The following is a 56,231-nucleotide window of genomic DNA, read 5'->3' as shown; positions in this document are numbered from 1 at the left end:
GGGACCGCGTCGCTGTGGGAAAATTAACTAGCTGGAACATTCCGTTCGATAACCGCCCAATACCGCCCGCGACGAATTGCCCCGGCCCTGACATGCGCCGCAACATCTTTCCCGTACCCGGACACGATGTTTCCAAGCACCGGCTCAACCATAAAAACAAGAGATCTCCAACAGATGAGCACTTCGCACTCCGCACGCCAGCTGCTGCCCGGCCTGTTGGCCATGACCTGCGCCCTGCCCGCCTTCGCCGCCGAAAGCGGTTTTCTGGAAGACGCCAAGGCCAGCCTCAACCTGCGCAACTTTTACATCAACCGCAATTTCGTCGACCCTGCAAACCCGCAAGGCAAGGCCGAGGAGTGGACGCAGAGCTTTATCCTCGATGCGCGCTCCGGCTTCACCCAAGGCACGATCGGCTTCGGCGTCGACGTCCTCGGTCTGTATTCGGTCAAACTCGACGGCGGCAAGGGCACCGGCAACACTGCCCTGCTGCCGATCCACGACGATGGCCGCCCAGCAGATGACTTCGGCCGCCTCGGGGTTGCCTTCAAGGCGCGTCTGTCGCAAACCGAGCTGAAAGTCGGCGAGTGGATGCCGGTACTGCCGATCCTGCGTTCGGACGATGGCCGCTCACTGCCGCAAACCTTCCGCGGTGGCCAGATCACCTCCAAGGAAATTGACGGCCTGACCCTGTACGGCGGCCAGTTCCGCGGCAACAGCCCGCGTAACGACGCCAGCATGGAAGACATGTCGCTGAACGGCCGCGGGGCGTTTGTCTCCGACCGCTTCAACTTCGCTGGCGGTGAGTACACCTTCAACGACAAGCGCACGATGATCGGCCTGTGGGATGCCCAGCTCAAGGACATCTACCGCCAGCAATACCTGAACCTGAGCCACAGCCAGCCCATCGGCGAATGGACCCTCGGTGCCAACCTGGGTTACTTCATCGGCAAAGAAGATGGCGCCGAACGTGCCGGCGAACTGGACAACCGCACCGCCTCGGCCATGCTTTCGGCGCGTTACAAAGGCAACACCTTCTACGTCGGCCTGCAGAAGGTCAGCGGTGATGATGGCTGGATGCGGGTCAACGGCACCAGCGGCGGCACCCTCGCCAACGACAGCTACAACTCAAGCTTCGACCAGGCCAAGGAGCGCTCCTGGCAGGTGCGTCATGACTTCAACTTCACCAGCGTCGGCGTGCCTGGCCTGACCTTGATGAACCGCTATATCAAGGGTGACAACGTGCACACCGCAACCGTCGATGACGGCAAGGAATGGGCCCGTGAGAGCGAACTGGCCTATGTAGTCCAATCGGGTACCTTCAAGGACCTGACCATGAAGTGGCGCAACTCGACCATGCGCCGCGACTACAGCACCAATACCTTTGACGAGAACCGGGTGATCGTCAGTTATCCATTGAACCTGCTGTAAGCCTCTCGCGGTCTCTGCGTGATCACCAGCATCGCGCAGCGGCCGCAGCGCTTATCCATAGAACAAAAAGATCTGTATGTCATCAAAAACCATCATTGACGGAATATGTAACAAAAGCTAAAAAGATCCATCCCGCCCGCCGCAGAGCTCGACATGGATCTTCGCCAACTGCGCTACTTAATTGCCCTCAACGAATACCGCAGTTTCGTCCGTGCCGCCGAAGCCATGGGCATTACCCAACCCGCATTCAGCCGGGCCATTCAAGGCCTTGAGCAAACCCTCGGTTGCCCATTGGTTGACCGCGCCAGCAAGGCGCTGCAGCCAACCCCGGAAGGCCTGGTGGTTCTGCAACATGCCCGCCGGCTGGTCCAGGGCGCTGCTCAACTGAGCATCGATGTCTCACAGATGACCAAGCTCGACGCGGGTGAACTGCAGTTTGGCTGTGGTTCGGCACTGGCTGTGCAACTGGTGCCCGATGCCTTGCAGCAGTTCATAAAGTTGCATCCCGGTATTCGCACCGCGCTGCAGGTCGACAACGGCGAGCGCCTGGGGCAGGCCTTGCGCCGTGAGCAGATCGAGTTTTTTATCGATGATGTACGCCCATTCGAAGCGGATCCGTACTTTCATACCGAGCCCCTCAAGCCACGCCCGGGGCTGTTCTTCTGCCGCGCCGGCCACCCCTTGCTAAGCAAGGACAGCTTGTCTACCAATGACCTGTTCGCCTACCCGCTGGCCAGCGCCCTGCTCGCCCCCGGGGTGCGCAAACGCCTGGCCAACCTCAGCGGGCGTAATGACTTCAACGCGCATTTGCAAACCGAGCATCTATCGGTGCTACGCCGCGTAGTGCTGGGCAGCGACACGATTGGCGCGGCCAGCGAGGAGGCAGTGGCTGAAGACCTCAGTGCGGGGCGCCTGGTGCGGCTGCACTGGCGCAACCTGCCACCGGGTCTGGAGGTGCTTAGCGTGCGTTGCGGTATCGTCAGCCGCAGTGGCTACCGGCTGTCAGCTGCAGCCAGGGCGATGATCGATATGCTGATCAGGCTGGATCAACCAGAGCTGCCTGCCCAGCGGGCACCTGACGTCGGTCTGCGCGCCACTCATTCGCCGCACTGATAGCAGCGCATCACCCATACTCGGTTCCGGCGTTCAGCTTCAGGGGCTATGCTGGCAGACACTGATTGACCATCAGCAAGGCGCCGCCACGGAGCGATAACAATGAAAAGCCTCGTCGAACACCTCAGCCAGTACGCCAACTACCATCGCGACCCGCGCAACATCGCTACCCATTTCGTCGGTATCCCGCTGATCGTGCTGGCGGTGACGGTGCTGCTGTCGCGGCCCGGTTGGGAGCTGACGGGCGTGTGGCTGTCACCGGCTTTGTTGGCAGCGGCGGCGTCGGTGTGGTTCTACCTGCGCCTGGACCTGCGCTTCGGCCTGGTGATGGGGCTGCTGCTGGGCTTGTGCCTGTGGCTCGGTCAGGTGCTGGCGGTGCAGAGCACCGGCGTGTGGCTGAGCGCCGGGCTAGGCACGTTCGTGCTGGGCTGGATCATCCAGTTCGTCGGGCATTACTACGAGGGGCGCAAGCCGGCGTTTGTCGATGACCTCAGCGGCTTGATCATCGGGCCATTGTTCGTGGTAGCGGAAGCGGCGTTCATGCTCGGGCTGTGCCCGCAATTGAAACAGGCCGTGGAGGCGAATGCCGGGCCAGTCGCCATCCGCCAGAAAAAGGCGGCGGCGTAATAGCCGGTGCAGCTTGCCTCAGGATGAGGCAAGCCAGCTCAGGTCAGGCGCTTACTGACGCGACTCGACGCCCAGCTCATCCCACACCGACTCGGCCAGGTGGAAAGTGGCATTGGCCGCCGGAATCCCGCAATAGATCGCGCTCTGCATCAGTACTTCCTTGATCTCTTCACGGGTCACACCGTTGCTCGCTGCGGCACGCAGGTGCAGCCTGAGCTCGTCGGTGCGGTTCATGCCGATCAGCATGGCGATGGTGATCAGGCTGCGGGTGTGCCGTGGCAAGCCAGGACGGGTCCAGATATCACCCCAGGCGTGGCGGGTGATCATTTCCTGGAACTCGCCATTGAAGTCGTTGAGTTTCTCCAGGCTGCGGTCCACATGGGCATCGCCGAGCACGGCGCGCCGCACCTGCATGCCAGCGTCGTAACGTTGTTTTTCGTCCATGGTGCGCTCCTCAGCGGGCCAGCAGAAAGTCGAGTACACGGGCCGTGAACGGCGCGCCAATTTCGACGTTGGAAAGGTGCGCCGCAGGGAATTCAACAAACTCCGCACCGGCGATGGCGTTCTGCATGAAGCGGCCGTGCTCAGGCGTGGTGACCACATCGGCGGTGCCGGCAACGATCAGGGTCGGCACCTTCACCGCCGTCAGTTGCTCGCGGTAATCGGCATCGCGCACAGCGGCGCAGTTGGCGGCGTAGCCCTGCGGCGAGGTCTGCGCGAGCATCTCGGTGATGCGCTGCGCCTGCGCTGGCTGGGTCTGGGCGAAATCTGCAGTGAACCAGCGGGCAATCGACGCATCACGCAGGTCAAGCATCGCCTGACGGCCCTGCTTGAGGACCATTTCGATACGAGGATTCCAGACTTCCTCGCTGCCGATCTTGGCCGCAGTGTTGCACAGGGTCAGGCTGAGCAGACGCTCGCCGGCATTGATCCCCAGCCACTGGCCGATCAGCCCGCCCATCGACAGGCCGACAAAGTGCGCCTGGCGGATGTCCAGCGCATCCAGCAGCGCCAGTACATCGGCGCCCAGTTGCTCGATGCGGTACGGGCCTTCGGTCACCAGCGAGCCACCGTGGCCGCGGGTGTCGTAGCGCAGCACCCGGAAATGCTCGCTCCAGGCCGGGATCTGCGTGTCCCACATGCCCAGGTCGGTGCCCAGCGAGTTGGACAGCACCAGCACCGGAGCGCCAGCGGGGCCATCGAGTTGGTAGTTCAGTACGCCATCAGCCAATTGCAAATGCGCCACAGCGGTCTCCTCAGGCAATAAATTGTTGGTGTTCAGCCACGGCACGCGCCACCCAGACGCGGGCCTGACCAAGGTAATGAGCGGGGTCGAGCAGGCGGTCGAGCTCTTCGCCGGACAACTCGGCGCTGATCTGCGCTTCGTCGCCGAGCACGGCGCGCAAGTGGCGCTGTTCGGCAACCGCACGCTGGCAGCACTGTTCGAGCAGATGATGCGCGCGGTCACGACCCAGGCGCTGCGCCAACACAATGCTCACCGCCTCGGCCAGCACCAAGCCTTGGGTAAGGTCGAGGTTGCGGCGCATGCGCTCGGCATCGACCTGCATGCCGTCGGCAATTACCTGGGCCTGGCGCAAGGCGCCAGACACCAGGCAGCAGATATCCGGCAAGGTCTCCCATTCGGCGTGCCACAAGCCGAGGCTGCGCTCGTGCTCTTGCGGCATGGCGGCAAACAGCGTGCTGAGCAGGCCCGGCACGCGTGTGGCCGCGCCGATCAGCACCGCGGCGCCGACCGGATTGCGTTTGTGCGGCATGGTCGACGAGCCGCCTTTGCCAGGCGCCGAGGGTTCGAACACCTCGCCGGCCTCGGTCTGCATCAGCAGGCTGATATCACGGCCAAGCTTGCCCAGGCTGCCAGCCACCAGGCCCAGCACCGAGGCGAACTCGACCAGCCGATCACGCTGGGTATGCCAAGGCTGCTCAGGCAGGTTCAGCTTGAGCTGCTCGGCCAGTGCTTCGGCCACCGGCAGCGCTTTATTGCCCAATGCCGCAAGGCTGCCCGAAGCGCCGCCGAACTGCAGGCACAGCAAGCGCGGACGCAGCTCCTTGAGCCGTTGCCGATGGCGGGTCAGTGCGCCAAGCACCCCGGCCAGCTTCATGCCCAGAGTGACCGGCGTGGCGTGCTGCAGCCAGGTTCGGCCAACCAGCGGCGTGTCGGCATGCTGCAGCGCCTGGCGAGCGAGGCTGTCGGCCAGGCGGGCCAGATCGGCCTCGATCAACGTCAATGCATCGCGCAGTTGCAGGACCAGACCGGTGTCCATGGCGTCCTGACTGGTGGCGCCAAGGTGCACATAACGCTCGGCCTCGGGTACGCCGCTGGCGACCACCTTGCCCAATGCCTTGACCAGCGGAATCGCCGAATTGCCCGCAGTGGCGATGGCATCGGCCAGCGCATGGGCATCGTAGCGTTCCGCCTTGCATGCCGCCTCGATCGCCGGCACCGCCGTGTGCGGCACCAGCCCGGCGCTGGCCTCGGCGCGCGCCAGGGCTGCTTCGAAGTCGAGCATGCCCTGCAGACGGCCACGGTCAGAGAAGATCTCGCGCATGGCCGGCGCAGTGAAGTAGGCGTCGAACAGCTGGTTGTCCGCTCGGTGGGTCATTATCGATCCTTAGTCATCGTGGTGCAGGTACGCCGCTTGCTTGGGCAGGCGCAGGCTGAACAGGAAGGCAATCGCCATCATTGCCGTGACGTACCAGTAGAAGGTGTTTTCCATGCCCAGGGTCTTCAAGCCCAGGGCAACGTACTCGGCCGAGCCGCCAAACAGCGCGTTGGCCACCGCATAAGCCAGGCCGACGCCGAGGGCGCGCACCTGCGGCGGGAACATCTCGGCCTTCACCAGGCCACTGATGGAGGTGTAGAAGCTGACGATACACAACGCCAGGGTGATCAGCACAAAGGCCATGAACGGGCTGGTGACGGTTTTCAGCGCCATTAACAGTGGCACAGTGAACACGGTGCCCAGGGCGCCGAACAACAGCATCGAGTTGCGCCGGCCGATCCGGTCGGAGAGCATGCCGAACACCGGCTGCAGGATCATGAACAGGAACAGCGCCCCGGTCATGACGAAGCTTGCGCTCTTGGCGTTCATCCCGGCGGTGTTGACCAGGTACTTCTGCATGTAGGTCGTGAAGGTATAGAAAATCAGCGAGCCACCGGCGGTGTAACCGAGCACGGTGATGAACGCCGCAGCGTGGTTGCGGAACAGGCCTTTGACGCTACCTGCATCCTTGTCCTGACGCGCCTCGGCGGTGCTGGTCTCGTGCAGCGAGCGACGCAGCATCAGCGAGATCAACGCCGCAACGGCACCGACCACGAACGGGATGCGCCAGCCCCAGGCACGCAGCTCATCTTCGCTGAGCAACTGCTGCAGGATTACCACCACCAGCACTGCCAGCAGCTGGCCGCCGATCAGGGTCACGTACTGGAACGAGGCAAAGAAGCCGCGCTGGCCGCGCAATGCCACTTCGCTCATGTAGGTGGCCGTGGTGCCATATTCACCGCCCACCGACAGGCCCTGAATCAAGCGCGCCAGCAACAGCAGCGCCGGCGCCCAGGCGCCGATACTGGCGTACGTGGGCAGGCAGGCAATGATCAACGAGCCGAAGCACATCATCAGCACAGAGATCATCAATGAATGCTTGCGGCCTTTGCGGTCGGCCAGCCGACCGAAGATCCAGCCACCGATTGGCCGCATCAAGAAGCCCGCAGCGAATACCCCGGCCGTGTTCAGCAGCTGCACCGTGGGGTCATCGGAGGGGAAGAAAGCTGGCGCAAAATAAATTGCGCAGAAGGCGTAGACGTAGAAGTCGAACCACTCCACCAGGTTGCCTGATGATGCACCGACAATGGCGAAAATGCGCTTGCTGCGCTCTTCACCGGTGTAATGAATTGAGGTCATGGTGGGATTACTCCTGAGGGTTACCGTTGAATCTAGACATACTCAGTAACACTCATGTTCCGCCAGCCCGGCTTTGGTCGGGGTTGAAAGGCAGTCTGGCCGCGTTGCGAACCCAGACCAGCAGTGCTCAGGTTGCGTGGACCTGAGCACTGCTGGCACGCTGGCACAAAACGGCCAGGCTGCATGTTGCGCTTGCTCAGACCCGCTCGATAGCCAACGCCAGGCCTTGACCGACGCCTACACACATGGTCGCCAGGCCTTTGCGCCCGCCGGTTTTTTCCAGCTGATGCAGCGCTGTCAGCACCAGGCGTGCGCCGCTCATGCCCAGTGGGTGGCCAAGGGCGATAGCACCACCGTTCGGGTTGACCTGCGGCGCGTCATCCGCCACACCCAGCTCACGTAGGACTGCCAGGCCCTGGCTGGCAAAGGCTTCGTTCAACTCGATGACATCAAAATCTGCCACGGCGATGCCCAGGCGCTCGGTCAGCTTGCGTACCGCAGGCACCGGGCCGATGCCCATTACCCGCGGGGCAACGCCAGCGCTGGCCATGCCGAGCACGCGCGCGCGTGGGGTCAGGCCATGCTTCTTGACCGCTTCGGCCGAGGCCAGAATCAGCGCCGCAGCACCGTCGTTGACGCCCGAGGCGTTGCCGGCGGTGACGGTCTTGTCCGGGCCGTTGACCGGTTTCAGCCGGGTCAGCGCTTCAAGGGTGGTATCGGGGCGCAGGTGTTCATCCTGCTCGACCACGGTCTCGCCCTTCTTGTGGGCAATGCGCACCGGCACGATCTCCTCAGCGAAGAAACCCGCTGCCTGTGCGGCACCGGCCTTGTGCTGGCTGCGCACGGCGAAGGCGTCCTGATCGGCACGCGATACCTGATAATCGTCGGCAACGTTATCGGCTGTCTCAGGCATCGAATCGACGCCGTACTGGCTCTTCATCAGTGGATTGACGAAGCGCCAGCCGATGGTGGTGTCTTCCAGCTTCATGTTGCGCGAGTAACCGCTCTCGGCCTTGCCCATGACGAACGGCGCACGCGACATCGACTCGACGCCGCCGGCAATCGCCAGCTCCATTTCACCGCTGGCGATGGCGCGGAAGGCAGTGCCGATGGCGTCCATGCCCGACGCGCACAGGCGGTTCAGGGTTACCCCGGGAATGCTCGCCGGCAAACCGGCCAGCAGCAGCGCCATACGGGCGACGTTGCGGTTGTCTTCACCGGCCTGGTTGGCGCAGCCGAAGAACACCTCGTCGACCTGATCCCATTGCACCGACGGGTTGCGCTCGATCAACGCCTTGAGCGGCACTGCCGCGAGGTCGTCGGCACGCACGCTGGCCAGGGCGCCACCGAAGCGGCCGATGGGGGTACGGATGGCGTCGCAGATGAATACTTCACGCATCACGCTTCTCCTGGCTTCTGGCCGTGGGCGGCAGCGGTGCGCTCTTCCAGATCACGCAGCGCGGTCAGTTCCAGCTCGGTCGGCGCAGCGGTAGTCTGCGCGTCGTCGGCAAAACGAATGGCCCAGCCGGTGGCGGCGATGATCTGCTCGCGGGTCACGCCTGGGTGAATCGAGGTGACCACGAATTCGTTACTGCCAGCTTCCGGTTCCATGATGCACAGGTCGGTGATGATCCCCACCGGGCCTTCACCGGGCAGACCGAGACGCTTGCGCGAGTCGCCGCCTTCACCGTGGCCGACCGAGGTGATGAAGTCGAGCTTGTCGACGAATGCACGCGGCGACTGCTTGAGGATGATCAGCACCTGCTTGGCGGAACCGGCGATTTCCGGTGCGCCGCCGGCACCTGGCAAGCGCGTGCGCGGGGCGTGGTAGTCACCGACGACGGTGGTGTTGATGTTGCCGAAGCGGTCGACCTGAGCAGCGCCAAGGAAGCCCACGTCAATGCGCCCGCCCTGCAGCCAATAGCGGAAGATCTCGCCAGTCGGCACCACGGTGTCGGCCGTTTCGGCCAGCTCGCCATCACCAATCGACAGCGGCAGGACGGTTGGCTTGGCGCCAATCGGGCCAGATTCGTAGATCAGCACCACGTCAGGCGACGAGGTCAGGCGCGCCAGGTTGGCGGCCTTGGACGGCAGGCCGATACCGACGAAGCACACCGCGCCATTGCGCAGCCGGCGGGCGGCGGCGACGGTCATCATTTCGGAAGTGGAGTAGCTCATTGTGCGGCCTCCGTAGTGCTGGCCAGCTTGGCCTTGAATTCGCTGAAGTCGGCGGTGCCGCGGATGTACTGGTCGATCCAGGCGGTAAATGTCGCGCGGTCACGGGCGATCGGGTCCCAGGCCTGGTAGAAGCGGTTGTCGCGCTCGTAGTAACCGTGGGCGTAGGACGGATGCGCGCCACCTGGCACCAGACACACGGCAGACAGCGCCCAGGTCGGCAGCACGCAGGCATTCATCGGAGCCTGCAGGTCGTCGACGATTTCTTCGACGGTGACGATGCAGCGCTTGGCGGCGAGGGCTGCTTCTTTCTGTACGCCGAGGATACCCCACAGCAGGACGTTGCCCTTGCGGTCGGCCTTCTGCGCGTGAATCACGGTCACGTCAGGGCGCACCGAAGGCACCGCTGCCAGGACTTCGCCGGTGAACGGGCAGGTAACGCTCTGGATCAGCGGGTTGACCTTGGGCAGGTCGGAACCGGCATAAGCACGCAGTACAGCAAAGGGCAGGCCCGAAGCGCCGGCGACGTAGGCGTTGGCCAGGTCGGCGTGGCTGTGCTCTTCGATCTCGATCGCGTGCGGCCATTGTTTTTCCACGGCGTCACGCAGGCGGTGCAGCGAACCGACACCTGGGTTACCGCCCCAGGAGAAGATCAGCTTGCTGGCGCAACCGGCGCCGATCAACTGATCGTAGATCAGGTCCGGGGTCATCCGCACCAGGGTCAGGTCACGTTTGCCCTGGCGAATGATCTCGTGGCCCGCGGCCGTCGGGATCAGGTGGGTGAAGCCTTCGAGAGCGACGGTGTCGCCGTCCTGGATGAACTGCTTCACGGCCTCGTGAAGCGAGAGGATTGCTGCCATTGGAGACTCCTGGTCAGGATGCTGCGTTGAGCTCAGATTAAGCAAGCTGGACACGTCGCACAATCCGATAATCGATTACTCGTTCGATTATCGAACATTTTGTTGTTGTGCTATCCATTGCTGTTCAATGCCGCAAAGCCGCTGTACGAGCGGCCTGCGGTCGATTGCCCAAGCTGCATCAGGTTGCGTCGGCGTGGCTTACCAAGCCTTTGATGATCACAGCGACCGTGGCCAGCGCCGCAGGCACCAGCAGCGCAGTCAGCACCTGCTCGAAGTTCCAGCCCAAGCCGAGCAAGGTCGCCCCGCTCCATGCCCCGAGAATCGCCCCGAAGCGGCCGATGCCGAGCATCCACGATACCCCGGTAGCCCGCGCCTGGGTCGGATAGAAGCGCGCGGCGAGGGACGGCATGGCCGATTGCGCGCCGTTGACACACATACCCGCGACCAGCACCAGGGTTGCCAGAAGGGTGATGTTGCCCAGGCTCTGGCCAACCGCGTAGGCAAACACCCCGGCCAGCAGGTAGAACATGCCGATGACCTTGTGCGGGTTGTAACGGTCCATCGCCCAACCGACACCGACCGCACTGAGCACACCGCCAAACTGGAACAGCGCGCCGATGAACGCCGCCTGCTCCATGCTCGCGCCACTGTCGCGCATCAGCGTCGGCAGCCAGCTGGTCAGCAGGTAGACGATGACCAGCCCCATGAAGTAGGTCATCCACAACAGCATGGTGCCCAGCCCATAGGTGCCGGAGAAGATCACCGCAAACACACTGCGCGCGGCGACCACTTTCTGTTCCGGCACACTGAAGCTGGCAGCCTTGGCCACGATTGCCGGCGCAATCGGCGCCAGGGTCTTGCGGATCTTGTCGATACTGCGGTTGCGCACTACCAGAAAACGCGCCGACTCCGGCAGCCAGAACAGCAACACCACTGCCAGGATCAGCGGCAGCACGCCGCCGACAACCAGCAGGCTGTGCCAGCCATAGGCCGGGATCAGTTTCGCCGACATGAAGCCGCCCCCGGCCATGCCCAGGTTGAAGCCGCAGAACATGCTGGTCACCAGCAGCGACTTGAGCCGTTCCGGGGTGTATTCAGACAGCAGCGTGGTCGCGTTGGGCATGCCAGCGCCGAGGCCAATGCCGGTCAGAAAGCGCAGGATCAGCAACTGGTCGACATTGGTCGCATAGGCCGACGCCAGGCTGAAGCCGCCGAACACCAACACGGCAGCGACCAGCACACCCTTGCGGCCGAAGCGGTCAGCCAACGGGCCTGAGCCCAGCGCGCCGAATACCATGCCGATCAGCGCGGCGCTCATGACCGGCCCGAGGCTGGCCCGGTCGATACCCCACTCTTGTGACAGCGCCGGAGCGATAAAGCCCATGGCGGCAGTATCAAGGCCATCGAGGAAGACAATCAGGAAGCACAGGATCACTACCCGCCATTGATAGCGCGACAGCGGCTGCTGATTGATAAAAGACTGAACGTCGAGGCAGCTGCCGACGTTGGTTTGCGGTTTGTTCATTGTTGTTATCCAGAAAATCGGCGCAAGCAAAACCCTGGCGCACTGTTGGCGCGGGTTGCGAAGAGACGGTTACGGCCTGGCGTCAGCCTGGATACAACGACACTGGATGCGGGTACGCCCGCAGCTCGGAAAAGACAGTGATCATGGTGTTGCCTCGCATGTTGTTCTTGTTCGGTCGGCACAGCCGACCGTTGCGAGAAACATTAATCAGCACGCGATGGCTGCGCAATTCGTTGGCCGCAACTATGGGCGTTTATCGAACAGTAGATTGCGCAGCTCTCGCGCTTCAGCCAAACAGTTGGGTGCACAGATCACGACTCGAGGCGAGCAGGATCGGCAAGAACCGCTGTTCAAGCTCGCTGCGGGTGACCCGGCCGACATGCGTACTGACGTTGAGCGCCGCGAGTACCTGCCCCGAGGCATCGTAGATAGGCACAGCGATCGAACGCAGGCCCTGCTCCAGTTCCTGATCAACCACACACCAGCCCTGCGCGCGAACCTGCTGGATGCAGGCAAGCAGCGACTCCTTATCATGCAACGTGCGGCTGGTACGGGCCTTGAGATCGGCGCGATCGAAGTATTCGTGCAGACTGGCGTCGTCCAGCGCGGCCAGCAGAATCCGCCCCATCGAGGTGCAATAGGCGGGCAGCCGGCCACCCACCGAGAGGTCGACCGAGATCAACCGCTCGACCGTGGCCGAACGTGCAATATAGAGGATGTCATCGCCCTCGAGGGTGGCCATGTTGGCGGCCTCGTGCAGTTGGTCGCTGATGCGGTCCAGATACGGCTGGGCCGACATCGCCAGCGGCGTCGAAGACAAATAGGCATGGCCAAGCGTGAGCACCTTGGGCAGCAAGGAATAGGTCCGCCCATTGGTCGTGGCGTAACCCAGCTTCATCAGCGTGTGCAGGCAGCGCCGCACCGCTGCACGGGGGATCTCGGTACGGTGGCTGATCTGCGCGATGGTCAGGTGCCGCTTGCGCTCCTGGAACGCCTGAATCACCGCCAGGCCGCGCGCCAGTGAGGTCATGAAGTCCGGATCACCGGTGAAGGCCTGAATGCGTTTGGCCGGTGAAGCAACGATGGGCGGCGCCATCGCTGCAGAGCCAGTGCGCTCGGGCATCGGGGAAACGGTAGGCAAGCTTTCGTCGCTCATGGCTGACCTCGAAAAATAATGGGCGCTTCGTGCGATTATCGAACGAACGGCCGATAATCGCAATTGACCGCTGACACTTTTGCTTATACCTTTCCCCTGCCACATGTGGCTTCTTTGGAGAGACTGGTCAGGTACCCACCGTAGAAGTCCCCAGGCACGGCCTCGCTGACGCGGGGCCGTTTATTATTCCTCCTGTGCTGCAATACGAACTTAATCGTTTCTCTCCACTCCAAGTTCTTGCAGTACAAATGATGACATCACCTGCTACTTGCTCATCGTCAAAGTCTTGCTTCACTATCAGTAAAGACCGATGATCAAACTTCAGCCGGTTGCTACAATTGAACAACCTGAATCACTGCTCGAGCATGCCAGATCGGCGATAGCCGGCTCCCCGCCTCCCTATATAGCCTTGATACATCGCATGCTCTGATGCCCTTGCTTTCTTGAACCCTGTCGCTGCGACAGCACACTCGCTCTGGTTGCGTGGCCGCATGCCCGACACTGCATGCCGAAGCCGGAGTCCTTACTCTAACTAGTCAGGTATTTACTGTGACGAAAGATGAACTGCGCGCCGAGCTCGAGCGCCAGGCCGAACGCTTCAAGGATGTGTACGGTGGTGAAGTCACCACCTACGCCGCTCAATCCGAACCCGAGCGCAAACCATGGCGCAAACGCGCAACTGTCCAGGACCAGGTATTCGCCCAGGAACTGGAAAAGATTGAAAAGGAGCTGCGCGGCGACGAGGCCTGAGCATTCAGGCCAGGCATTGACTGTGTCGAGTAGCGCCAAGGCAGCGTCCTAACTGCCCATGAAATGGAATTACACAAATTTCATACAGACGTTTGAATGAACGTGACGGTACGCGCTTTGCGTAAATTCGCCGGCGTTTAAAGCACTTGCCGGAATTTACGCCGAAAAATATCGATCCCTGTGTAGCGCACTGGTAACCGTACCGGGCTTTTTTTGCTGCCATCGGTCTGCCGGGGGTGCATCTGCTGCCATGGTTTTCTGGCATAATCCGGCCCCCCTACGACCGCCAGAAAACCTTCATGATCGATTTATTCAGCGGATTGGATGCCTGGGTAGTAGTGAGCCTGGTGCTCGCGCTCACCTTTGTACTCGCATTCGAGTTCATCAATGGCTTTCATGACACCGCCAACGCGGTAGCCACTGTCATCTATACCAAAGCCATGCCCCCGCACCTCGCCGTGTTCTTCTCCGGCGTGTTCAACTTCCTCGGCGTGCTGCTTGGCGGCGTTGGCGTGGCCTATGCCATCGTCCACCTGTTGCCGGTGGAACTGCTGATCAATGTGAACACCGGTCACGGCCTGGCCATGGTCTTCTCGTTGCTGGCTGCGGCCATCGCCTGGAATCTGGGCACCTGGTACTTCGGTATCCCGGCCTCGAGTTCGCACACCCTGATCGGCTCGATCCTCGGTGTCGGCCTGGCCAATGCGCTGATCAGCGACATCCCCCTGGGTGATGGCGTCAACTGGCAGAAGGCAATCGACATCGGTATGTCGCTGGTGCTCTCGCCACTGGCCGGCTTTGCCGTGGCGGCGCTGGTTCTGCTGGGTCTGAAGTGGTGGCGCCCGCTGTCGAAGATGCACAAGACGCCGGAGCAGCGCCGCAAGCTCGACGACAAGAAGCATCCACCGTTCTGGAACCGCCTGGTGCTGGTGATCTCGGCCATGGGCGTGAGCTTTGTGCACGGCTCCAACGACGGCCAGAAAGGCATCGGCCTGATCATGCTGGTGCTGATCGGCATCGTCCCGGACAAGTTCGTACTCGACCTGAACAGCACCACCTACCAGATCGAACGCACCCGTGATGCAACCCTGCACCTGAGCCAGTTCTACCAGCGCAATGAAGCGATGCTGGGCGAGTTCCTGGCCCTGGGCAAAGCCCAGGCGGGCGATCTGCCGGAGAAGTTCAGCTGCAACCCGCAGCAAACCGAACCGACCATTGCCGCGCTGCAATCGTCGCTGCAAGGCGTGACCGACTACCGCGCGCTGGGCGCCGAGCAGCGCGTCGAAGTGCGCCGCTACCTGCTGTGCCTGGACGACACCGCGAAAAAGGTCGGCAAGCTGCCGGGCCTTGAGCCGCGTGAGAAGTCCGACCTGGAAAAACTGCGCAAAGACCTCACCGCCACCACCGAATATGCACCGTTCTGGGTGATCGTCGCGGTTGCGCTGGCCTTGGGCCTGGGCACCATGGTCGGCTGGAAGCGCGTGGTACTGACCGTCGGCGAGAAGATCGGCAAGCAGGGCATGACCTATGCCCAGGGCATGTCAGCGCAGATCACCGCGGCCTGTGCGATCGGCATGGCCAACGTGTTCAGCCTGCCGGTATCGACCACCCATGTATTGTCTTCGGGCGTAGCCGGGACCATGGTCGCCAACAAGAGCGGCCTGCAAGGCGGCACAGTCAAGACCATCCTGCTGGCGTGGGTACTGACCCTGCCGGCAACGGTCGGTCTGGCTGCCGGGCTGTTCTGGCTGGCCACCAAGGCGATCAGCTGAAGCACATTGTGATGATCTGAAAAAGGCGCCTGCGGGCGCCTTTTTCGTTGTTGCCGACCGCAAGCGAGGATCAACGCCGCTTGTTGCCCAGCAACGAGCCCATCAGCCCACGCATCAGCTGCCGGCCTAGTTGGTTGGCCGCCTGGCGCACTGCCGACTTGATCGCCTGCCCCGCCGCACCTTGCAAAAACTCCCCAGCCTTATCGGCGAAGCTGTCCTGCTCAGGCTTGGCCTGCGGCACCGGCTCGGCCGGCTCACCTTTACGCTGGGTGAGCATTTCATAGGCAGACTCACGGTCAATCGGCTGGTCGTAACGGCCCCGCAGGCTGGAGGCTGCGAGCAATGCATCGCGCTCGGCACTGCTCAACGGCCCGATCCGCGACTGTGGTGGGGCGACCAGCACGCGCTGGACCATCGCCGGCGTGCCCTTGTCCTCCAAGGTGCCTACCAGCGCCTCGCCTATGCCCAACTCAGTGAGCACGCCAAGGGTGGAAAAAGCGGGATTCGGTCGAAAGCCATCGGCAACCGCCTTCAACGACTTCTGTTCCTTGGCGGTGAATGCTCGCAGGCCATGCTGAATACGCAAGCCGAGCTGGGCCAGCACTGCATCAGGCAGGTCCGCGGGCGACTGGGTGACAAAATACACCCCAACGCCTTTCGAGCGAATCAGCCTCACCACCTGCTCCAAGCGATCCTGCAGCGCCTTGGGTGTGTCATTGAACAGCAAGTGCGCCTCGTCGAAGAACAGCGCCAGCAGTGGTTTTTCCGCATCCCCGCGCTCGGGCAACTGCTCGAACAGCTCAGCCAGCAGCCACAGCAGGAAGGTCGCGTAGACCTTGGGCGCTTCATGCACCAAGCGGCTGGCGTCGAGTAGATGAATGCGCCCACGGCCATCAGCCGTTGGCTGCAGCAGGTCTTCAAGCTGCAAGGCCGGCTCACCGAACAATGCCTCGGCGCCCTGCTGCTCGAGGGTCGCCAGGCGCCGTAATAACGCCTGGGTGGAGCTGCTGGTCATCAGCGCACTGTCGTCACCAAGCACCTGCGGATTGTCCTTGAGGTGATTGAGCAGGGCTTTGAGGTCTTTCAGATCGAGCAATAGCAAACCATCCCGATCTGCCACCTTGAACGCTGCGTACAAGGCAGCCTGTTGGCTGTCGGTCAGCTCCAGCAGGTTGCCCAGCAGCAGGGGACCCATTTCACTGAGGGTGGTACGCAGCGGATGGCCAGACTTGCCGGCAATATCCCACAGGGTCACCGGATACGCCTTCGGGCTGTGCCCCAGCCATGGCATCCCGGCAATGCGCTCGGCAACCTTGCCCTGCGGCGTCGCGGCGGCACCGAGGCCGCACAGGTCACCCTTCACGTCGGCAGCAAATACGGCCACGCCCGCGTCACTGAAGACCTCTGCCAGGCGCTGCAGGGTCACGGTCTTGCCTGTACCGGTGGCACCGGCCACCAGACCGTGGCGGTTGGCCAGGCGTATGGCCTGGCTGACAGGCTGGCCGTCAGCTCCCGCCCCTACAACGATTTGCGAAGAATCTGACATGTTGTTTCATCCTCTCCTCAAGCTTTGCCGGATAACGGCCGATATGTCGTGGTGATAATTGCCTTAAAGACAGGAACATCCCCAAAGTGACTTGCGGGACTAGTTGCACTGTTTTCAGCGCTTTGTGCGAACGACCCGATATCACCTTAGCGGAACCGATCACGCCATGAACAAAAGCCTTCGTTTCAGCCACAAGATCCTTATTGCCGCATCGCTTATCGTGATACTCGCGTTCAGCTTGTTCACCCTTTACAACGATTACCTGCAGCGTAATGCGATTCGCCAGGATCTGGAAAACTATCTGACAGAGATGGGCGCATCGACCTCGACCAACGTGCGCAATCTATTCGATGGCCGGATCAAGCTGGTAGAGAACCTCGCGCAGAACATCGCCGAGGCGCCCGCCGACGCAGAGACCTTGCTCGGCCAGAATGCCCTGATCTCAAGCTTCCTCACGGTCTATGTGGGCAAGGTCGATGGCGGTTTCAGCGTACGCCCCGACTCGCCGATGCCGGCTGGGTACGATCCGCGTGTGCGGCCCTGGTACAAGGATGGCATGGCTGCTAACGGAGCGATCCTGACCGAGCCGTACATCGACATGGCCACCCAGAAGATGGTCATCGGCATCATCAGCAAGGTTTCGACCAGCGTCGGCGTGGTTGGCGGCGACCTGGCGCTCGATGGCCTGGTCGAGATCATCAACTCGCTGAACTTCGGCGGCATGGGTTACGCCTTCCTGGTCAACGACCAAGGCAAGATTCTGGTTCATCCGGACAAAGACCTGGTCATGAAGCCGCTGTCGGATCTGTTTCCGCAGAACACACCACGGCTTTCCGGTGAACTGACCGAAGTCAGCGCTGACGGCAAGGACCGCCTGATCACCTTCACCCCAATCAAAGGCCTGCCTGCGGCCAACTGGTACATCGGCTTGTCGGTCGACAAAGACAAAGCCTTCGCCATGCTCAGCACCTTCCGCACCTCGGCGGTGATCGCCACGGTCGTCGCGGTTGTAATCATCATTGCCCTGCTCGGCCTGCTGATTCGGGTGCTGCTGCAGCCACTGCACACCATGACCCGCGCCATGGAAGACATTGCCCAGGGCGAAGGTGACCTGACCAAGCGCCTGACCATTCACAGCCAGGATGAATTCGGCGTACTCGGCAGCGCCTTTAACCGCTTTGTCGAACGTATTCACAGCTCGATCCGCGAGGTGTCCTCGGCGACGGAACAGGTCAACGAAGTGGCATTGCGGGTGATCAGCGCCTCCAACTCGTCGATGACCAACTCCGACGAGCAGTCCAACCGCACCAACAGCGTTGCCGCCGCCATCAACGAGCTGGGCGCTGCCGCCCAGGAAATCGCCGGCAATGCTGCCCAGGCGTCGCAGCACGCGACCTCGGCGCGGCATCTTGCCGAAGAAGGTCAGCAGGTGGTCGACCGCAACATTGCCGCGATGAACCGCCTGTCGGAGTTGATCGTTGGCTCCAGCGCGCAGATCGAAACGCTGAACAGCAAGACCGTCAACATCGGCCAGATCCTCGAAGTCATCACCAGCATCTCGCAACAGACCAACCTGCTCGCGCTCAACGCCGCCATCGAGGCTGCCCGCGCGGGCGAAGCCGGCCGCGGCTTTGCCGTCGTCGCCGATGAGGTGCGCAACCTCGCCCACCGCACCCAGGAGTCGGCGCAGCAAGTTCAGGGCATGATCGAAGAGCTGCAGGTCGGCGCCCGGGAGTCGGTCGAGACCATGGGCCAGAGCCAGCGTCACAGCCAGGACAGTGTGCAGATTGCCAACCAGGCCGGGGAGCGCCTGGAAAGCGTGACTGTGCGCATCGGCGAGATCGACGGCATGAACCAGTCGGTGGCCACGGCAACCGAGGAGCAGACGGCGGTGGTCGATTCGATCAACATGGACATCAGCGAAATCAACATGCTTAACCAGGAAGGTGTGGAAAACCTGCAGGCTACTCTGCGCGCCTGCTCGGATCTGGAGCAGCAAGCCAGCCGCTTGAAACAGCTGGTGGGCAGCTTCCGCATCTGACCTCTGGGTGCAACCCTCCCTGCCGCCATGTCGATACTGGCGGCGGGAGCCTTGGCCACGGGCTCGCCGGCAATAATGCCGATGCGCGCCCGAGCCAACCCCGATCGAACAAACTATTCTTCCTGAAGGTCCACCTCTAGGCATGTCATCGCCGCTTTGTTACCGCGCATGACAGACCTGAAGTCGATCCCCGGAGGGATGCTGATCGTGCACATTGCCGACATCACCATGTTCTACGCACCCGCCAGTGGTGGCGTGCGTACCTATCTTGATGCCAAACACCGCCGTCTCGACGCCATGACTGGCGTTCACCACAGCCTGCTGATCCCTGGCGCCAGCGCCAGCCACGCCGATGGCGTCTACCGGGTGCCGTCCCCGCCACTGCCGTTCGGCAAGGGCTATCGCTTCCCGGTCCGCCTGGCGCCGTGGTGCAAGGTGTTGCGCGAGCTGCAGCCTGATCTGATCGAAGTCGGCGACCCGTATCTGACTGCCTGGGCTGCGCTGGAAGCGCGGCGCAAGCTGGATGTGCCGGTAATCGGCTTCTATCACTCCGACCTGCCGCTGCTGGTGGGCAATCGCATGGGCAACTGGTTCACGCCCAACGTCGAAGCCTACGTCAGCAAGCTCTATGGCAACTTCGACCGGGTCCTGGCGCCAAGCCAGGTGATGGCCGACAAACTGCGTCGGCTGGGCGTGCGCGACGTGCATGCGCAGCGGCTGGGCGTAGATCTGAGCACGTTCAACCCGGAGCAGCGCGACAACCGCCTGCGGGCTGAACTGGGGATCCCCGACACTACCCGCCTGCTGGTGTTTGCCGGGCGCGGCTCGCGCGAGAAGAACCTGCCGGTATTGCTCGACTGCATGCGTCACCTCGGCCCTCACTATCACCTGCTGCTGGTGGGTTCGGCCATGCCCAGCAACGTGCCTGCCAACGTCAGCGTGATCAATCACTTCTGCCCCTTGCCGGAAGTCGCGCGGCTGATGGCCAGTGCCGACCTGCTGGTGCATGCCGGTGATCAGGAAACCTTTGGCCTGGTCATTCTCGAAGCCATGGCCTGTGCCACCCCGGTTGTCGCAGTGCGCGCCGGCGCGTTCAGCGAAATAGTCACCGAGCAATGTGGCCGCCTGTGCCCGCCAAACGACGGCCAGGCCATGGCCGCCACCGTACGCGAGGTATTCGAGGACGGCGTGCGCCGGCTTGGCCAGCAGGCACGCCGGCATGTCGAGCAGCATTACTCTTGGGACAACGTGGTCAACGGCCTGCTGCAGCACTACCAAGCCGTGCTCGGCCATCAGCCACTGGTGCGTGCACATGCTTGAACAGACTACCGAGCAGCGCAGCGTGATGCTGGTGCTGCACGACGTAGCGCCTGAGACCTGGCCCGACTACCAGCCGTTTGTCGAGGCGGTCGACCAGCTGGGCAACGTGCCGATGACCTGGCTGGTGGTGCCCGACTTTCATCAGCGCAATGCCCTCGAACGCTCGCCGACCTTCTGCCGTCTGCTAGATTGGCGCCTGCAGCAGGGCGACGAGCTGGCGCTACATGGCTATTACCACGCCGACCTCGGGCCGACGCCACGCACGCCGCGGGACTTCTTCATGCGCCGGATCTATACGCATGAAGGTGAATTTTATGCGCTGGAACAAGCTCAGGCGTTGCAGCGCCTGCAAGCGGGCCTGCAGCTGTTCAATAGCCAGGGCTGGCCGGTGGCGGGCTTCGTCGCCCCGGCCTGGCTGATGAGCGAGGGCACCCGCCAGGCTCTGCGCCAGTTGCCATTGCGCTACACCAGCACGCCTCAGCACCTCTATCGGCTACCAGAATTCACCGCGATAGACGCACCTGGGTTGGTCTGGAGCGCCCGCAGTGCCTGGCGCCGGAGCTTGTCGCGGGCACTGTGCAATTCGCAGCTGCAACGCTGGCAAAGTGCGCCAACCTTGCGCCTGGGCCTGCACCCAGTTGACATGCGCCATCGCAGCTCTCGCGATTACTGGCTGCAAACCTTGAAAACACTGATCGAACAAGGCCGCGAGCCTCTGACCAAGTCAGCCTGGCTGGACCGCCAGGTCGCGGCATGAAGCGCTATGCCTGGCTTGGGCTGGCCCTGGTGCTGGCCCTGCTGGTGCCGGCATTGCTCGGCGGCGCCGAGCTGCTGCCCAGACTGCAGAGCTTCTCCCCGAGCCTGATGGCGACCCTGCTGGGGATGATCCTGCTGTGCTGGATCATCAATGCGGCACGTCTGCGCCTGCTGCTAGGTGAGCAAGGTGCGCAATTGGGGCGTTGGCGCAGTCTTGGGGTGATCATGGCCACCGAGTTTGCCATCTGCACCACCCCAGGCGGTAGCGGTGGGCCATTGGCGCTGATGGCGCTGTTGGCGCGCGAGCGCATCGGTGCGGCCCGCAGCGGCGCGGTGTTCGCTATCGATCAATTGAACGACCTGCTGTTTTTCTTCTGCGCCATGCTCGCCGTTGCCGGCTACGCGCTCAGCCACAGCCTGGGCCGCAGCCAACAAGGCATGCTCATGGGCAGCGCAATGATGCTGTGTGCAGCCTTGGTGCTGATCGTACTGTTGCTGCGCTATCGGCGGCAGATCATGCGGCTCAATGGCCGCCTGCTGCGCAGGATCGGCATGGCCGAAAAACGTCGGCGCCGCTGGGCGCGCAAGCTGCTGAGCTTCATCAAGGCTTTGGCACAGACCTGGCGGCTGCCAAAACGCACGTTAGCGCTGGTATTCAGCCTGACGTGCCTGCACTGGAGCCTGCGCTTCAGCGTGCTGTATCTGGTGATTCGCGGGCTTGGCGTGGAGCTGGCGTGGATACCCAGCTTTCTGGTGCAGATGCTGGCGCTGAGTGCTGGTCAGTTCAGCCTGTTGCCGGGCGGGGCCGGCGCTGCCGAACTGACATCGGCGAGCTTGTTGACACCACTGGTGGGCAGTTCGACGGCAGCAGCAGCGATCTTGCTCTGGCGCGCTGTTACTTATTACTTTTACCTACTGGCCGGGGGGCCGGTGTTTGTCTGCCTGCTGGGGCGACCGCTACTCCAGCGCTGGCGCCGTCAGCAGCCGGATTGAGCTGCCGCCAGAGTTCGGCGGCACCGACAAACTCGGTGCCGTGCTCGTCGCTCATGGCGTCAGGATCGAAGCGAGCCAGGCAGCCCTCACCCAGCGTCGGCAGCGCACTGGCCGCGGCCTTGTCGAGTGGATCCGCCATGGCCCGCCCTCCTCTCAGTCGAACACCACGGTCTTGTTGCCGTGCACCAGCACGCGGTCTTCGAGGTGATGACGCAGGCCACGGGCAAGCACCATCTTCTCCACATCGCGACCGAAACGCACCATGTCTTCGATACTGTCGGCATGGCTGACGCGGACCACGTCCTGTTCGATAATCGGGCCGGCATCCAGCTCTTCGGTGACGTAGTGACAGGTCGCACCGATCAGTTTGACGCCACGCAGGGCGGCCTGGTGGTAAGGCTTGGCACCGACGAACGAAGGCAGGAAGCTGTGATGAATGTTGATCACTTTTTCAGCATAGGCCTGGCACAGCTGTGGCGGCAGGATCTGCATGTAGCGCGCCAGCACCACGACATCGGCACCATGGCTTTCGACCAGACGCGAGACTTCGGCAAACGCCGGCTGTTTGTCTTTCGGGTCGACCGGCACATGATAGAACGGGATGCCATGCCATTCGACCATGCTGCGCAGGTCATCATGGTTGGAAATCACGCAAGGGATATCACAGTCCAGCTCATCGGTATGCCAGCGATGCAGCAGATCCGCCAGGCAGTGCGACTCGCGGCTCGCCATCAGCACCACACGCTTCTTTTGCGCCGAGTCAGTGACCCGCCAGATCATCGAGAACTCTTCGGCAATCGGCGTGAACGCTTCACGGAAGGCCTCGATCCCAAACGGCAATGACTCGGCGCGGATCTCATGGCGCATGAAGAACCAACCGCTCTGCTCGTCCGAGTGGTGGCTGGCTTCGTTAATCCAGCCGTTGTACAGAGCCAGGAAATTACTGACTTTCGCCACGATGCCGACACGGTCGGGGCAGGCAATCACCAGTCGATAGGTGCGCATGAATGAGACTCCAGGAACTTCGCAAAGGCGCATATTCTAGCGAGCTGGCAGAAAAAACACAGTAATCATCAGCAGCTGCCGTACGGGCCGCGCCGCGCGGCAATTGTTCAGCCATCGCTGCGGCGCCGAGCATGACAGCGGCGGACGCCGCCAGTGATATGTAAATTTTTCTTAACCTGAATACATTGTTAACACTCGCCTATTTAAGCGAGCGTGCCTTGATTATTGTTTACTTGAGACTAGCGGCTGTCTATTATTAGGCCACTGACTCCCTGTACATGCACTATTAAGGAACACTTCATGTCTCTGATCAACGAATACCGCGCCACAGAAGAAGCCATCAAAGAACTTCAAGCTCGTCTGGCCAACCTGTCGCAGGACGACAAGCTGAAGAAAGAGCTGGAATTCGAAGGCAAGCTGCGCACCCTGATGGGCGAATATTCCAAATCGCTGCGTGATGTGATCGCCCTGCTCGACCCGGAATCGAAACTGAGCAAGGCCCCACGTGGCGGCGTCAAGACCACTACTACCAAGCGTGCGCGCAAGGTCAAGCAATACAAGAACCCGCACAATGGTGAAGTCATCGAAACCAAAGGCGGCAACCACAAGACCCTGAAAGAATGGAAAGCCAAATGGGGTGGCGATGTGGTTGAAGGCTGGGCAACCCTGCTGGACTGATAAGTCCGCTTTGCTGCCTTGAATAAAACGCCGGCTATTGCCGGCGTTTTTTATTGCCTGGACACTTTACAGCACAAACGAATGCTGTAGTTTCTCGGCATGCTGCTGCCAGGCAAGCAGTACCTGCCGCCCGCCTTCGTCAGCTGTCGCCAAGGCGCTTTGCAGGGCCTTTTCGAAACCCTCCAGGGTAATCGGCGCCCCGGCCGCAGGGTCGCCAAGACGTTGCTGGCAGAACTGCAGCCAGCGCTGTCGCTCTGGCTCATCCAGGGTCTCGGGGAAGTTTCGCGCCCGGTAGCGGAATAACAGTTCAGGCAGCCGTGGATCATCGAACATCCATTGTGATCGGCCAAGTTGCGCCGGGTCGACCACGCGCACCTGTTCGCACAGACGGCGGTCACGGTCGCCAATAAAGCCTGCATATAACTGCTGCTCGGGGTCGTCGCTTGCGCCAAATTCTTCGGCGCTGTAAATAGCGGCGAGTTTGTCTTGCCAGACGTTTTGTTGCTGCGCCAGTTGCTCGCCGCGTGCTTGCAGCAGGGACAGATCAATCCCCAATCGTTGTTGGTCAACCGGGCGCAATACCGACAGGGGTGCCAGTACCGGGCAGCGGTTGACTTGTACCAACTTGAGCGGCACCGGTAATTGCATGTCGGACAATTCGTCACGCCGAGTGTACAAACGCTTGCGTAATGTTTCGGCGCTTTCATCCAGTAGCGGAGAGGTTTCCAACTGCAGGTCGCACACAATCAGTGCGTTGCGGTTACGTGGATGCCAGGCCAGCGGCAGTACCACGCCGAGGTAATTTCGCTCAGCGGAGAAACGCCCGGAAATATGTACCAATGGCTGCAACAGCCGAATCTGCTCCATGACTTTATGCTTGCTGCGCAATTGAAATAACCAGTCATACAACTTTGGCTGTTTATCCCGAATCAATCGCGCCAGAGCGATGGTCGCCCGCACGTCGGAAAGCGCTTCGTGAGCATGCCCATGATCGATGCCATTGGCTTTGCTGAGCAATTCCAGACGCAGACTGGTGCGCCCGTCCTGCTGCGGCCAGATGATGCCTTCAGGGCGCAGGGCATAGGCCGTGCGCACCACATCGATCAGATCCCAGCGGCTGTTGCCGCCCTGCCACTCGCGAGCATAGGGGTCAAAGAAGTTGCGATAGAGGCTGTAACGGGTCACCTCGTCGTCAAAGCGCAGGGTGTTGTAGCCGGCGCCGCAGGTGCCAGGCCGCACCAGTTGCTCATGCACACGGGTCATGAACTCGGCTTCGCACAGGCCGTTGCTGGCCAGTTGCTCAGGGGTGATGCCGGTGACCAGGCAGGCCATCGGATGCGGCAAAATATCTGCCGACGGTTGGCAGAACAGATTGACCGGCTCTTCGATCTCATTGAGGTCGAAGTCGGTGCGCAGCCCCGCCAGTTGCAAGGGCCGGTCGCAACGCGGGTTGATACCAGTGGTTTCGTAGTCGTGCCAGAAAATGCTGGAGCTCACGGGTTCGTCCTGTAGCTAGGTCGACCGTGAGTCTAGCGGCCCGGGCGGGCAGTTCGCACCTTTAATGCAGGCAGAATGTGTCGCCGGGGTCAGGCAGAAGCGTTGGCGGCAGGGCGGAAGCTGAAGAAGTCACGCAATGAATGCACGAACTCATCGTACTCGTGCGGTGCCTGTAGCAGCATGAAGCCTGAGTCGTAATGCATGGGCGTCTGGTCTTCGCGGCACCACAGGCAGCTTGCCGCCAGGTTGATGAACTGCCAGGCGCCGCCGGGCAAGGGCACGCGCAGCTGCAGTTCGTAGTCGGGCCCGACCAGCACCGGCAGCGAGCTGATCAGCATCAAACCGTCTTCGGAGGCGTTGCCAAGGTAGCCGATCTGCTGATCGGTAAAGCGGTTGTAGACCTTGAGTACACAAGGCAACTGGTGACGCTGGATGTGGCGCTGGATAAACATGATGACAGGTAATGTCCCGTTTCCGCGGCCAGGAATACGAGGTACTGGCGGTTGCTGTTACAGCTAAGATACAGCTTAGCCCAGCCGCTGTGGCGAATCTCGTGAAATCAATGACACCTTGGTATTAGCGCCAAGGCGTGGTGTGCACCGGGCTGGCCACGGCAGGCTGGCGATAGTGGCCGAGCTTTTCCAGCGTCAGCAGACGCGCACGGGCGCGGTAGGCGTACTCGTTTTGCGGGTAGCGCTGAACCAGGTACTCGTAGGTCTGCGCAGCATCGACGTAGAGCTTCTGCCGCTCCAGGCATTGGCCCCGCAGCAGGGCCACTTCAGGATGGATGAACGGCCGCGCGCGGCTGGTCCGATCGACCTGGGACAGTTCGAGCATCACCCGCTGGCAATCGCCGCGATCATAGGCGCGGTAGGCGTTGTTCAGGTGATGGTCCATCGACCAACGGGTGCAGCCAACGACGCTGGCGGCAATCGCCAGAACGATCAGGGTTCGCATGGGGATTCTCCTTTGATAGGCAGTGTATCGGCCCGACGCGGCAAATCTTCACACGCTTTTGCAAGCATAGCGCGACCGTACAAATGCCACCCCCGCAACACGCAAGGTAGTGCAACGGAACAATGACTACAGCGCAATTGAGGAGTAGCCTCTCGCTGCGCTTCACTACAGGAGTCTATGCATGACCATCCGCCGTACCAAAATCGTTGCCACCCTTGGCCCTGCCAGCAACTCGCCAGAAGTGATCGAACAACTGATCCTTGCCGGCCTCGACGTTGCCCGCCTGAACTTCTCCCACGGCACGCCGGACGAGCACAAGGCTCGCGCCCGCCTGATCCGTGAGATCGCCGCCAAGAACGGCCGTCACGTCGCACTGCTGGGCGACCTGCAGGGTCCGAAGATCCGCATCGCCAAGTTCAGCAACAAGCGCATTGAATTGAAAATCGGTGACAAGTTCACCTTCTCCACCGTGCACCCGCTGACCGAAGGCAACCAGGATATCGTCGGGATCGACTACCCCGACCTGGTCAAGGACTGCGGCGTGAACGACGAGCTGCTGCTCGACGACGGCCGTGTGGTCATGCGCGTCGAGACCGCTACCGCCGATGCCCTGCACTGCGTAGTGTTAGTTGGTGGCCCGCTGTCTGACCACAAAGGTATCAACCGCAAAGGTGGCGGCCTGACCGCACCGGCCCTGACCGAGAAAGACAAGGCCGACATCAAGCTGGCTGCCGAGATGGACCTGGACTACCTGGCCGTGTCCTTCCCGCGTGATGCCAAGGACATGGAATACGCACGCAAACTGCGTGACGAGTCCGGCGGCAGCGCCTGGCTGGTGGCCAAGATCGAACGCGCTGAAGCGGTTGCCGACGACGAAACCCTCGACGCCCTGATCGCTGCCTCCGACGCCGTGATGGTTGCCCGTGGCGACCTCGGCGTGGAAATCGGCGATGCCGAGCTGATCGGTATCCAGAAAAAGATCATCCAGCACGCCCGCCGCAACAACAAAGCGGTGATCGTCGCGACCCAGATGATGGAGTCGATGATCCAGAATCCGATGCCGACCCGCGCCGAAGTTTCCGACGTGGCCAACGCCGTGCTGGACAACACCGATGCGGTGATGCTGTCGGCTGAAAGTGCTGCCGGTGCTTATCCGATCGAAGCCGTACAGGCCATGGCGCGGATCTGTCAGGGCGCTGAAAAGCACCCGACCAACCAGCGCTCCAGTCATCGCCTGCACACCACCTTCGAGCGTTGCGACGAGAGCATCGCCCTGGCGGCGATGTACACCGCCAACCACTTCCCCGGCGTCAAGGCGATCATCGCCCTCACCGAAAGTGGCTACACCCCGCTGATCATGTCGCGCCTGCGCTCGCAGGTGCCGATCTACGCACTGTCTCCGCACCGCGCTACCCAGGCTCGCGCCTCGATGTTCCGTGGCGTCTACCCGATCGCGTTCGACCCGGCCGCGCTGCCGGCCGACAAGGTCAGCCAGGCTGCAGTGGACGAGCTGCTGCAACGCGGCCTGGTTGAGCAAGGCGACTGGGTCATCCTGACCAAGGGCGACAGCTACCACACCATCGGTGGCACCAATGGCATGAAGATCCTGCACGTCGGTGATCCGCTGGTTGGTTGATGCCTAAGTTGTAGCAACTTCAGGTCATCAGAAAGACCGCTCCCCGGAGCGGTCTTTTTTTGCCTACGTCAGGCCATGGTGCTGCCAGAACGTCAGGGGCGGTTTCAGAGACTGAGTGCAACGTGCCGGGTAAGGAGCTTGCGCCTGGCACCCTTTAACTCATTTATCAGGCAGCTTTTGCACCCGCAGGTTGTCGAACACCAGCATCGCTCCCTCTTCTTCGGTATCCACAGCCAGCATCAACGCCTCGGGCCCATCGACGATCAGCTCCTTGGTGCCATAGCGCATGGCACCCGGCCCCTCATCCGACAATTCCTCGTAGCTATCACCTATCGTGGTATGCACCCCGCAGTAGCTATTGCATCCCCAGGCAAAGCTGACCAGCCGACGCCCGGCGCCCTCAAGCACCAGCTTGATCGATGAGTCGACCTCCAGATGTTTGCCACTTATCAGCCCGTTGCTTTCTTGGTGCGGCTTGTCATTGACCTCTCGTAACTGGCGTTCCAACAGAAACTCAACGCCCTGTACCGTCAAGCGGCTGTATTGACCGGGCAATACGTCTTCAAAATCGATGGTCGGGGTAGGCGTTGGCCGGCCCACGGCCTGGTCCTGCTCGGCGTAGCCGAACAGCATGCTGCCAGATCTGTCTGCCGGGAACCGCACACTCATCACCGGGACCAGTTGCTCATACAGCTGCTGGTAGCGAATCTGGTCGTACTGAGCTTTGGCCAGCGCTTCGCGCTCGCCGTCCACGTAGAAAAACGAATGTACCGGCAAGGTGCCACCCATACCTTTCGTCCACACCGGTAGCAATACTTCGTTGTTGATCGACCAAAATGCGTCGATCAGGCCCTGACGGGCCTGCAACGAGGTATGGAACGCAGTGGCCGACGATGTGGAGGCGTGGCGTAGGTCCCAGCCACACACGCGGTAGTTGTTCGCCTGCGGGTACTTGTCCAGCCACTGTTGCGCCGTGTTCACTGCCATGGCCTGGCAGGTATCGGTCGTCGCTTCGAAACCCAGGATCGGGCCACAGCCTTGCAGGGTCGGCCGTTGGTTGGTGTTGGCATTGATCGGGAAACTACACAGCACATGGAGATTGGCCAGCTTGCCAGGCGGGGCGTAGTGGGGTGGGTACAGGATCAGGCCATTCTGGTTGCCGAAGGGCTTGCCGAAATTGCTGTCACGGCGCATCCAGGAAAACGCCACACTGCCCTTTTCCAGTTGACTGTCGCTGGGCTCCCAAGGCAGAAAACCTGTTCTGCTGGCCGTTGTACGCAACGTGATGCCGCTGCACAAATAACCGGGTTTATCTGGGCCACCGCAGTCATCGGTGGTGTTGTTGTACCAGGTGTTCAGCTGGTCCACTGCCGCCTTTGCGCGCGCGGCGAGCATACTTGTCGCATCGGCGGCCTGCACCGTTTGCGCAGCAATGCTGAGCAAGAGCCCAGCGATCAGGCGTGCCAGGGTCCACATGGAAGCTCTCCTTCTTCATCCGTGGCTCATTTAGACATTGGCAACACACTGCCGCTACTGGCAAAAATGATAGGGGTCGCGCAGAGGCGACCGTCCCTCAATGTGGCAGCGCTGGGTAGGCCAGGCTGATTCCACTGATACCCGGCGTTATCGAATCGCTACCGCGCAGCTGTATACACCGCTGTGACTCAGGCGTGTTCAACGAACACATCGGCCAGGACCTGGTTACGCGGTAGGCCGGCGACGAACAAGCGTTTGGCAAAACGCTCGACGCTGCTCGGCGAGCCGCAGAGCAATGCCATGGTCTGCCGCGATGTCGGCCGCAATTGAGCCAACGCACTGTCCAGATGCTCGGCGAGCACCTGTTCAACTGCAAGCCCGGCCAAACCCTGCAGGGCGTCGGCAAGGTAATGGCCGGCGTCACTGGCAGCTACATGCAACACTTTGATTTCGCCCGTGTGACCCTGACGCAGGGCCTCACGGGCAACGGCCCAGAGCGGCGCAAGGCCGGTGCCGGAGGCCAACAGCCAGAGCGGCCGGGCCTGCCAGTCCGGGTCATAATGCAGAGCACCATCACGCAGCTCGCCCAAGCGCAGACGGTCTCCCACCCGTAACCGTCGTAGCTGATCGCAGAAAGCACCAGGGCGTCGGCAGTCGATGTGAAATTCCAGAAAATCGTCTTCACCCGGCAGGCTCGCCAGCGAATAAGGCCGTGCGACCCCGCCGAGCCACAACAACAGATGCTGACCGGCGTGATAGCGCAACGCCCGCTCCGGCAACAAACGCAGGCGCAACACCTCGCCCAGCCAGTCCGCCGCGCAGACGCTGGCAGGCAGGCCGTCCAGCCGCGGGTCGTACAACGCCACCTGCAGGTCTCCAAGCACGCTGCACTGACAGGCCAAGCGCCAACCTTGCTCGCGCTTGGCCACGGGCAGCGCATCGGGCAAAGCGTCCGCTACAGCGCCATCCACACAGCGCACCATGCACGCATGGCAGCTGCCGGCGCGGCAGCTGTAGGGCACGTTGAAGCCCGCGCCATTGAGGGCGTCGAGCAAATTGCTGGCGGCAGGCACGCTGATTCGCTGCGCGCCTACGTAGACATTGGGCATGGGTCAAAGACCTCCAGGGTTCTTCCTGCATTCTACAGAACACAGGCAACAACGCTGCCAACCCGCTTCAGACCTTGGTCCCGCGCATGCGGTGGTGTGTCGCACCGGTATGCGCGCTATACTGCCGCGCCTTTTTTGCGTCGGCCTGACCTGCCGCCGCGTTGCCAGGCATTTCGCCACGCTGGTGGTCGAAAAGCCTTTTACAGATGTTCCCGTCTTCAAGAGGAGCGCGCTGCATGACCGTGATCAAGCAAGACGACCTGATTCAGAGCGTCGCCGATGCCCTGCAATTCATTTCGTACTACCACCCCGTTGACTTCATCCAGGCGATGCACGAAGCCTACCTGCGTGAAGAATCGCCGGCTGCCCGTGACTCGATCGCGCAGATCCTGATCAACTCGCGCATGTGTGCCACAGGCCACCGCCCGATCTGCCAGGACACCGGTATTGTCACCGTGTTCGTGCGCGTGGGCATGGACGTGCGCTGGGATGGCGCCACCATGAGCGTCGACGACATGATCAACGAGGGCGTGCGCCGCGCCTACAACCTGCCGGAGAACGTCCTGCGTGCTTCGATCCTGGCCGACCCGGCCGGTGCGCGCAAGAACACCAAGGACAACACCCCAGCCGTCATCCACTACTCGGTAGTGCCAGGCGACAAGCTGGAAGTCGACGTCGCAGCCAAGGGCGGCGGCTCCGAGAACAAGTCGAAGATGGCCATGCTCAACCCGTCCGATTCGATCGTCGACTGGGTGCTCAAGACCGTGCCGACCATGGGCGCTGGCTGGTGCCCGCCTGGCATGCTCGGCATCGGCATCGGCGGTACTGCCGAAAAAGCTGCGGTCATGGCCAAGGAAGTGTTGATGGAATCCATCGACATCCATGAGCTCAAGGCTCGTGGCCCGCAGAACCGCATCGAAGAGATCCGCCTGGAGCTGTTCGACAAGGTCAACCAGCTGGGCATCGGCGCCCAGGGCCTGGGCGGTCTGACCACCGTGCTCGACGTCAAGATCATGGACTACCCGACCCACGCCGCTTCGCTGCCGGTGTGCATGATCCCCAACTGCGCGGCTACCCGTCACGCCCACTTCGTGCTCGACGGCTCCGGTCCTGCAGAGCTTGAAGCGCCGTCGCTGGACGCCTACCCGGAAATCGTCTGGGAAGCCGGCCCGAGCGCGCGCCGCGTCAACCTCGACGAGATCACCCCGGAAGAAGTCGCCAGCTGGCAGCCAGGCGAAACCATCCTGCTCAACGGCAAGATGCTCACCGGCCGCGACGCCGCGCACAAGCGCATGGTCGAGATGCTCAACCGCGGTGAAGAGCTTCCGGTCGATCTGAAAGGCCGCTTCATCTACTACGTCGGCCCGGTCGATCCGGTCGGTGACGAAGTGGTCGGCCCGGCCGGCCCGACCACCGCCACGCGGATGGACAAGTTCACCCGCCAGATCCTCGAGCAGACCGGCCTGTTGGGCATGATCGGCAAGTCCGAGCGCGGCCCGACTGCGATCGAAGCGATCAAGGACAACAAGGCGGTGTACCTGATGGCCGTGGGTGGCGCTGCCTACCTGGTCGCTCAGGCCATTCGTAAATCGCAAGTGCTGGCCTTTGCCGAACTGGGCATGGAAGCGATCTACGAGTTCGAGGTCAAGGACATGCCAGTCACCGTTGCAGTCGACAGTAATGGTGAGTCGGTACACATCACCGGCCCTGCGCTGTGGCAAAACAAGATTGCCCAGAGCCTGGCCATCGAAGTGAAGTAAGGCCTTAGCGGGTCGCAGCAAACGCCTGGCATCTGCCAGGCGTTTTTGTTTGCGAACCACAAGAACATCGAGACTTCCCCTGACGCTCAGCGAGCAGTCCCCCCCCCTAGGCCCGCCCCTACGACCTGATATTTTTGCCAGGTTCCGGAAACAAACTGTACGCATACACTTGGCCTACCCACTGTCCGGGTATTCAAGGAGAAACAGTCATGGCACAAGCTCCGACTTATTCCGAGTGGCTCGGCGAATTCAGCATCGAGCTGTCATCGCACAGCGCCTGCGTCCACAACAATACGCGGCAGCAAGTGGCCGTTAACGTGTATGCCACGCCCCTTGAGGGCGAGCTCTCCGACAGCGAGTTCGCCTCCCTGCATATTGTCGTGCAGAACAGCGAAGGGGGTTATGACCCCTTGCCCGAAGAGCATGTAACTGCCCCTTGGTACTTCACCACCACGCGCGACGAACGGTTCGATTACTTTCCGGTGCTGGTACCGCCGGCCCTTCCCGAATTGGCAATTCCGCCTGAACTTGAAGGCATGGAAATACAACTAGAAAGCTCACCCAGGGAAATGCATCCTCGCAGCAGGCAAAAGCAGCTGTATGTTCATAGCCGAGCGCCAGGGGGCAGCAAGATTCAGTTACGTGCCTGTATCACCCGTGACAATGGAAAGACCTACTGGACCGATGAAGTAGGCGCTGACATTGAACTCTACGCCCACCCCACCCCCACTTACCTGTTCCCTGAAGACTACCAGCTGACAACTCCCTCTGAACGCCCCCAGGAAGCGGACAGCGTTATCCAAGAATACATCCTGACACCGGGCTCGGGGGCTTTCTCGTGCGCCGAATCCGATTCAGGGGATTCCAACGGGTTCATACAGTTGCAGGGTGACCCGTCTTGCTCCACCTCGGACGCGCCCCCGCGCCTGACTGCGCGTTTCGACCCTAATAACCCAGGGCACATCGCGATACGTTTACAGCATGAAGATCACACGCCCTCCAGCAAAGAGCCTGGTGGTCAGCAACCTGCGTGGCGACTCTGCGTTTATGACCGGCAGGGCAATCGACACCCGTTTTCAATTGAACTCGATGATGGCCAGGACGGTGACCACCCCGGATTTCGCCTGATCAGCCGCCACTGCGCACAGGAAAACCCGGTCGTGCCGCAAGCCGTTGCCAATATTGCGTTTTTCCAAGTGAAGGGGCTTGGGTTAGCCGAAAACAACACCCGATGCCCTCTGTACAACAACACCTACCAAACGACCTATGTGGATGTGGTCATCAGAGCCGTTAATGACAATCAGGAACCCGTCAATCTGACAGCAAGTCAATTGAACAGCATCGAGCTGGTCAGCTACGATACCGGCGCGCGACTGGCTAATGGGTATTCATGGTATATCTCGGCTAGCAAACGCTCCCCCGACGATTTGTTTGATCCGTATCCAGCGTCATTGCCCGCTGAACAATCAGCGCCGTCACAGGATGATCAAAGCATTCGCATCTGGATAAAGACCAGTTCAGCGGTGAATGTTCAGGTGGCAGCGCGGCTGATACTGGACGGTGTGACCTATCACACGTACTTCAAAGCCGGTAAAGTCGGCGGAGAAACCGAATCCGGTAAATCCAACAGTTCAGCAACTATCGTACCTTACCCGCAGAACTACACAATACCGGCCGGTGAATTCGAGTACACCCGTAGCAACCATCAATCAGGCGAGAGTTATGACATCGACCTCTACAAGCTTAAATTCTCTGGCACCCAATATCAAATACGCTCCGGCGGTTCGTCTGACTCTATGTTTGCTATAGACAATGCCGGATTTAATATCATTAATGCGCAAGTTTATTTCAGACGAGACCATAGCCGCACGGTGCCCGTTTTCATACGTAACCACCTTTTTGGTATTCCAGTTAATAACACTGCAGGTATCGCTTACGCAGCAAGGCTAAAGGTATATGAATTTGGGCAGGGATCCGAGAAAGATCTAGGCGTACGGATCGTTTACCGAGATCAATATGGTAACGGCCACCCAATATGGATTAGAGCTCAACGGGGCACCGACGCTAATATGCTCGAATGGATTGGCGCCAAAAGCTAAGCGTCCAGCTAAAAACTGCGATTACAACCTGAACCCCCGGGCGGCGCGGACGCGCTACCCGGCCGATCGTGCTGTGCCCATCGACAATGAACCAGTTGAAAACCAGATACGACCAACGTCAGTCATGAGGATACCGTTGCCACACACTTAGCCAACGCGCTAATACCTGGCATTTATGTCAGGTAACTCGCCTTTCGACTTTCACATACCATCAAGCCTACTGTATGCACATACGAGGGATGATCATGAAATCCAAAAAGCGCTCCCATGACATGGAATCAGCAGACAGATGGCTTCAGAGCCTCACCATTACGATAACGTCTGCCAGCTCCCAGGTATTCGCTAACGGTCGCCAACAGATTGAAGTTCAGCTGGATGCCATACCGCTACCCGGCCTGTCGATTTCAGCCACGGAGTGGGCAACCCTTCGTGCCGTCATCGAAGTCAGGCAGGATGAATACCGAGACCTGCCAAGTTTTAGCGGCTCGCCCCCCTGGGGCTACACGACCACCTGGGACAGCGATTTTGATTACTATCCCACCTCTGATTCAATATCTCTTGAGCCGTCCCGTACCTCAGCGGATCCCGCACCTAAATCAATTTATATCCACTCGACGGCGCCAGGTGGTAACGCTGTCGTATTGCGAGCCGCCATCACAAAAGACGACGGGTGTGTATACTACAGCACAACCAACGAAGGCCTTGAAAGCAGCATTCAACTCTCCTCCGTACGACCTGCCAATTACAATTATCCCGAAGACTATACCTGGCAAACTCAACTCGAAGAGGGCGACATCTCCGGCGGTTCCAACTTCCTTATCGAACACGCCCTTTCACTGAAACATTTCAGATTTTCCTATGCAACGCTCGACGCTGACGATACCCCCGGCATGATTCGCTGGCAAACGAATGAGTCAAGTCAGACCTTCGCCTCCCACGTAGGCATTGCCCTCATTGGTAGCGACCGCACGGTTCATTACAACACGAACATTGTATTACCTGATGCCTTCAAAAAAGAGCGTATGAAAACGACAGTCGTCAGTAACAACGCTTCGTCTCTTGTTGTGCTGTTACAGGGCGACAGTAGAATACCTTATCATTCAGCTAGTTCCAGACACCAAGGGCCACTCACGGTCACGGTCGTGGACCGTCAGGGAAATGGCCACAACGTGTCGATCCGGTTTACCTCCGAAGGCACGCAGCTAGAGAAACGAATCAAACTGGAGGTTTCCACAACACCCGAATCCCAGCTGCACGCCAACAGTAACCCCCAGGCAGGTACTGTATAAACAGCCCTTGCTCTTTTGAGCCTCTGTTATAAACAGACAGGAGCCTACGATGACTGATACTACCGCTTCGACAGCAAGTGCTGCTCCCCTCAACGTCGGGAACGTTCACACCCAGGCCAATAACTTCATACAAGCGGTGCAATCTGGTGTCGATCCGCGCACTGGGCAATTCAATCTGGCCATCACCCTACCCTTAGGGATGGCCAATGACCTGGGCGGCCCCTCGTGGTCGTTCACCCTGGCCTTCAGCAGTTTGGCTTCGCATATCAACTCCGGCTTCGGTCACGGTTGGGGCGTCAGCTATTCAGAACTGATCAGAGACCAACAGTGGTGGTCGTTGCGTCTCTCCAGTGGTGAACAATTCGTGGTCGACCTTGCCAATTCCGACCTGAACGTTGGCGGTCGCCTGGCCTTCCAGGACTACAAGCTCGACGCAATACGCGTGACCGTCCTTGCCAACAATCAGTTCAAGGTCGAACACAAGACCGGAGAGTTCGAAATTCTCAGGCGTGTCAACGACCAAGGCAACGCCTATGTGCTCCATGAGGTACGAAGCCCGGAAGGTCGCAGCCTGTATTTCGACTGGGTCCGGGGCAACAACATCAATTACCTGGAACAGGTCAGGGATGAAAAACGTGTGCTGGCGTCCATCAACCGAGCAGGCATACCCAGCCTGACACTCGAACCGCAGACCACTCATGAGACGGTCATCAAGTTCGAACAACAGAGCAATGAACTCAGGTGGCTGCGGCTGCCGACCCTCGACCAGCCGTTTGTCTTCCTCTACAAGAGCATCACCGTCGGTGGGGGCCAGACATTGCGTTTTCCCACCAAGCTCACCGGGCCTCTGGGTGCCGAGGACACGATCAGCTGGAGCGAGACGGCCCAGACCTCCCACCGCTTGCCAAACGCAGCACCGATCGACTTCTTGCCCAGAGTCATCCTCTGGACACACTCCGATGGAGTGCTCAGCAACACCCGGCAGCAGCGCTACCAGTGGGTGGGCACGAACAACTACTTAGGCTACGGCAACACAGAGGGTATTCGCTGGGAAAGGGGCTGGGACACCCTCTACAAATTACGCCGACGCTACGATTACAGCGTAATCGAAACGCTGAGCGCCGACGCGGTGACCTTGGCGACCATCACTCGCACTTGGGACCGGCATCACCTGCCGATAAACGAAACGACCAAACAAGGCACCTGCCAGACCGAGGTCGTCACTAACTATGACATCAACTACGACGTTACCTGGGAAAGCCAGCAGCCCTGGTGCCAACTGCCGATCAAAGTCACCACGACCTACACCGACACCTCCGACCCAGAGACTACCCGCGAGCGTTCGGAATGCATTGAATACACCTACGATATCGCCGGCAACATCCTGACCACGACCTTTCCAAGCCAAGTCGTTGAGCAAAGCGACTACTACGACCCCGCTGGTGAAGGCGAAAGTTTCCCCCCGACCGCTCCGGCATGATCCGCTTCTTGAAAAAGAAAACAGTCACCCCCGCCACCCTTGCAGACGGCACGTTTGGCGGTGCCCCTGTATTGACCACTGACTACACCTACGCAAATCTGCCTTCCAGCAGAGCAGACGACCCGCCCCACGCGGTGGTCAAGACAGAACAGCTTCACGATACAACCGACCCGGAAAAACCACGGTTGCTGGAAAAGACCATCAACACCTACGTCCTCACGCCCGGCCCTCATTATGGTCGATTGGACAAGGCCGAGACCGAGTTGGGCGGCGTCACCACCACAACCGACTACTCGTACGACATCGTTGATTTCGATGACGGCGAGGATGGCTATGGGCGCATGGACAAATTGCTGCGTATCACCACTACGGTCAAAGGCTTCGAGGACGATGCAACCCATCAGTCAGCCACGTGCGAGGGTCGCTCGCTCATCACCGGCCTGACGCGCGAAGAACGCAGCCCTAGCGGGGCGCTCACCGTCTACAAGTTCGACGAACTCGGGCGTATCAGAAAGACGACGATCGCCAAAGGCACTGATTACCAAGCGGTACGCACCGCACAGTTCCACCTCAGTGACGACTTCAGCAGTGCCAATGCACCTAACTTTCCAGGCAGTGACGAAAAGGTCCTCGTGGGGCTGGACGAAACCGACGCCACGGGCCAACACAAGTACACCTGGCTCGACGGCTCCGGCCGCGAGGTGATGGTCCAGCTGCAAGACATCGACAACCCTGTGGATGACGCGTTGGTCTTTCGCGATGTGGCCCATACGCAGTACGACGGGCTGGGACGGGTGACCAAGCACACATCCTATGACTGGAAATACGATTGGCAACTCGACCCGGAAGAGGGCTGGAAAGGTGTCAATGCTCAAGCCATCGAACAGAGCCTCGAGACGACCTATGACGACTGGGGCAACGCTGATTCAGAGACTTCGCTCACGGGCGTGACCACCCGTACCGTTCACGACCCGATCACGCTGTGCACCGAACAGTGGCAGGAAGACAGCAACGGCAAACCCAGCAGCAAGCAGGTCACATACAGCAACCTCGCGGGCAGCCCCGTCGAACAAGTGCTCCATGACGACTCAGGCAGAAAGGTGCGTACTGTCCGCTTCACCCGCGATGGCTTGGACAGGGTCACGCAGCAACGCACAATCGTGGCCGGCAAGCCGGATATCGTCATCGACTTCCTGTATGACGCCTACTCACGCGTGCTCGAACGCACCTTGCCCGACGGTACCAAGGTCATCTGGACCTATGCCAAACACAGTGATGGCGAGCACCCCGAGAGTGTGAGTGTCCAGCAGGCGGAGGAAACATCATGAACGGTGTCGGCCTGCTGCTACAGATCGGCCAGCAAACTTTCGACGGTCTGGGCCGCCAGCGGACCATCACGGTCGGCGGGCGCACCACCGGCTTCGACTACAAACCCGGCCAATTGCCCCCCGAGGCCAACGTGCTGGCCGACGGCAAGCGCGTTACTTTCACCTACGAACCGGCCCTCGACAACCAGCTGCTGAGCATCGCCCCCGCTGGCGAGCCCGCCAACGCCTTCACCTTCCACCCCGACCTCGCCCTGCCCGCTTCCAGCAGCGGCCCGCTCGGCACGCTGGCCATGGCCTATAGCCCCTCCGGCAAAGCGCTCGAGGACACCTGGAGCGTCGATGGCAAGGCACACACCACCACCTGGCGCCACACCCTCAACGGCCTGCGCCAGGGCCTCGTCGACAGCCACGGCAGCGACCACCGCTACGAGTACGACCGCTTCGGCCGCCTGGAAAAGCATGTGCAGGATGACGTCAGCACTGCCTTCACCTTCGACACCTTCTCCCGTGTCAAGACCGTCACCACCACCGACGCCAGCAACACCCTCGTCCAGACCCTCACCTACGACAGCCTCGGCCGCGAGCATACCCGCACCTTCACCGTCACCACGGCCGGCAGCACCCGCACCTGCAAGCAGACCTTGCTGTATTCCGAGCTTGATCAGGTCGTCAACCGCGTCTGGGAAGACGGTAGCAGCAAAGGTCAGGAGACCTTCGACTACGACAACCGGGGCCGCCTGATCCTCTACACCGCCGACCCCGCCATCGCAGCCGAAGACCCGTTTGGCAACCGAGTGACCAAGCAGGTCTTCTGCTTCAACGGCCTCGACGGCTACAAGCAGGTCGATAGCACCTTCGCTGGCGGCGGTACCGATACGGCCGTGTTCAGCTACGCCGCCGAGGACCCCACCCAGGTCAAGACCATCACCCACAGCCATTCCAGCTGGCCCGCGTCCATCACCCTCGACTATGACGCGTGCGGCCGCGTGATCGCTGACTCCCTGGGCCGCCAACTGACCTGGGACGCTCAGGACCGCCTCACCCGAGTCCAGTACAACGGCCAAACCTGCGACTACCGCTACGACCCCAGCGGCAACCTCACCGACCGCATCCTCGGCACCACCCTCACCCGCAGCTTCTACAGCGGCGGCCTGCTCACCCACGAACAGACTGGCAGCGATGTGCTCCAACGCATCGGCGATGCCAGCACCTTGTTCGCCCTCAACCGCATCACCGCAGGCGTGCGCACCGTCACCCTGCTCGGCTGCGATGCCCAGGGCAGCGTGCGCCTGGAAGCCGACAACAGCGTACGCAGCCGCCACTACACCGCCCACGGCGCCGAGCCCGAGGACCCCGCAAACGGCCCCTATGGCTATGCCGGCGAACGCCGCGAGCCGTTGACCGGCTGGTATATCCCAGGCGGCTACCGGCCCTATGACCCACTGGTCATGGGCTTTCTCAGCCCCGACAGCGAGAGCCCGTTCGGCCGGGGTGGTCTGAACCCCTATACCTACTGCGGCGGCGACCCCGTCAACCGCATCGACCCGGATGGCCACGCCTGGTGGAAATGGCTGGTCGCCGGGGTCGGCCTGGTGCTTGGCGCAGTCGCCGTCGTCGCCAGCTTCGGTACCGCCGCACCCGCTGTCGCAGCCATCGCCGCCGGCGGTATCGGCGCCCTCACGGCGAGCGGGGCCTCCGCCATCGGCGCCGCGGCCCTGGGCGCCATCTCACTGGGGACAGGGCTGGCATCGACGGTGCTGGAAGCCACCGGGTATGACCAGAAGGCCGCGAGTATCCTGGGCTGGGTATCGCTCGGCACGGGGCTGGTGGGCTCTGCCCTGGAGATCGCACCGAAAGCAGCGGGGGCACTGGCGAACAAACTGGCTCGGTCTGCCGGAAAGTCGCTCGGCAAAACAGCGAAACAGGGCAAAAGCATGAATCTGCCACCTACAACGGCAGATCAGTCGAAAGATGTGTTCTTCTTCCACAACTATGACAACAAAAAAAGCCCGGCCTTTCTCACCCATGGAGATCGAAAGGGTAATTTGCTGGCCAGGGACGGTCGGTGGCTCAATGGTGAAACGCTCGCTCGAGAAGTGATAGAGCCAGACCTCAAGGTGTTCGTCGATGCAGGTCTTACCGACCCGCAAAGTCCGCTGACGCTGATCGCTTGCAATGCAGGCAACTCGGGGGCAGCTCAACAGGTAGCCAATGCCATCAAGCGGCCAGTGCTAAGTCCGATGGGCGTGCTGAAAGTCGAAGATTTTCCGGCGACCGCCAAACGCATGCTCGCGGGCAAGGGGTACGGCAAGATACTGTCGCAAAGGTCGACACTCCCAACTAGCACCCGGCTTCATATCGGCTCCGAGGACAAGTATGTGGATGCGGTATGGAATATTTACTTCCCACAGTAGGCGTTTTCTAGATTCTTGCCACGACCTTGCGGACAGCCTGGTTCGGCACACGGTGAGTGCTCCTGACCTGATAGTTCTGCCAGGTGGACCAAACAGCGTCTCGTCATAAACTGACGACAGACCGGTTCCGTGACGAGGTTCGTCACCGACGGGACCAAGGAGGGCTGATGTCTCGCATGCAACAGCGCGTCTTTTCAGCAGTACTGGGCCAGCAAACCTTCGACGGCCTGGGCCGCCAGCTAACCGTCACGGTCGGCGGGCGCACCACCGGCTTCGACTACAAACCCGGCCAGTTGCCCCCCGAGGCCAACGTGCTTCCCGACGGCAAGCGCGTTGCCTTCACCTACGAACCGGCCCTCGACAACCAACTGCTGAGCATCGCCCCCGCAGGCGAGCCCGCCAACGCCTTCACCTTTCACCCCGACCTCGCCCTGCCCGCTTCCAGCAGCGGCCCGCTCGGCACGCTGGCCATGGCCTACAGCCCCTCCGGCAAAGCGCTCGAGGACACCTGGAGCGTCGATGGCAAGGCACACTCCACCACCTGGCGCCACACCCTCAACGGCCTGCGCCAGGGCCTCGTCGACAGCCACGGCAGCGACCACCGCTACGAGTACGACCGCTTCGGCCGCCTGGAAAAGCATGTGCAGGATGACGTCAGCACTGCTTTCACCTTCGACACCTTCTCCCGTGTCGAGACCGTCACCACCACCGACGCCAGCAACACCCTCGTCCAGACCCTCACCTACGACAGCCTCGGCCGCGAGCATACCCGCACCTTCACCGTCACCACGGCCGGCATCACCCGCACCTGCAAGCAGACCTTGCTGTACTCCGACCTTGATCAGGTCGTCAACCGCGTCTGGGAAGACGGTAGCAGCAAAGGTCAGGAGACCTTCGACTACGACAACCGGGGCCGCCTGATCCTCTACACCGCCGACCCCGCCATCGCAGCCGAAGACCCGTTTGGCAACCGAGTGACCAAGCAGGTCTTCTGCTTCAACGGCCTCGACGGCTACAAGCAGGTCAACAGCACCTTCGCTGGCGGCGGCACCGACACGGCCGTGTTCAGCTACGCCCCCGAGGACCCCACCCAGGTCAAGACCATCACCCACAGCCATTTCAGCTGGCCCGCGTCCATCACCCTCGACTATGACGCGTGCGGCCGCGTGATCGCTGACTCCCTGGGCCGCCAACTGACCTGGGACGCTCAGGACCGCCTCACCCGAGTCCAGTACAACGGCCAAACCTGCGACTACCGCTACGACCCCAGCGGCAACCTCACCGACCGCATCCTCGGCACCACCCTCACCCGCAGCTTCTACAGCGGCGGCCTGCTCACCCACGAACAGACTGGCAGCGATGTGCTCCAACGCATCGGCGATGCCAGCACCTTGTTCGCCCTCAACCGCATCACCGCAGGCGTGCGCACCGTCACCCTGCTCGGCTGCGATGCCCAGGGCAGCGTGCGCCTGGAAGCCGACAATAGCGTACGCAGCCGCCACTACACCGCCCACGGCGCCGAGCCCGAGGACCCCGCAAACGGCCCCTATGGCTATGCCGGCGAACGCCGCGAGCCGTTGACCGGCTGGTATATCCCCGGCGGCTACCGGCCCTATGACCCACTGGTCATGGGCTTTCTCAGCCCCGACAGCGAGAGCCCGTTCGGCCGGGGTGGCCTGAACCCCTATACCTACTGCGGCGGCGACCCCGTCAACCGCATCGACCCGGATGGCCACGCCTGGTGGAAATGGCTGGTCGCCGGGGTCGGCCTGGTGCTTGGCGCAGTCGCCGTCGTCGCCAGCTTCGGTACCGCCGCACCCGCTGTCGCAGCCATCGCCGCCGGCGGTATCGGCGCCCTCACGGCGAGCGGGGCCTCCGCCATCGGCGCCGCGGCCCTGGGCGCCATCTCACTGGGGACAGGGCTGGCATCGACGGTGCTGGAAGCCACCGGGTATGACCAGAAGGCCGCGAGTATCCTGGGCTGGGTATCGCTCGGCACGGGCGTGGTGGGCTCTGCACTGGAGATCGCACCGAAAGCAGCGACTTTCCTCGGACGACTTTCAGGGCGCGGATCGGCGAAGCTACAAGCGAAAATGATGCGTTCATCCAAAGCCAATAACATTAAGCAACCCGTGCGCACCGTCGGAAACTCTGACGTGATCTTGAGCTTGCCCGGTGACGGCGCCAGTGTTGCATTTCATCGGAATGTATACGCTTCCAAGCTGGCCGCTTTCGAAACTCACGGTACAGAGCAAGGACGCATGATGACGGGTACAGGAACACTCGATAGTGCAAAGAATGTTGCACTCAACGAGATTGCCCCTCGATTGAATACTCTGCCAGCCTACGCAAACCGCCCCAATAAACCGGTTGTTCTACTGGCCTGCAAAGCGGGTAAAACGGGAGCAGCACAAGAAGTGGCGAACACGCTCAAGAGGCCTGTTATTGCCTACGACGAAATCGTCACTCTGCGCGACACAAAGTTTCAGAATTACCCTCAACTTACTGGACAAACCTTTGCAGAAAGCAACGGCGTATTCGAGCGTCTACCTATCCCAAGAATCGGCCCCTTCCCAGATAACGTTTCGCTGAGGCCAGGCATTCCTAGAACGTTCACGCCTCAATAGTAGGATCTACGATCACTGCCTCAGTGACAAACCACTTGACCGTGGTCCAAGCATGATCACGGGCCAATGCTAATCAGCTTGGCCGGTCTGATGTTCTATGGCATATGGACATCACCTCAACAATGCCTTGAGCCAAAACGACATGATCTTCTTGCTCACCTGCTGCTCACCCCGATCACACCAGGTCCAACTTGAACGCAATGAGGAATCACGCAGAAATCCGCGGTTGCGCCAGAACCCATCCAGTGGCTTGAAGTCGGCGGGCCGCAGCGGGTGCGCGCCCGGCCGCTCCACACTGCAGAACGCGCAGAAATCGAAGTCGGCCAACTTGTGGGCGTAAGATTCGCGTTCGATGAAAAACCGCACGCCCAGGCCTTGCCCCCGGTATGCGGGCAGCACCAATGACTGGGCGAAGTAGAAGACTCTGGCTGGATCCTGGCCGCGAGCCACAAACGGCTCTTGTAGCGCGTCTGCCATATCAGATAAAGGCAAGCCAAGAGAGGCACCAACCACTTGGCCATGCTCTTGAGCGAGCACCAGCAAGCTGCGTTCGGACAGCGGATAGCCTGCCAGAAAATCTGCCTCCCCCAACGCCGTCCCGTCGTATAGAAAAGGATATTCACCCAGAACCTGCAGACGTAAATGACCAAGCTCTGTGATAAAGGGCGCGATGGCGGCACCGTGCAGCAGGCGGATTTCCATAGGGAGTGGGTCGTCCTGTCTTTAGGGAAAGGCACACGGACGAACCGGGCTCGAGACAAGACCGTATCACCCCTACCCTGTGTGCGCCTTTCCCCTGCACGACAGTTACATCACCAACACCGCAGTGTGTTTCAACCGAACGGTCGCACGCCCTGGCGCAGGCCAAACAACAGCAGCAACAAGTCCTGATCCGGCTGTACCGTGACCTGGGCTTTCACATTGCGCGGTGGCGGGCATTGGCTGAGCAAATCCGATTTGCTGAACACGGTAGGCCGCGGCTGCTCCCAAGCGGCGAACGCAACCGTGGTCACTGCCAGCGACGACACCAGGAACAAAGTTCGAGCGATTTCTAGTTTCATTACTCTAAACCTTTGACTGCGCTGCCAAACGCCGTCTGGTAAAAGTAGAGCAATGTTTGCCATTCAGTATCGTTGAGTGACGAATGGCGCCGTAGCTGACCGAGGTCGTTGAGTGCTGCGCGCTGGCGACTGATGCGTCGGCGGCACTTCTCCAGATCAAGCAAGGCGACTTCGGCGGTAGCCTGCTCACCTTCGCCGCTGACCTTGATGAACACATGCTTGCCATACAGGCAGCCGTGCTGCCAATGGCCGTGGTGCATGCGCGCGAGGTTCTCGGCCAGATCCTTGAGCATGCGCTCATGCAGGACCGCCGCATACGCCTCGCGGGCGCCGTTGGCGTACCAGGTTTCCATGTCGACAAAGCCATCCAGCGCTTCGCTGACCAGCAGCGCACGCCACTGGTGCTCCTCATCGCGCTGTGCACCGCAATAGACGATACGTGGCACGCGCACACCAAGCTGCTCGAAGCTGTGCAGCGCATCCAGCTCACGCAGCACTGTCGGCCGGCCAAACGGGTGCAGCAGGCTGCGGTAGGTATGGCCGATCTGGCGCTTGGCATACAGCAGTTGGCCGCTGGCGTCGTTCAGGCGCTGCACTCCGCTTTCGCCACCGCGGCGCTGATTGGGCTCCTCGACCCACTCGCCCTGCTGCTGCCAGTAGAAATCGAACTGCGATTCACGGCCCTGAGTCACCACCATATTCTCTACCCCTTGCGTAATACGTAGACCCGCCACATGGCGTAGAGCGGCAGGAAATCCAGGCGCTCCTGGATACGAAAGCCGGCCGCAAGAAACTCCTGCTCAACTGTGTCAGCAGGTAACACGAAACGATTCTGGTAACTGTCCTTGTCAGGTCTGCTGTTGCGGCGCTTTTCCAGCTTTTTGCGCCGCCAGGCCTTGAAGTTGCCATCCACCCACAACGAAACGATCGCGCTGTCGCGGCTAACACGATGAAATTCCGAGAGAATCGTGCGCCGATGGCTGGCTTCACCGATGTGGTGAAACAGCCGCATGCAGAAAATGCTGTCTACCGCGTTGTCCGGCAGATCAATGGCGAAAGCAGAGGTCTGCAAGGGCCGTACCCGCGCGACTACGGCTGGCGGTTGCGCTGCACAGGCTGTCTCGATCATCGCCTTGGAGTTGTCTGCACCGATGATCACCCGATTGGCTTTTTCGGCCAGCAATGGCCAGAAACGCCCTGCCCCACTCGGCAGATCCAGCACCAGTCCAGGGTCGCCAGCCAGTGTCAGCGCACGCCGAGCCAACTGCTCGTCGCGCAGATGGGACAGCCGCCGGGCAAAACCGTTCTGGTGCTTGTAAAGGTAATCCTGCGCGTGTTGTCTGTCGTACTTCTCGGAAAATTCGAGTTTTATCGGGCTGCGCATCGGGCATCTCCTGAGCTGATGCGCGCAATTTAGAAAGACGCGCGTCGGGCTCAGGTGATGCAGATGTGAAAAACTTGTAAGCCTTTTCCTACGTCATTACAAGCGATTACCGATATCAGGCGATGTCGTCGGACGGCGTATTTACACCACCGGGACTAAGATCGACCTGGAAGCGGCAGCCATGTGGCGCCGTCGCAGTCAGCGTCACCTGCCAGCCCTGGTCGTCACAAATGCGCTGCACCAGCGACAGGCCCAAGCCCAGGCCTTCGCCACGACGTTCACCGCCGCGCACGAATGGCTTGAACATTTCTTCGCGCTGTTCTTCGGGGATGCCCACACCGCTATCCTCGACGCTGAAACCCTGGGCGTCGAGCGTCAAGCGGATGTAACCAGAATCGGTGTAGTGCGCTGCGTTGCGCAACAGGTTACCCATCACTGATTGCAGGAAGGTCGCGTTGTACAAGACCGGGCTGGCGTTGGCACGCCCGTCGTAATGCAAGGTCAGGCCCTTTTGCTCGATAGTGTCGTGCCAGACACCGATCAAGTCATCGCCGACTTCGCGCAGGCTGGCCCGCGAGGCCACGGCGCCCTCGTCATGCTGCGCCCGGGCGAGCATGAGGAAAGTCTTGACCAGCTCCTGCATCTCTTCGGTGGCGCGGGCGATGCGTTCCACTTGGGCCCGCGAACGGGTGTCCAGGCTCGGGTTCTCGATCAGCAGTTCACAGGAGGTCGCCAGGACCATCAATGGCGTGCGCAATTCATGACTGACGTCACTGGTAAACAGCCGCTCGCGATTGAGGGCATCGCGCAGACGGCCAAGCGTATCGTCGAACGCCACTGCCAGTTGCCCTACCTCGTCGGCGGCATAGTCCGGCGCCAGCGGCGGGGCCAGGCCCAGCAACTGGTCACGATGGCGCACCTGCCGTGCCAGGCGGATGACCGGCGCCATCACCCGGCGTGCCAGCAGCCAGCCGAGGAATACTGCCAGTACCAAGCTGAGCACAAAGCCTACCACCACCACTGCAAACAGCAGTCGCTCGCGCTCTTCGAAATCGCTCTGGTCCTGCAGCAGTACGTAACGGCGTCCGTCAACCACCTCGACCATCGCATGGTAGGAAAGCTGGTCGCGAAATACTTCATGAAAGCCAGGTTCGAGGTGATGCAGGTCCTTGGGTAGCTCGAAGTCATCGCGCCCGCCGCTGAAATAGAACAGCTGGTCGGGCCGTGGTCGATGGCTCCAGTCGCTGACGCTGTCCATGCGCAACAGGCGCTGCAGGTCTCCGCCAAGCACGGTTGAAATCAGCCGCTCCTCCACCAGATGTACGGTCGCCACGATGCCGAAGGCGAAGGCGCCTGCGACCAATGCACTCATCAAGGCAAAGGCGATGATGATGCGCTGGGCGAGGCTTTGCTTAAACTCCATCGCGACCCTCGGCGAGGCGGTAGCCAACGCCATGCACGGTGTGCAGCAGGGGCTTTTCGAACGGTTTGTCGATCACTTGGCGCAACTGGTGCACATGGCTGCGCAGGCTGTCGCTGTCGGGACAGTCATCGCCCCACAGGGCTTCTTCGAGAACTTCCCGGCGCAGTACGTGGGGGCTCTTCTGCATCAGTACCGCGAGCAGCTTGAGACCGACCGGGTTGAGTTTGAGCAGCTTGCCCTCGCGGGTGACCTCAAGGGTGTCGAGGTCGTAACTGAGGTCTGCCACCTGCAGCGTACGCCGGCCACCGCCCTGCGCGCGGCGCAGCACTGCTTCGATACGCGCCGCCAGCTCCGACAGCGCGAACGGCTTGAGCAGGTAGTCGTCGGCGCCCGAGCGAAAGCCCTGCAGACGATCATCGAGCTGATCGCGAGCCGTGAGCATTATCACCGGGGTATCGCGCCGGGCATCTTCGCGCAGGCGCTTGCACAGGGTGTAGCCATCAATGCCTGGCAGCATGATGTCGAGCACAATCAGGTCATAGTGCTCAGTTGCGGCCAGGTGCAAACCGGACAGACCGTCCTGGGCGCAATCGACCGTGTAGCCTTTCATACCCAGGTAGTCAGCCAGGTTGGCGAGGATATCGCGGTTGTCTTCAACCAAAAGAATGCGCATCGGTTTCTCCTGTGCGGCGCTTTCGCAGTGCGCGGCAGGCGCAGCTTACGGACATCGCTGGCGCGGCGCCAGCCTTGCCGGCTGATCACTGCTGCTGACATATTTTTCACCAAAACTTCACAGCGCAAATATAGCCCCAGGCAGACAATCGCCGCCTTTTTCTGCGCCTGGAGTCACCATGCCCCCCGCCGTCCGCCCGCGTCCGCTCAATCTGTGGTTATACCTGGGGATCCCCCTGGGCTGCGCACTCGCACTGCTGGTGCTCGAATCGACATCACTGGACATGTCCCTGGCCGCCCTCGCCTTTGATCCGGGCGCCAGGCAGTTCATCGGTCGCCACAGCTATGTCCTGGAAAACATCCTCCATGATGGGGTCAAGCAGGTGGTCATTGGCTTGGCACTGGTGGCGGTGCTGGCGTTTTTTGCCAGCCTGTTCTGGCAGCGGCTGTTTGCCTGGCGCAGAGAGCTGGGCTGCCTGGTACTGTCGCTGGGCCTGTCGACCAGCTTTGTCACCCCGCTCAAGGTTGCCACGGCGGTGCAATGCCCGTGGAGCCTTAGCCAGTTTGGCGGTGAGCAGACCTACAGCAAATTGCTCGAAGCCAGGCCGCAAACCGACAAACCCGGACGCTGCTGGCCCGGAGGCCATGCGGCGACCGGTTTTAGCCTGTTTGCGTTGTTTTTTGCCTTGCGTGATCGCCGACCGCGGTTAGCCCGAGGCGCTTTGCTGCTGGCGTTTACCCTCGGCAGCGTGCTGTCGCTTGGGCGGATGCTGCAGGGCGCGCATTTCTTTTCACACAATGCCTGGACAGCGGTGTTCTGCTGGTTGATCGGCCTGGCGTGTTACTACCTGGTGCTCTACCGTCCAAGCCTTTTCAGGCAAACGCGCTCTGTGTAGAGCGGCCTCGTGTTGCGAAAGGGTCGCGTACCGGCCCCAGATTCCCAGCTTCGCCGCTGAAATTGCCGGGCCAGCTCTGCTGGCCTTTCGCGACACAAGGCCGCTCCTACAGTCCGATGCCGTTCTAAGTACCCACAAAAAAGCCCCGCACTAGGCGGGGCTTTTCGGTACAGCAGGCGCTAAGGCAGGCTTACATCATGCCGCCCATGCCACCCATGCCGCCCATGTCTGGCATACCACCGCCAGCTGGCTTGTCTTCCGGAGCATCAGCAATCATCGCTTCGGTAGTGATCATCAGACCACCGATCGAAGCAGCGGCTTGCAATGCCGAACGGGTGACTTTGGCTGGGTCGAGGATACCCATTTCGATCATGTCGCCGTATTCACCGGAAGCGGCGTTGTAGCCGTAGTTGCCCGAACCCTGCTTGACCTTGTCGGCCACGACGCTTGGCTCGTCACCGGCGTTGGCAACGATCTGACGCAGTGGCGATTCAACCGCACGGCGCAGCAGAGCGATACCGACGTTCTGGTCTTCGTTGTCGCCTTTGAGGTCGATGATAGCGCTCAGAGCACGGACCAGAGCAACACCACCGCCAGGTACCACGCCTTCTTCAACGGCTGCACGGGTAGCGTGCAGGGCGTCTTCAACGCGGGCTTTCTTCTCTTTCATTTCAACTTCGGTGCCAGCACCGACCTTGATCACGGCAACACCGCCAGCCAGCTTGGCCAGACGCTCTTGCAGTTTTTCACGATCGTAGTCGGACGAAGTCTCTTCGATTTGAGCGCGGATTTGCTTAACGCGAGCCTGGATGTCGTCTTCAACACCAGCGCCATCGATGATGGTGGTGTTTTCTTTCGACAGGATGACGCGCTTGGCGTTACCCAGGTTTTCCAGGGTAGCCGATTCCAGCGACAGGCCGATCTCTTCGGAGATGACGGTACCGCCAGTCAGGACAGCGATGTCCTGCAGCATGGCTTTGCGGCGGTCGCCGAAGCCTGGTGCCTTGACCGCTGCAACCTTGACGATGCCGCGCATGTTGTTGACTACCAGGGTAGCCAGGGCTTCGCCTTCAACGTCTTCAGCAACGATCAGCAGTGGACGGCCGGCCTTGGCAACGGCTTCCAGAACTGGCAGCAGCTCACGGATGTTGGAGATCTTCTTGTCGACCAGCAGCAGCAGTGGGCCGTCGAGCTCGGCGACCATGGTGTCCGGCTTGTTGACGAAGTACGGCGACAGGTAGCCACGGTCGAACTGCATGCCTTCGACAACCGACAGTTCGTTTTCCAGGCCCGAGCCTTCTTCAACGGTGATGACGCCTTCTTTACCGACCTTTTCCATGGCTTCGGCGATGATTTCACCGATGGAGCTGTCGGAGTTGGCAGAGATGGTACCGACCTGAGCGATGGCCTTGGAATCGGAGCAAGGCTTGGACAGGTTCTTCAGTTCGGCAACGATGGCGATGGTGGCCTTGTCGATGCCGCGCTTCAGGTCCATCGGGTTCATGCCGGCAGCGACGGCTTTCAGGCCTTCGTTGACGATGGCTTGAGCCAGAACGGTCGCAGTGGTGGTGCCGTCACCGGCAGCGTCGTTGGCCTTGGAAGCAACTTCCTTGACCAGCTGAGCGCCCATGTTCTCGAAAGCGTCTTTCAGTTCGATTTCTTTGGCAACCGATACACCGTCTTTGGTGATGGTTGGCGCGCCGAAGCTCTTGGCCAGGACAACGTTACGGCCTTTCGGGCCGAGGGTGGCTTTGACAGCGTCAGCCAGAACGTTGACACCAACGAGCATTTTCTTGCGGGCGGAATCGCCGAATTTTACGTCTTTAGCAGCCATGATCGTTTAATCCTTGAAATACTTTGGAGTAACGGGAAGTCGGGAAAAATCAGCCTTCGACGACAGCGAGAATCTCGTTCTCAGCCATCACCAGCAGATCTTCGCCATCGACTTTCACGGTGTTGCTGCCCGAGTACGGGCCGAAGACCACTTTGTCACCCACTTTCACGGCCAGCGCGCGAACTTCGCCGTTGTCCAGGATGCGACCGGTACCGACGGCAACGATTTCACCGCGGTTTGGTTTTTCAGCGGCCGAACCTGGCAGAACGATACCGCCAGCGGTTTTCGATTCTTCTTCGCTGCGGCGGATTACGACGCGGTCATGCAGAGGACGAAGCTTCATTGTCGATCTCTCCCAATTAGTGGTTTTCATCGGCCGGTGTCGAGACCGGCGGGTTGATGCATTCCGGCGTTGCCGGTAGGGGCCCGCATTCGGCGAACCCCTTTGTCTTGTCTGGCGTTGCCACCAGAAACCTTGCGGTGACCACATAGATGAGGCCGAGCGAAACGATTACAAGGGCTTACCTGTGAAATTTTTTTCAACAGCTACCCGCGCAAATGCAAACGGCCCCGTACGGGGCCGCTTTGCACACAAACTGGACAAGGTTACTGATCGCGACGCTGGTACTCGCCTTCGATCACGTTTGGCCGGTGGCCACCCTCGGGCGGCCGTGCTGCGAATGGATCATCCTGGAATGCACGCTGCCGCATTGCCTGCGCCTCAGCCCGCTGACGCAACTTGCGCGCGGCAAAATGACGGGTGAACGGCATCAGGCAGATCAGGCCGAGCACGTCACTGATGAAGCCCGGAATCAGCAACAGCACGCCTGCCACTGCCAGCATCAGGCCCTGGAACATGTCTTCAGCGGGCAACTCGCCTCGCTGCAGACTCTCGCGGGCACGCAGTGCGGTGGCGATACCGGCCACCCGCATCACCAGCAAGCCCAACGCGGAGCCGCCGATGATCAGCAGCAACGCCGGAAAGAAACCGATCGCGGCGCTGACTTTGACGAACACGAACAGCTCGAGCACCGGAAACAGCAGCAACAACAATAAAAAAACACGCATCAAGGGTTCCTCGACGGAAGACAACCTTCCACTAGGACAACACATGGATGCGCAAGGTCGCTATTTCAACCCTGAGTTTCATCCACAGTCGGCCATTTGGCGGCGCGAGCCAGCAATACCAAGGCCTCGCGCACTTGTGTCGGCGTATTGCAAGTCTTCGGGAAGGGCAGCCAATAGATAGCCTGACCAATGCGCAGATGCAGCCCTTCGCCGTCGATACCTGCCAATTCAGCGACAGGCGTATCTGGCAGATCGCTCAGGGCGACATAGTGAGCGATGGCCGCTGCGTGGTCGCGGTTCATGTGTTCGACCATGCTGGCCTCGGCGGCGCCGGCAAACGGGTTGGCCATTGTCACCTGATCGAGCCAGTGAATCGCACCAAAACCGCCAATGTAGCGATGGCGTACCGGCTGCAGGCGCCAGAAGTCGAAGTCATGGGCCTTGTGGTAATTGGCGGCGTCCGGGAAGTAGCGGTAGTAGCGAGCCGCCGCCGCTTCGATGGCTCCGCCGTCGGTCAGCTTGTGCGCCTCGGCCATCACCGTCAGCCGGCCGACAGCCTGCACATCGAGCGCCTCGCGCTCGCCCACCAGCAACGAGCACTTGGGGTCTTTCTGCAGATTGTGGGTATGCTGGGCGATGCGGCTGATCAGGATCAGCGGCTGACCCTCGGCATCCAGGCAGTACGGCACAACCGAGCCGAACGGGAAGCCGGGCATCGACTTGGAATGAGTCGAGAGGACGCCGCGGTATTCCTTGAGCAGGAGTTCGCGGGCGGGACGAAGGGCGGTGTTGGTAACGACGTTACTCACAACAGATGCTCCTGGCGGCAGGCGGGTCAGCTGACAAGATAAGCATTTATCAGCCGTGACCGCCACGCCAGAAGTGCAACAGAGCGGTTTTACCAGGCGACGCCAAAGCCCGCTGTGTAGCGGGTCTTGTCCAGGTCACTGTTGCTGGTGCCCTGGATCATTTCCTTCTCGGCCTTGAGATTGAGCGAGGCCCACTCGGTGACCTTGTAGCGCAGGCCGACTTCGGCATCCAGCGAGTAATCGGCAACCCCACCCAGCGGTTTGCCCAGTTCACCATTGGTGAACAGTTGGACGTTCTTGCCGATCAGGTAGCGGGTGTAATCCCACTTCATGGCAGCCGAGTAGAAATTGTCCTTGCCGCCATCGCGGTACTGATAGTCGGTGCGGTTGAGCAGCGAGCCGAGCGAGAACGCCCCCAGCTCGTCGTCCCAGAACTGGTAGCCCGGGCCGGTACCGACCGTGCGCTGGCGGGCCAGGTCTTCAATATGATCACGCTTGTACTCGAGACGTCCCTGCCAAAACCACTTGTCGGTGATGAAGCGGTCAAGCGCGTATTCACCACTCCAGTTGTTGGTGGTGGTGACGTCGTCCTTGCTCTCGCGGTTGTATTCGCCCTGGGCGTTGTGCCGCCAGCGGCCATGACGCGCGGAGGTCTTGAAACCGACATCGTAATCGTCGGTGTCGTTTTCGGCGCGCTTGAAGTCCATGGCCAGGTCGACGTTACCTTTCCAGACCAGATCCTCGACTACTGGCCGCGGCTTCATGATCTGCTCAATGCTGGCCAGCTCGACGGTTTTCGGCGCCTCGCCATTGGCCAGGGTCACTTTGCCCGGCTCAGCTGCCTGCAGCGACTTGGCCCTTTCGCCGGTGTAGGCATCCTGTTTGACCAACAGCTCCTGATCGCTTTCGAGGGTCTGTACCTGTTTCCAGTCCAGCGCGATGGAGCCACCATAGGGCGTTTCCAGCAGCAGCTTGCCGCCATCGAAAACTTTGATCTTGCCACTGAGCTTGTCACCGTTCTTCATCCAGACGGTGTCGGCGAACGCTGGGGTACACAGGGAAGCGGCGAGAAGGCAGAGCAAGGTTCTAGAATACATAAGCTGACTACGGGCTCGGTTTGCGGAAAAAAGCCGGGCATTATCCAGATACGCGCGACCAGAGCAAGGACAGACCAAACCGATGCCAATGAGTTCAACTCTCATCTATAAGCCACTTCGCCGGCAATCTCGCCGATCGCCGGGCTACGCCTGATGTCTGGCGCTGCACGTCTTTCGGCAGAGGATGCCGAAGCCCGACGAACGGCACTCTATACCGCCCTCGGGCAAGTGCCCGAGGGTAAGGTCGTCAGTTATGGCCAATTGGCGGATTTGGCTGACCTTGGCCGGGCCGCACGCTGGGTCGGGCGGACGCTGGGCCAACTGCCGCAGGGCAGCCGCCTGCCCTGGCACCGGGTGATCGGCGCGAGTGGTCGATTGAGCCTGCAGCCGGGCACACCTTCAGGCGACGAACAACGCGCTCGGCTACGCGCCGAAGGCGTCAATGTAGCCAATAATCGTGTGGATATGTTGCGCCATGGCTGGCGCCCGATGGAGCACAGCGGTTAGAGTGCGCGCTTTGTTTTCGTAACCTTGAGGCAGATGTTGGCCCATGCCCCGTAAAACCTGGCGCGCTGCGCTCGCTGCCTATGCCAGCCCGTCAACTCTGGTGCTGTTGCTGCTGGGCTTCGCTGCCGGCCTGCCCTACATGCTGGTATTTTCAACCCTTTCAGTGTGGCTGCGCGAGGCCGGTGTGGCCCGCGAGACAATTGGCTATGCCAGCCTGATCGGCCTGGCCTATGCCTTCAAGTGGGTCTGGTCGCCACTGCTCGACCAGTGGCGCCTGCCGCTGCTCGGCGGGCTTGGCCGACGTCGCTCCTGGCTGCTGTTGTCGCAAGTACTGGTGGTCATCGGCTTGGTCGGCATGGGCCTGTGCGATCCGCAAAAACACCTGTCCTGGCTGATCGCCCTGGCGGTGCTGGTGGCCTTCGCCTCGGCAACGCAGGACATCGCCGTCGACGCCTACCGCCTGGAAATCGCCGATGACCAGCGCCAGGCTGCGCTTGCCGCCAGCTACATGGCCGGCTACCGGGTTGCCGCCCTGCTGGCTACTGCCGGCGCGCTGTTCTTCGCTGAATGGTTCGGCTCCACTGGCTTCAGCTATCTGCACCAGGCTTGGACCGGCACCTATGTGCTGTTCGGCGTGATCATGCTACCCGCCGTGTTCACCACGCTGATCATGCGCGAACCGCCAGTGCCGCTGCGCACGCAGCTGTCGGCTGCTCGCTATGGCTTGAGCCACCAGTTGGCGTCAGTGTTCGTCCTGATCATTCTGCTGGTGTCGGTGCCGGCCAGCTTCACCCAGTTGTACAACACCGACTGGGCCAGCGTGGTGCTTGGCGACTCTACCGTAGTGCAACTGGTGCTGGAGGACCGCGCCTTCATGCGCCTGGTCCTCTACGCGCTGTTGACCTGGGCCTGTCTGTCATCGCTCGGCCGCCGTGGCCTGGCGCCGGTGCTGACGCCGGTGAACGACTTCATCGCCCGCTATCGCTGGCAGGCGTTGCTGCTGCTCGGGCTGATCGCTACCTATCGCATGTCCGACACGGTGATGGGCGTGATGGCCAACGTGTTCTACATCGACATGGGCTTCACCAAGGACCAGATCGCCAGCGTCAGCAAGATCTTCGGCCTGATCATGACCCTGCTTGGCGCCGGCGCCGGCGGTTTGCTGATCGTGCGTTTCGGTATCATGCCGATCCTGTTCATCGGCGGCGTTGCCTCGGCCAGCACCAACATCCTGTTCCTGATGTTGGCCGACATGGGGCCGAACGTGGAGATGCTGGTGGTCACCATCTCGCTGGACAACTTCAGTTCCGGGATGGCCACTTCGGCGTTCGTTGCCTACCTGTCGAGCCTGACCAACCTGAAGTTCTCGGCCACCCAATACGCCCTGCTGAGCTCGATCATGCTGCTGTTGCCGCGGCTGATCGGGGGGTACTCAGGTGTAATCGTGGAGAAGTTTGGCTACCACGACTTCTTCCTGATTACCGCGCTGCTGGGCGTGCCTACGTTGATCCTGATCCTCCTGCAGTGGCGCCAGGAGGCACGGCGCGGCAAGCTGGAGCCGGTGCCCGGCCCTACCCCGGACCAGCCTTAGTCGAACGTTGCGCCGCTGTCGCCTGCACAGGCACAGCGGCGCCCGCTTCACTGCGCGACGGTCGCGCCAGCGTCCTTGCCACCCACCACAAACCACAGCGGCAGCAGCGCCAGCGCCCCGGCTATACCGGCGAGGACGGCGAAGTGCAGCAAGCTGGCGCCAGCACCAATCATCGCCAGCAGCGCGCCACCCAGACCCAATACGGCAATGGTGATCATGCCGAGCATGGCTGAAACCAGGCCCTTGCTCTGCTCGCTGGCGAACAAGGTCATGCGGTACAGCACGGCATTGGCCACGCCCAGCCCCAGCGCATACAGGGTCATACCCGCCACCACGCTGGTAACCGACGGCCACAGCCAGGTAGCCAGCATCATCAGGCCCAACCCCGCCAGATACGGCCAAAGTGCGCCGCGCACCAGCGCAGGCAATGGGTAGCGCTCAGCGATGCTGTTGATGATTAGATTGCCCGCGATCAAGCCACCGAACACCGGCAGTTGCCACAAGGCATAGGCCATCTTGCTCAGGCCCTCGTCGTGAATCAGCAGTACCGGC

The 56,231-nt window shown here is 61.0% G+C and carries 50 protein-coding genes and 1 pseudogene (1 of these 51 cut by a window edge); 23 read left to right on the top strand and 28 right to left on the bottom strand.

Annotation, left to right across the window (positions count from 1 at the left end; translation table 11 throughout):
- Positions 1–174: 174 nt before the first annotated feature.
- The 3 genes from FW789_RS18630 to FW789_RS18620 all read left to right on the top strand — a co-directional run bounded on the left by FW789_RS18630 (position 175) and on the right by FW789_RS18620 (position 3,168).
- Entirely contained in the window at positions 175–1,428 is a 1,254-nt protein-coding gene (locus FW789_RS18630) for an OprD family porin (RefSeq protein ID WP_101321933.1), read from the top strand.
- Positions 1,429–1,581: 153 nt separating this feature from the next.
- The gene (locus tag FW789_RS18625) at positions 1,582–2,541 is read left to right on the top strand and encodes a LysR family transcriptional regulator (RefSeq protein WP_446431853.1); all 960 of its coding nucleotides are present in this window, start codon (positions 1,582–1,584) and stop codon (positions 2,539–2,541) included.
- A gap of 102 nt (positions 2,542–2,643) precedes the next feature.
- Positions 2,644–3,168 (top strand): Mpo1 family 2-hydroxy fatty acid dioxygenase, encoded by a 525-nt coding sequence (locus FW789_RS18620; RefSeq protein ID WP_103438433.1) that lies wholly within the window; start codon positions 2,644–2,646, stop codon positions 3,166–3,168.
- Positions 3,169–3,219: 51 nt separating this feature from the next.
- Here the strand turns inward: FW789_RS18620 and pcaC are convergent, their stop codons facing one another.
- The 9 genes from pcaC to pcaR form a co-directional block, all read right to left on the bottom strand.
- Positions 3,220–3,612, bottom strand: a complete 393-nt coding sequence (gene pcaC / locus FW789_RS18615) for a 4-carboxymuconolactone decarboxylase (protein ID WP_186536272.1) — start codon at positions 3,610–3,612, stop codon at positions 3,220–3,222.
- 10 nt (positions 3,613–3,622) lie between these two features.
- A complete protein-coding gene (gene pcaD, locus FW789_RS18610) occupies positions 3,623–4,414 on the bottom strand; it encodes a 3-oxoadipate enol-lactonase (RefSeq protein WP_103438434.1) in 792 nt (263 codons plus the stop codon).
- Between the two features lie 10 nt (positions 4,415–4,424).
- On the bottom strand, positions 4,425–5,789 hold the full coding sequence (locus FW789_RS18605) for a 3-carboxy-cis,cis-muconate cycloisomerase (RefSeq protein WP_186700853.1): 1,365 nt from the start codon (positions 5,787–5,789) through the stop codon (positions 4,425–4,427).
- A gap of 9 nt (positions 5,790–5,798) precedes the next feature.
- Positions 5,799–7,088, bottom strand: a complete 1,290-nt coding sequence (locus FW789_RS18600; RefSeq protein WP_101321939.1) for an MFS family transporter — start codon at positions 7,086–7,088, stop codon at positions 5,799–5,801.
- Between the two features lie 196 nt (positions 7,089–7,284).
- Positions 7,285–8,490 carry a 3-oxoadipyl-CoA thiolase gene (gene pcaF / locus FW789_RS18595; protein WP_411564349.1) on the bottom strand — a complete coding sequence of 402 codons (1,206 nt, stop codon included), beginning with the start codon at positions 8,488–8,490 and terminating at the stop codon, positions 7,285–7,287.
- Positions 8,487–9,266: a CoA-transferase subunit beta gene (locus FW789_RS18590; RefSeq protein WP_101321941.1), complete on the bottom strand. Its 780-nt coding sequence runs from the start codon at positions 9,264–9,266 to the stop codon at positions 8,487–8,489. Before FW789_RS18590 ends, pcaF begins: the two co-directional genes overlap by 4 nt.
- Entirely contained in the window at positions 9,263–10,123 is an 861-nt protein-coding gene (locus FW789_RS18585) for a CoA transferase subunit A (protein WP_101321942.1), read from the bottom strand. The genes FW789_RS18590 and FW789_RS18585 overlap by 4 nt, the downstream gene beginning before the upstream one ends.
- 178 nt (positions 10,124–10,301) lie before the next feature.
- Entirely contained in the window at positions 10,302–11,648 is a 1,347-nt protein-coding gene (locus tag FW789_RS18580; protein ID WP_103438439.1) for an MFS transporter, read from the bottom strand.
- A 286-nt stretch (positions 11,649–11,934) separates the two neighbouring features.
- Entirely contained in the window at positions 11,935–12,804 is an 870-nt protein-coding gene (gene pcaR / locus FW789_RS18575; protein ID WP_101321944.1) for a pca regulon transcriptional regulator PcaR, read from the bottom strand.
- A gap of 549 nt (positions 12,805–13,353) precedes the next feature.
- Between pcaR and FW789_RS18570 the strand changes: the two genes are divergently transcribed.
- Positions 13,354–13,554 (top strand): hypothetical protein, encoded by a 201-nt coding sequence (locus FW789_RS18570; protein WP_103438440.1) that lies wholly within the window; start codon positions 13,354–13,356, stop codon positions 13,552–13,554.
- A 299-nt stretch (positions 13,555–13,853) separates the two neighbouring features.
- Entirely contained in the window at positions 13,854–15,326 is a 1,473-nt protein-coding gene (locus FW789_RS18565) for an inorganic phosphate transporter (protein ID WP_101321946.1), read from the top strand.
- A 70-nt stretch (positions 15,327–15,396) separates the two neighbouring features.
- Here FW789_RS18565 and FW789_RS18560 read toward each other — a convergent pair whose 3' ends face one another.
- The gene (locus FW789_RS18560; protein ID WP_446431852.1) at positions 15,397–16,872 is read right to left on the bottom strand and encodes a helicase HerA-like domain-containing protein; all 1,476 of its coding nucleotides are present in this window, start codon (positions 16,870–16,872) and stop codon (positions 15,397–15,399) included.
- 166 nt (positions 16,873–17,038) lie between these two features.
- Here FW789_RS18560 and FW789_RS18555 point away from each other — a divergent pair.
- The 5 genes and pseudogenes from FW789_RS18555 to FW789_RS18535 form a co-directional block, all read left to right on the top strand.
- Positions 17,039–18,055: pseudogene (locus FW789_RS18555) on the top strand (HAMP domain-containing protein); the annotation flags it as partial.
- 93 nt (positions 18,056–18,148) lie between these two features.
- Positions 18,149–18,913 carry a methyl-accepting chemotaxis protein gene (locus FW789_RS18550; protein ID WP_371411621.1) on the top strand — a complete coding sequence of 255 codons (765 nt, stop codon included), beginning with the start codon at positions 18,149–18,151 and terminating at the stop codon, positions 18,911–18,913.
- A 198-nt stretch (positions 18,914–19,111) separates the two neighbouring features.
- Positions 19,112–20,233: a glycosyltransferase family 4 protein gene (locus FW789_RS18545; protein ID WP_446431857.1), complete on the top strand. Its 1,122-nt coding sequence runs from the start codon at positions 19,112–19,114 to the stop codon at positions 20,231–20,233.
- Positions 20,226–20,990 carry a DUF2334 domain-containing protein gene (locus FW789_RS18540; protein WP_446431851.1) on the top strand — a complete coding sequence of 255 codons (765 nt, stop codon included), beginning with the start codon at positions 20,226–20,228 and terminating at the stop codon, positions 20,988–20,990. The genes FW789_RS18545 and FW789_RS18540 overlap by 8 nt, the downstream gene beginning before the upstream one ends.
- Positions 20,987–21,982: a lysylphosphatidylglycerol synthase transmembrane domain-containing protein gene (locus FW789_RS18535; RefSeq protein ID WP_103438445.1), complete on the top strand. Its 996-nt coding sequence runs from the start codon at positions 20,987–20,989 to the stop codon at positions 21,980–21,982. Before FW789_RS18540 ends, FW789_RS18535 begins: the two co-directional genes overlap by 4 nt.
- A 153-nt stretch (positions 21,983–22,135) precedes the next feature.
- Here FW789_RS18535 and purU read toward each other — a convergent pair whose 3' ends face one another.
- Positions 22,136–22,987, bottom strand: coding sequence for a formyltetrahydrofolate deformylase (purU, locus tag FW789_RS18530; RefSeq protein WP_101321953.1), 852 nt, complete (start codon positions 22,985–22,987; stop codon positions 22,136–22,138).
- A gap of 300 nt (positions 22,988–23,287) precedes the next feature.
- Here purU and mvaT point away from each other — a divergent pair, with 300 nt between their 5' ends.
- The gene (gene mvaT / locus FW789_RS18525) at positions 23,288–23,665 is read left to right on the top strand and encodes a histone-like nucleoid-structuring protein MvaT (RefSeq protein ID WP_101321954.1); all 378 of its coding nucleotides are present in this window, start codon (positions 23,288–23,290) and stop codon (positions 23,663–23,665) included.
- Between the two features lie 66 nt (positions 23,666–23,731).
- Here mvaT and sbcB read toward each other — a convergent pair whose 3' ends face one another.
- From sbcB to FW789_RS18510, 3 genes are all read right to left on the bottom strand, one after another.
- Positions 23,732–25,162 carry an exodeoxyribonuclease I gene (gene sbcB / locus FW789_RS18520; protein ID WP_207073213.1) on the bottom strand — a complete coding sequence of 477 codons (1,431 nt, stop codon included), beginning with the start codon at positions 25,160–25,162 and terminating at the stop codon, positions 23,732–23,734.
- 89 nt (positions 25,163–25,251) lie between these two features.
- Positions 25,252–25,614, bottom strand: coding sequence for a PilZ domain-containing protein (locus tag FW789_RS18515; RefSeq protein ID WP_103438448.1), 363 nt, complete (start codon positions 25,612–25,614; stop codon positions 25,252–25,254).
- Positions 25,615–25,738: 124 nt separating this feature from the next.
- Entirely contained in the window at positions 25,739–26,119 is a 381-nt protein-coding gene (locus FW789_RS18510; RefSeq protein ID WP_101321957.1) for a hypothetical protein, read from the bottom strand.
- A 181-nt stretch (positions 26,120–26,300) separates the two neighbouring features.
- Between FW789_RS18510 and pyk the strand changes: the two genes are divergently transcribed.
- Positions 26,301–27,755, top strand: a complete 1,455-nt coding sequence (gene pyk, locus FW789_RS18505; protein WP_103438449.1) for a pyruvate kinase — start codon at positions 26,301–26,303, stop codon at positions 27,753–27,755.
- Between the two features lie 159 nt (positions 27,756–27,914).
- Here the strand turns inward: pyk and FW789_RS18500 are convergent, their stop codons facing one another.
- Positions 27,915–29,231: a hypothetical protein gene (locus FW789_RS18500; RefSeq protein ID WP_446431850.1), complete on the bottom strand. Its 1,317-nt coding sequence runs from the start codon at positions 29,229–29,231 to the stop codon at positions 27,915–27,917.
- A 188-nt stretch (positions 29,232–29,419) separates the two neighbouring features.
- Entirely contained in the window at positions 29,420–30,340 is a 921-nt protein-coding gene (locus FW789_RS18495) for an iron-sulfur-binding ferredoxin reductase (protein WP_446431849.1), read from the bottom strand.
- A gap of 236 nt (positions 30,341–30,576) precedes the next feature.
- Here FW789_RS18495 and FW789_RS18490 point away from each other — a divergent pair, with 236 nt between their 5' ends.
- From FW789_RS18490 to FW789_RS18455, 8 genes are all read left to right on the top strand, one after another.
- Entirely contained in the window at positions 30,577–32,100 is a 1,524-nt protein-coding gene (locus FW789_RS18490) for a fumarate hydratase (protein WP_103438452.1), read from the top strand.
- A gap of 209 nt (positions 32,101–32,309) precedes the next feature.
- A complete protein-coding gene (locus FW789_RS18485; RefSeq protein WP_446431848.1) occupies positions 32,310–34,199 on the top strand; it encodes a hypothetical protein in 1,890 nt (629 codons plus the stop codon).
- The gene (locus FW789_RS18480; protein ID WP_446431847.1) at positions 34,117–34,350 is read left to right on the top strand and encodes an IS66 family transposase; all 234 of its coding nucleotides are present in this window, start codon (positions 34,117–34,119) and stop codon (positions 34,348–34,350) included. Before FW789_RS18485 ends, FW789_RS18480 begins: the two co-directional genes overlap by 83 nt.
- A gap of 94 nt (positions 34,351–34,444) precedes the next feature.
- Entirely contained in the window at positions 34,445–35,488 is a 1,044-nt protein-coding gene (locus tag FW789_RS18475) for a hypothetical protein (RefSeq protein WP_446431846.1), read from the top strand.
- Positions 35,489–35,537: 49 nt separating this feature from the next.
- Entirely contained in the window at positions 35,538–36,968 is a 1,431-nt protein-coding gene (locus tag FW789_RS18470; RefSeq protein WP_446431845.1) for a hypothetical protein, read from the top strand.
- Positions 36,965–38,296, top strand: a complete 1,332-nt coding sequence (locus FW789_RS18465) for a hypothetical protein (RefSeq protein WP_446431844.1) — start codon at positions 36,965–36,967, stop codon at positions 38,294–38,296. Before FW789_RS18470 ends, FW789_RS18465 begins: the two co-directional genes overlap by 4 nt.
- Positions 38,293–40,710: an RHS repeat-associated core domain-containing protein gene (locus tag FW789_RS18460; RefSeq protein WP_446431843.1), complete on the top strand. Its 2,418-nt coding sequence runs from the start codon at positions 38,293–38,295 to the stop codon at positions 40,708–40,710. Before FW789_RS18465 ends, FW789_RS18460 begins: the two co-directional genes overlap by 4 nt.
- Before the next feature lie 167 nt (positions 40,711–40,877).
- Positions 40,878–43,337, top strand: a complete 2,460-nt coding sequence (locus FW789_RS18455; protein WP_446431842.1) for an RHS repeat-associated core domain-containing protein — start codon at positions 40,878–40,880, stop codon at positions 43,335–43,337.
- Between the two features lie 111 nt (positions 43,338–43,448).
- On the opposite strand, the gene FW789_RS18450 is transcribed toward FW789_RS18455, so the two are convergent.
- From FW789_RS18450 to colR, 6 genes are all read right to left on the bottom strand, one after another.
- A complete protein-coding gene (locus tag FW789_RS18450; protein ID WP_446431841.1) occupies positions 43,449–44,039 on the bottom strand; it encodes a GNAT family acetyltransferase in 591 nt (196 codons plus the stop codon).
- Positions 44,040–44,170: 131 nt separating this feature from the next.
- On the bottom strand, positions 44,171–44,398 hold the full coding sequence (locus tag FW789_RS18445) for a hypothetical protein (protein ID WP_103438457.1): 228 nt from the start codon (positions 44,396–44,398) through the stop codon (positions 44,171–44,173).
- Positions 44,398–45,096, bottom strand: coding sequence for a lipopolysaccharide kinase InaA family protein (locus tag FW789_RS18440; RefSeq protein WP_103438458.1), 699 nt, complete (start codon positions 45,094–45,096; stop codon positions 44,398–44,400). Before FW789_RS18440 ends, FW789_RS18445 begins: the two co-directional genes overlap by 1 nt.
- A 5-nt stretch (positions 45,097–45,101) precedes the next feature.
- On the bottom strand, positions 45,102–45,782 hold the full coding sequence (locus FW789_RS18435; protein ID WP_186701100.1) for a class I SAM-dependent methyltransferase: 681 nt from the start codon (positions 45,780–45,782) through the stop codon (positions 45,102–45,104).
- A gap of 115 nt (positions 45,783–45,897) precedes the next feature.
- Positions 45,898–47,205: a sensor histidine kinase gene (locus FW789_RS18430; protein WP_103438460.1), complete on the bottom strand. Its 1,308-nt coding sequence runs from the start codon at positions 47,203–47,205 to the stop codon at positions 45,898–45,900.
- The gene (gene colR / locus FW789_RS18425; protein WP_101321966.1) at positions 47,195–47,878 is read right to left on the bottom strand and encodes a two-component system response regulator ColR; all 684 of its coding nucleotides are present in this window, start codon (positions 47,876–47,878) and stop codon (positions 47,195–47,197) included. Before colR ends, FW789_RS18430 begins: the two co-directional genes overlap by 11 nt.
- 178 nt (positions 47,879–48,056) lie before the next feature.
- Here colR and FW789_RS18420 point away from each other — a divergent pair, with 178 nt between their 5' ends.
- Positions 48,057–48,773 (top strand): phosphatase PAP2 family protein, encoded by a 717-nt coding sequence (locus FW789_RS18420; protein ID WP_207073205.1) that lies wholly within the window; start codon positions 48,057–48,059, stop codon positions 48,771–48,773.
- Positions 48,774–48,963: 190 nt separating this feature from the next.
- Here FW789_RS18420 and groL read toward each other — a convergent pair whose 3' ends face one another.
- The 5 genes from groL to FW789_RS18395 all read right to left on the bottom strand — a co-directional run bounded on the left by groL (position 48,964) and on the right by FW789_RS18395 (position 53,581).
- On the bottom strand, positions 48,964–50,607 hold the full coding sequence (gene groL, locus FW789_RS18415; RefSeq protein ID WP_103438462.1) for a chaperonin GroEL: 1,644 nt from the start codon (positions 50,605–50,607) through the stop codon (positions 48,964–48,966).
- 49 nt (positions 50,608–50,656) lie between these two features.
- Positions 50,657–50,950 carry a co-chaperone GroES gene (locus FW789_RS18410; RefSeq protein ID WP_053280666.1) on the bottom strand — a complete coding sequence of 98 codons (294 nt, stop codon included), beginning with the start codon at positions 50,948–50,950 and terminating at the stop codon, positions 50,657–50,659.
- Positions 50,951–51,213: 263 nt separating this feature from the next.
- Positions 51,214–51,675: an FxsA family protein gene (locus tag FW789_RS18405; protein WP_101321969.1), complete on the bottom strand. Its 462-nt coding sequence runs from the start codon at positions 51,673–51,675 to the stop codon at positions 51,214–51,216.
- 65 nt (positions 51,676–51,740) lie between these two features.
- Positions 51,741–52,484, bottom strand: coding sequence for a HugZ family pyridoxamine 5'-phosphate oxidase (locus FW789_RS18400; protein ID WP_446431840.1), 744 nt, complete (start codon positions 52,482–52,484; stop codon positions 51,741–51,743).
- Positions 52,485–52,573: 89 nt separating this feature from the next.
- Positions 52,574–53,581 (bottom strand): DUF481 domain-containing protein, encoded by a 1,008-nt coding sequence (locus tag FW789_RS18395; protein WP_103438464.1) that lies wholly within the window; start codon positions 53,579–53,581, stop codon positions 52,574–52,576.
- 153 nt (positions 53,582–53,734) lie between these two features.
- Here FW789_RS18395 and FW789_RS18390 point away from each other — a divergent pair, with 153 nt between their 5' ends.
- Together FW789_RS18390 and FW789_RS18385 are read left to right on the top strand one after the other, a co-directional pair.
- Positions 53,735–54,088, top strand: coding sequence for an MGMT family protein (locus FW789_RS18390; protein WP_446431839.1), 354 nt, complete (start codon positions 53,735–53,737; stop codon positions 54,086–54,088).
- Positions 54,089–54,131: 43 nt separating this feature from the next.
- Positions 54,132–55,679 (top strand): AmpG family muropeptide MFS transporter, encoded by a 1,548-nt coding sequence (locus tag FW789_RS18385; protein WP_103438465.1) that lies wholly within the window; start codon positions 54,132–54,134, stop codon positions 55,677–55,679.
- A gap of 47 nt (positions 55,680–55,726) precedes the next feature.
- Here FW789_RS18385 and FW789_RS18380 read toward each other — a convergent pair whose 3' ends face one another.
- Positions 55,727–56,231, bottom strand: the 3' end of a protein-coding gene (locus FW789_RS18380; RefSeq protein WP_411564332.1) for an MFS transporter. Its footprint extends 740 nt past the window's final position; the window shows 505 of its 1,245 coding nt (coding positions 741–1,245); the start codon falls outside the window, past its right edge; its stop codon occupies positions 55,727–55,729.

The sequence above is a fragment of the Pseudomonas sp. 1121_17 genome, assembly GCF_052850745.1.
This window is presented reverse-complemented; position numbering and strand designations above follow the sequence as displayed.

Excerpts from the sequence above, each read along its gene's own strand:
- FW789_RS18630 (WP_101321933.1), top strand. The coding sequence starts at position 175 with ATGAGCACTTCGCACTCCGCACGCCAGCTGCTGCCCGGCCTGTTGGCC.
- FW789_RS18625 (WP_446431853.1), top strand. The coding sequence starts at position 1,582 with ATGGATCTTCGCCAACTGCGCTACTTAATTGCCCTCAACGAATACCGC.
- FW789_RS18620 (WP_103438433.1), top strand. The coding sequence starts at position 2,644 with ATGAAAAGCCTCGTCGAACACCTCAGCCAGTACGCCAACTACCATCGC.
- pcaC (WP_186536272.1), bottom strand. The coding sequence starts at position 3,612 with ATGGACGAAAAACAACGTTACGACGCTGGCATGCAGGTGCGGCGCGCC.
- FW789_RS18605 (WP_186700853.1), bottom strand. The coding sequence starts at position 5,789 with ATGACCCACCGAGCGGACAACCAGCTGTTCGACGCCTACTTCACTGCG.
- FW789_RS18600 (WP_101321939.1), bottom strand. The coding sequence starts at position 7,088 with ATGACCTCAATTCATTACACCGGTGAAGAGCGCAGCAAGCGCATTTTC.
- FW789_RS18590 (WP_101321941.1), bottom strand. The coding sequence starts at position 9,266 with ATGAGCTACTCCACTTCCGAAATGATGACCGTCGCCGCCGCCCGCCGG.
- FW789_RS18585 (WP_101321942.1), bottom strand. The coding sequence starts at position 10,123 with ATGGCAGCAATCCTCTCGCTTCACGAGGCCGTGAAGCAGTTCATCCAG.
- FW789_RS18580 (WP_103438439.1), bottom strand. The coding sequence starts at position 11,648 with ATGAACAAACCGCAAACCAACGTCGGCAGCTGCCTCGACGTTCAGTCT.
- pcaR (WP_101321944.1), bottom strand. The coding sequence starts at position 12,804 with ATGAGCGACGAAAGCTTGCCTACCGTTTCCCCGATGCCCGAGCGCACT.
- FW789_RS18565 (WP_101321946.1), top strand. The coding sequence starts at position 13,854 with ATGATCGATTTATTCAGCGGATTGGATGCCTGGGTAGTAGTGAGCCTG.
- FW789_RS18560 (WP_446431852.1), bottom strand. The coding sequence starts at position 16,872 with ATGTCAGATTCTTCGCAAATCGTTGTAGGGGCGGGAGCTGACGGCCAG.
- FW789_RS18550 (WP_371411621.1), top strand. The coding sequence starts at position 18,149 with ATGACCAACTCCGACGAGCAGTCCAACCGCACCAACAGCGTTGCCGCC.
- FW789_RS18545 (WP_446431857.1), top strand. The coding sequence starts at position 19,112 with ATGCTGATCGTGCACATTGCCGACATCACCATGTTCTACGCACCCGCC.
- FW789_RS18540 (WP_446431851.1), top strand. The coding sequence starts at position 20,226 with ATGCTTGAACAGACTACCGAGCAGCGCAGCGTGATGCTGGTGCTGCAC.
- FW789_RS18535 (WP_103438445.1), top strand. The coding sequence starts at position 20,987 with ATGAAGCGCTATGCCTGGCTTGGGCTGGCCCTGGTGCTGGCCCTGCTG.
- purU (WP_101321953.1), bottom strand. The coding sequence starts at position 22,987 with ATGCGCACCTATCGACTGGTGATTGCCTGCCCCGACCGTGTCGGCATC.
- mvaT (WP_101321954.1), top strand. The coding sequence starts at position 23,288 with ATGTCTCTGATCAACGAATACCGCGCCACAGAAGAAGCCATCAAAGAA.
- FW789_RS18515 (WP_103438448.1), bottom strand. The coding sequence starts at position 25,614 with ATGTTTATCCAGCGCCACATCCAGCGTCACCAGTTGCCTTGTGTACTC.
- FW789_RS18510 (WP_101321957.1), bottom strand. The coding sequence starts at position 26,119 with ATGCGAACCCTGATCGTTCTGGCGATTGCCGCCAGCGTCGTTGGCTGC.
- pyk (WP_103438449.1), top strand. The coding sequence starts at position 26,301 with ATGACCATCCGCCGTACCAAAATCGTTGCCACCCTTGGCCCTGCCAGC.
- FW789_RS18500 (WP_446431850.1), bottom strand. The coding sequence starts at position 29,231 with ATGTGGACCCTGGCACGCCTGATCGCTGGGCTCTTGCTCAGCATTGCT.
- FW789_RS18495 (WP_446431849.1), bottom strand. The coding sequence starts at position 30,340 with ATGCCCAATGTCTACGTAGGCGCGCAGCGAATCAGCGTGCCTGCCGCC.
- FW789_RS18490 (WP_103438452.1), top strand. The coding sequence starts at position 30,577 with ATGACCGTGATCAAGCAAGACGACCTGATTCAGAGCGTCGCCGATGCC.
- FW789_RS18485 (WP_446431848.1), top strand. The coding sequence starts at position 32,310 with ATGGCACAAGCTCCGACTTATTCCGAGTGGCTCGGCGAATTCAGCATC.
- FW789_RS18480 (WP_446431847.1), top strand. The coding sequence starts at position 34,117 with ATGGTAACGGCCACCCAATATGGATTAGAGCTCAACGGGGCACCGACG.
- FW789_RS18475 (WP_446431846.1), top strand. The coding sequence starts at position 34,445 with ATGAAATCCAAAAAGCGCTCCCATGACATGGAATCAGCAGACAGATGG.
- FW789_RS18470 (WP_446431845.1), top strand. The coding sequence starts at position 35,538 with ATGACTGATACTACCGCTTCGACAGCAAGTGCTGCTCCCCTCAACGTC.
- FW789_RS18465 (WP_446431844.1), top strand. The coding sequence starts at position 36,965 with ATGATCCGCTTCTTGAAAAAGAAAACAGTCACCCCCGCCACCCTTGCA.
- FW789_RS18460 (WP_446431843.1), top strand. The coding sequence starts at position 38,293 with ATGAACGGTGTCGGCCTGCTGCTACAGATCGGCCAGCAAACTTTCGAC.
- FW789_RS18455 (WP_446431842.1), top strand. The coding sequence starts at position 40,878 with ATGTCTCGCATGCAACAGCGCGTCTTTTCAGCAGTACTGGGCCAGCAA.
- FW789_RS18450 (WP_446431841.1), bottom strand. The coding sequence starts at position 44,039 with ATGGAAATCCGCCTGCTGCACGGTGCCGCCATCGCGCCCTTTATCACA.
- FW789_RS18445 (WP_103438457.1), bottom strand. The coding sequence starts at position 44,398 with ATGAAACTAGAAATCGCTCGAACTTTGTTCCTGGTGTCGTCGCTGGCA.
- FW789_RS18440 (WP_103438458.1), bottom strand. The coding sequence starts at position 45,096 with ATGGTGGTGACTCAGGGCCGTGAATCGCAGTTCGATTTCTACTGGCAG.
- FW789_RS18435 (WP_186701100.1), bottom strand. The coding sequence starts at position 45,782 with ATGCGCAGCCCGATAAAACTCGAATTTTCCGAGAAGTACGACAGACAA.
- FW789_RS18430 (WP_103438460.1), bottom strand. The coding sequence starts at position 47,205 with ATGGAGTTTAAGCAAAGCCTCGCCCAGCGCATCATCATCGCCTTTGCC.
- colR (WP_101321966.1), bottom strand. The coding sequence starts at position 47,878 with ATGCGCATTCTTTTGGTTGAAGACAACCGCGATATCCTCGCCAACCTG.
- FW789_RS18420 (WP_207073205.1), top strand. The coding sequence starts at position 48,057 with ATGCCCCCCGCCGTCCGCCCGCGTCCGCTCAATCTGTGGTTATACCTG.
- groL (WP_103438462.1), bottom strand. The coding sequence starts at position 50,607 with ATGGCTGCTAAAGACGTAAAATTCGGCGATTCCGCCCGCAAGAAAATG.
- FW789_RS18410 (WP_053280666.1), bottom strand. The coding sequence starts at position 50,950 with ATGAAGCTTCGTCCTCTGCATGACCGCGTCGTAATCCGCCGCAGCGAA.
- FW789_RS18405 (WP_101321969.1), bottom strand. The coding sequence starts at position 51,675 with ATGCGTGTTTTTTTATTGTTGTTGCTGCTGTTTCCGGTGCTCGAGCTG.
- FW789_RS18395 (WP_103438464.1), bottom strand. The coding sequence starts at position 53,581 with ATGTATTCTAGAACCTTGCTCTGCCTTCTCGCCGCTTCCCTGTGTACC.
- FW789_RS18390 (WP_446431839.1), top strand. The coding sequence starts at position 53,735 with ATGTCTGGCGCTGCACGTCTTTCGGCAGAGGATGCCGAAGCCCGACGA.
- FW789_RS18385 (WP_103438465.1), top strand. The coding sequence starts at position 54,132 with ATGCCCCGTAAAACCTGGCGCGCTGCGCTCGCTGCCTATGCCAGCCCG.